Raw genomic sequence first — 57671 nt, forward strand, 5'->3', positions numbered from 1 at the left:
CTATCTGTCCACGGCGCGCAAGCAGAAGCTGACGGCCTCCGATGCGCTGATGTCCCTGTTCGAGGGGCGTATGCCGGCCTTCATGACGGCGCCACCAGATAATGATCAGAACGTTTTAAATGAAACCGACTGAATAGTTACAGGAATTGTTCGTTATCAGCCCCAGGCATTTTGCCAATCCGGGACGTTTCCGATGGCGTTTTCTCGAACTTGATGGGAAACCCGACCTGCCTCTGTTGGGTGCCGTCACCCCGGTCCACACCAATCACCATCTCCCTTGCCTTAAGCTGCGGATGCTCAGCGGCCTCGGAGATTGTCAGAACCGGCTCCACGCAGGCATCCTGACCCGCAAAAATCTCCTGCCACTCGGCCAGGGTTTTCGAGGCAACCCTTTCTTTCAGGGCGGCTTTGAGCCGTTGCCGATGTTCGGGTTTCTGGCTCAGGGCGTCGCTTTTCAGGTCGGCAATCCCCAGGGTGTCGCACAGGCGTGCGGAGAACTGCGGTTCCAGACTGCCGACCGATAGCCAGCGGCCGTCACTGGTTTGGTAATAATCGTAGAAGGAGCCACCATTGAGCAGTGAGCTCTCCGGTTTCTGCTCTTGTCCACCCGCCAGGCAGGCGGCGCCGGACATGGCATTCAGGGCAAAGGCGGCATCGGTCATGCTGACATCAACGAACTGCCCCTCTCCGGTTTGCTGTCGGTGTATCACCGCCGCCAGAATACCCATCACAGCATGGTGAGAGCCGCCGGCAACATCGGCAATCTGTATTCCCATCGGGGGCGGACCGCTGTCCGCTCGGCCACAGTGGCTGCTGACGCCGGCCAGGGAAAGATAATTGATGTCATGGCCCGCACGGTCCTTGTATGGGCCGGTCTGGCCATAGCCGGTAATGGAGCAGTAGATGAGGCTCGGGTTGACGGCTTTGAGGGCTTCATACCCAATGCCAAGGCGGTCCATCACCCCGGGCCGGAATTGCTCGATCACGATGTCAAAGTCTTTTACCAGCTCCAGCACCTTGTCTGCACTGCCCTCTTCCTTCAGGTTAAGCGTCAGTGACTTCTTGCCACGGTTCAAAAAGCCGTGAGCGGTGCTCACTCCGGCATCATGGGGAGGCATTACCCGGATCAGGTCCACCCTGTCCGGCGCCTCGACACGCAACACATCCGCGCCCATATCCGCCAGCAACATGGTGGCATAGGGGCCAGGCAATAAAGTGCTGAAGTCGAGGACTTTGAGTGAGGTCAGTGGACCGGCCATGATGATCTCCTTTTGTTGTGAGAGTGGTTTCTCCACTCGTTGTTATCCCCATCATGCTGCCCGGTTTTGCCGGTGAGGCCAACTACTGCTTCGGTCATTCCAATTGGCGGTTTCTTCCATCCGGTTGGTCCGGCTTCGGTTGCATTGTTCCATGGGGGTTTTATGATGGGTCTCGTTTTCATGGAATGGCGAGCGTGATGTCCGATCTGACGGTTTCAAGGCACTTTGTTCAGGCCGCCCTGGTGGGCGCCGAAACGCTTGGTTTTGATACCCGAGAAATGCTCCGGGAGGCCGGTATTTCTCCGGATCTGCTGCGTATTGAGATGGCCAGGGTAAGCAGTGACCAGTTCAGCCATCTGATGCAGGTGCTGTGGAACCGGATGGGCGACGAGTTCATGGGGCTTGGCCCGAGACGGGCCCGGACCGGAACGTTTGCAACCATGTGCGCGCTGGTCATGGACTGCCCGAACCTGGAATCGGTGTACCGCCAGGCCTTCCGGTTTTCCCGTCTGTTTGAGCCCATGGTAGCGATGGAACTGGAAATCGGCGAGGACAAGGCGCAGTTGGTTACCCGGATTGAGGGCGAAATCCACGATCCCTGTTTTTTCCTGCGGGAGAGCATCCTGGTGATCTGGCATCGGCTCGGCAGCTGGCTGATCGGACAACCGATTGAGCTGGAGAAGGCCGAGTTTGATTATCCCCGGCCAGCGCATGGGGATGAGTACCGGCATATTTTTCATTGCCCACTGGCATTCGAGTCGGATAAAACCGCCCTCACTTTCGACAAGCGCTTCCTGTCTGCCCCGGTAATCCGGGACAAGCCGGAAATGCGGCAGTTCCTGAAAACCTCTCCGGCGGATCTGTTGTCCCGGCCGGATGAGAGCAACACGTTTACCGGACGAATCCGGGCGCTTATTGGCCGGGATTTCTCAAAACCGCTGCCGGATTTTGAATGGATCGCCGCAGAGCTGCACACCAGCCCGCAAACGCTCCGGCGCCGCCTGAAGCAGGAGAATACTTCGTTCCAGGAGATCAAGGATCTGTTGCGCCGGGACATGGCAATTTACTACCTGAGCCGGCAGGAGCTGCCCATTAACGACATCGCCGCCAAGGTCGGATTCACCGAGCCCTCAACCTTCCACCGGGCCTTCAAGAAGTGGACCGGGGTAACGCCGGGCGCCTACCGGGAGGGTGAGCGCGGTAACCTGTCGGGCTGAATCAGGAATCCGATGGTGCCTGAACGGTACGGATAAGGTGCCCCAGAGTGTCTGCAATCTCCTGAGCCTGATCCCGGTTCAAGGCAAGCTGGAACAGCCGGGAACCATCCCTGGGGTCGTATACCCAGCAGGTTGAGGTCGCTGGTTCACAGCGCCATTCCACTCTCGGATTTATGCCAAAAACCGACATCGGCTCGGTGCTTCGCCTGACCCGCCCGTCGTCACCACGCCTGATTTCCTGAATCTGGATTTCGCTACCCTGGCTGCTCAGGCGATATTCCACCTCAGCCGGCCGGTCAAGCCTGACCACCGTCTGATCACGCCGCCAGCCGGAAAGCTCCAGCAGGCTGTTGATGTGCAGGGTGAGCGCCTCCCGGTCCGAATCCGCAAGGTAGAGCTTTCGCAGGGATGCTACCCGGCTGTCCCCTGCCGGCTCGATTACCGCAACCCTCTCCGGCTCACCGGCGCCCTGAGGTGCAAGGGCACTTTCCTTTCTCGCCTTTTCAATATCGGTAATCAGCTTCAGGGACTCCTGATAATGGGCACCCTTGGCACCGGCGCGGGTCACATAGGTCTCCAGGGCCGACTGGGCCTCGTTGAGATGGGATGACTGCAACATCACCCGGCCACGGAAAAAGTAATAATCGACCGGTTTTTCCCCTTCCAGTTGCTGCAACCGGTTCAGGTACTCGGCGGCCTCACCCCATTTCTCCGCCACCACGGCTTCTTCCGTTGCCAGCATGAGCCTGCGGGTTTCGTGCTCTGGCGCCAGCGCCAGCGCCTGTCCGGCCAGAAGCACAGATGCAAGGACGGCTCCACGCGCCAACTGGCGACCTGTTCCAAACAATACTGCCATGGCATTTACTCCTGCTGGTTGTCTGCACCAATCGTCTGCTCTTCAGTATCAGGCAGATCATTGTCATCAGCGATTTCGGATTCCTCTCCGTCGTCCACTTCGGCCTGGTCCATGATCGCTTTCGGCAATTCCTTTTTAACCCGAACGCCAAGCTCAACAAAGCGGTTCGCCTGGGAAATCAGATTACCACGGCCCCGGGTCAGGTTATTCATGGCCGAATCATAGGTTCCCTGGGCGGTATGCAGTTGGCTGCCCAGCCGCTCCATTGCCTCCACAAACACCCGTAGTTTGTCATACACCGCGCCGGCCCGCTCGGCAATGCGCCTGGCATTCTGGCTCTGGCGCTCGTACCGCCAGATGTTTTCAATGGTTCTCAGTGTTGCCAGTAATGTGGTAGGTGTCACCACAATAATCTTTCGCTCAAAGGCTTCTGCGAAAAGGTTCTCGTCCTGCTGGAATGCTGCCACAAACGCCGGTTCAATAGGCATGAACAGCAGCACGAAATCCGGCGAATGCAGGCCGTGGAGCTGACTGTAATCTTTTTCGCTGAGGGTCTGGATATGGTTCCTTACCGCGTCAATGTGTTGTTTGAGGGCTTCGTCTCCTGCCCCGGAATCCTCTTCCTCGGTCACCCACCTCTGGTAGGCCAGCAGTGAGACCTTGGAATCAACAATCAGGTTCCGGCGGTCCGGCAGGTGAACGATGACATCCGGCCGGTACAGCTGGTTGTCTCCATCCCGGTAGCTGCCCTGGGTATCGTATTCAACACCTTTTCTCAAACCGGACTTTTCCAGTACCCGCTCCAGGATCAACTCGCCCCAGTTGCCCTGAATTTTCTTGTCCCCCTTCAGTGCCCGGGTGAGATTGGAGGCTTCCTCGGTAATCTGGCGATTCAGATCCTGAAGTGATTTGATCTCACTACGCAGGGCCTGGCGATCCCGGGTTTCCGTGGTGTAAACGTCTTCAACCCGCTTCCGGAAATCCTGCAGCTGGTCACGGAACGGATTCAGAAGGGTATCCAGACTGGTGCGGGTCTGCTGGCTGAACCGTTCGCTTTTTTGCTCAAAAATCTTGTTGGCGAGGTTTTCGAACTCCTGCTTCAAAGCGTCCCGGTTACGCTCCAGCAGTTCGAGTTTCTCGGTGGTTGACCGGCGTTCTTTGTCGAGCGTTACCTCCTGCTCCCGAAGGGCAACACGGGCCTCGCCCAGTTCCCGGCTGAGGTCCTCCGCTTTTGCCTGCAGACTCTGGCGCTCGCCTTCCAGCTGTCCGATTCTCTGCTTTCGCCCTTCCAGGTCCGATTCCAGCGCCGCCACCCGGTTCTCCAGGCCCGCGGCCCGCTGCCGCCAACGCTCGATATCGCGCTCCATGCGTGCATTCTTTTCTCGCTGTTCAGCCACAGCATATTCAAGCTGTTCGGCGCGCTGAGCGCCCATGGCCTGATCGTGTTCGGTATCATTCAATTGCTTTTCGAGAACAGCCTTGGCCGCTTCCAGTTCATTGGCATCCCGAGTAACTCTCCGCTTTTCCGCTGCGGATTTAGCCAGCAGGCCTGCCAGCACAATTGCTGAAATGAAAAACACAACCATCAACCCGGCCATCAGATCAGTCCGGGACAACATCAATTCCGTGATGGCTTCATGCACTACACAGCACTCCCCTTGAAAATCACTGATCGATCGAACGATCACTGTTGTCGAAACTGCAAGACAGTCTACCTCAGGACGCGAACCTTTTGCCCGGGACGCCGCCACCCGGAATGGCAGCCCAAAAAGAGGACCACGACTGTTTAGCAATATTGCAAAGCTATGGAATCTATCTCTGGACGCCCGTCGTAATATCGTCTAAAAGGTTAAAATGTTCTTTGCCTGTGCGGTTATTTCCTTTTATTAATCGCACACCGGACAGGAACCCGATCAGAAACGGATAATCGATCATGCTGAAAGAACTGTGGCGAAAACTGGGGGCGGATTTTCTGCAGACGGACTGCTCCACGCAAGAGAGCCGCGGGAGTTTTTTTGGCAACGGTCCTTCTGGCGGCGGGGATGAGCCCGGAATCCTGCCCCACATCACTCACACCGGCGAGTTTCACCTCGAACGCCTGACCAATGTGCTAAAATCCCGCTATGGCAAGAGTTTCGGAATGCCCTCAAACCGAGATGACAGCGATGAGGGAATCCGGGAACTGATCAGCTTTGCCGCGCGGATTCAGGACCAGGACGTGCAACGGGAGCTGCTGCTTTTCTACCTGAATTGTTCGCCAATCATTCAGGAATATCTCCGGTCGGAGACGGTGCTGGGTGAAGGACATCTGCTGTCGCGGTGAACACCGCGCGCCCTTAACCATCTGTAAATCAACCACACAGTTCGGATGTTGTATACTCCCCCTCCGTATTTACTTGGATTTACATGCACAGACCGTCACAGCTGCCAGATTCCGGGCGTGACAGGCTGCCGGCTCAGGGGTTTTTCATGGCTTTCAAACGTTTCCGGGCTGGTCTGCCAAAACTTCCCGTTACTGCTCTTGCAGGGCTCCTCCTGCTCACGGGATGCTCGGCAGACCGTTATTTTATGGTTCCCAAGACCGATCTGAATGAGCTCGGGGCATCCGTAAAAAGCCAGCGCGCCACCCTGGTTACCATGGAGAACAACGCCTCCGTTCGGCACCAGCAGGTGATTGAACAGAACCGCGCGGCTACCGACACCATACTGAACGCCATCGCCACCCGGGTGGAAAAGCCCGAATGCCCTCCCATACCCGCGCAGACGGCGTGCCCGGCTAAAGACACTTCGAAGGGCCGCGCAGACCGCCTCAAGGGAAAAGTCATCGTGGGCGAAGTAGAGAACTTCTATCTCGCCGGGCCAGGGCTGATCTATAAGGCCCGGATCGACAGTGGCGCGGAAACCTCGTCCATTGACGCCAGGAACATCACGCGCTTTGAACGTGATGGCAGCAACTGGGTGCGCTTTGATGTTCCGGTTCCGGGTACCGAGGAATTCATCACCCTCGAGAAAGAGATCTCCCGCCGGGTCCGTGTCATACAGGCCAGCGCGGAAGAAGCGGAACGAAGAGTTGTGGTTGAGCTGCAGTTCTCTATTGGCGACCACCAGCAGGTGGCCGAATTCACCCTCGCGGACCGGACGAATCTGACCTACGAAGTACTGATTGGCCGAAACATCCTGCGCGACGTCATGCTGATCGACGTCGGCAAGGAGTATGCGACCGAATTGCCTGAATCACTCCGCAACGGCAACGGGGACGGATCGTGACCACCCGCTCGCGCCTGCCATTTTACATCGCCGTCTTTCTCCTGATCGCCGCGGGTATTTCGCTTGCCGTCTGGAGGCACATGGAACTTGGCATCCCATGGCTCACCGGCGAGCAGCGGCCGGTCTGGATGGTTGAGGCCAGAATCGATTTCGACGCCGGTGATGCCTCCGTGCTTGCGAGCCTCAATGTTCCGGAGCAGCCTCCGGGTTTCCGGATTCTGACCGAACAGGCAGCGTCGCCTGGCTACGGCTTCTCGATCATCAACAGCTCCGGCAGCCGCCGTGCGGAGTGGAGCAAACGCAACGTCGCCGGGCCCCAGACCCTGTATTTCAAAGCACAGTTTGTTCCGGACCCCACAGCTCAGCCGGCGATTCCCGGCCGGGAGCCCAAGACCCGGAATGTATTCTGGGAGGAGCCTCAGGCAACAGCAGTGCAGGAGATTCTCGAACAGGCGAAGGCCCGCTCCAGCACTCCGGAAAGCATGACCCGGGAGCTCATCCGACTGATGCAACCGGACACCCGCACACAGAATACGACACTGCTGATCGCGGAAGAAAACTATCTGGACCTGCTGGTCGACATGCTCAACCACGCCGGCATCGCGGCCAGAATTGCCGACGGATTACGGCTTGAAGATGCCCGCCGCCGGCAACAGCTGATGCCCTACCTGCAGATTTATAATGGTAAGCAGTGGCTCACTTTCAACCCAAAAACCGCCGAACAGGGTGTTCCCGAGGACCTGCTGCTCTGGCGACAGGGTTCGGCCTCTTTGCTTGATGTTGTCGGCGGAGAAAACTCTGAAGTGAGCTTCTCCATGCTCCGGCAAACCGTTCCGGCCCTGCAACTTGCCACCATGCAGTCGGCATCCAATGGCCTCGGATTCCTGAGCTTTTACGAACTGCCCATTGAAGAACAGAGCATGTTCAGGATGCTTCTGCTGTTACCACTGGGAGCGCTCACGGTGGCCTTCATGCGGATCGTGATCGGCATTCGCACATCTGGCACCTTTATGCCGGTGCTGATTGCCGTGGCTTTCGTACAGACAACCCTTATCCCGGGTCTGATTGCGTTTTTATCGGTGGTCGCCATTGGCCTGTTAATGCGGGGCTACCTGTCCAGCCTGAACCTGCTACTGGTCTCCCGGATATCCGCACTGATCATCCTGGTGATTTTCATAACCGCCGGGTTGAGCATCATCGGCTATCAGATGGGCTTCAACACCGGGATGACGGTCACTTTTTTCCCGATGGTGATTATTGCCTGGACCATTGAGCGCATGTCTATCCTCTGGGAAGAGGAAGGTGCCCATGAGGTCATGATTCAGGGTGCCGGCAGCCTGTTCGTGGCCATCTGCGCCTACCTGCTTATGAGCACTCCTCTTGCCGGTCACCTCACCTTCAACTTTCCGGAATTGCACCTGGTTATCCTCGGACTGATCCTGCTGATGGGACAGTACACCGGCTACAAGCTGAGCGAGCTGAAGCGCTTCACGCCAATGAAGGTCTACGACTGACATGGACTGGATATCGCCGCGAGCGCTTAAACGGATGGGCATGCTCAATATGAACCGGCGCAATGTGGATTACATCGCTCGGTACAATGAGCGCTCCTCTTACCCCTTGGTGGACAACAAACTGAAGACCAAGCTGGTGGTTGCCGAATACGGCGTTAAAACCCCGGAACTTCTTCAGGTTGTTCGCCAGCAACATGAGATCTCCCGGTTCCGGGAAATGGCCCAGGGGCTTGCGGGATTCGCCATCAAACCGGCCAAGGGGTCCGGTGGCAAGGGCATCACCGTTATTACCGGTCGCGACGGCGAGGAATACATCAAGGCGTCGGGCTCCCGGGTAGACTCTCCCTTTCTGGAACGCCACCTGACCAATATCCTCGCCGGCCTCTATTCACTGGCTGGCACACCGGATGTTGCCATTGTCGAAAGCCTGGTGGAATCAGCGCCTTCTCTCGCCAAATATTCTCACCAGGGTGTGCCGGATATCCGGATTATCGTTTTCCAGGGCTATCCGGTGATGGCCATGCTCAGACTGGCCACTACCGCATCAGACGGCAAGGCCAACCTGCACCAGGGCGCTGTGGGCGTTGGCCTTGATATTGGGTCCGGAAGAAGCCTGAATGCCGTTCAGTTCAACCGCCCGATTACCCTCCACCCGGACACGGGCCTGGCGCTGGAAAATATCAACATTGAGGCCTGGGACGAGATGCTCGAAATGGCCTCTCGTTGCTATGAAGCAACAGGGCTGGGCTACATGGGTGTTGATCTGGTTGTCGATGCCAACAAGGGCCCGTTGTTGCTCGAACTCAACGCCCGGCCGGGGTTGGCGATTCAGATGGCGAACGGTCGGGGCCTGTTGCCTCGTCTGCGGGCGATTGAGGGCCTCAAGCGGCCACATTTCACTCCCAGAGAGCGGGCCAGCCACGCCATGGAGAGCTTTGCCAGTCTCTGAACCCTTCATCCAGGCGCAAAAAAAACCGGGGCCGAAACCCCGGTTTTTTCATTTCAGCCGACATTCACGTCATTTCGCCTCGGGCAATCAGAAGCTTACGCTCATGGCTCAGACCCTTCAGCAGACCCCAGGTCATGATCAGCAGGATCGCGGTGAATGGCAGGCCCGCGCTGATCGCGGTTGCCTGAATGGCGCCAAGCGCATCTTCACCGCCACCAAAAATCAGAGCGGCAGCAATGGCGCCTTCCGCCACAACCCAGAAGACACGCTGGGCAGTAGGAGCGTCAGTCTTGCCACCGGCGGTGATGCTGTCGATGACCAGCGAACCGGAGTCAGACGATGTCACGAAGAACACCAGTACCAGAACGATACCCACGAACGAGATAGTTCCGGTCAGCGGCAGATTGGCGAACATCTGGAACATGGCCAGTGATACATCGGTCAGGCCATTCTCAGCCAGGGCACCAATTCCTTGCTGGATCTGCTCCAGGGCAGAACCACCGAAGGCGCTCATCCAGACGACGGTAATCACAGTCGGTACGATCAGAACAGCTGTTATGAACTCGCGAACTGTACGCCCTTTGGACACACGCGCGATGAACATGCCTACGAACGGCGACCAGGAAATCCACCATGCCCAATAGAAGACAGTCCAGCCCTGGAACCAGGCTTCGTCTTCACGGCCGAACGGGTTGCTCAGCGGAAGCACATTGCCAACGTAGCTTGAGGAGGTTACCCAGAGGGTTTCCAGTATTGTCATTGTCGGGCCGGCGAAGATGATAAAGAACAGCAGAATGCCGGCAAGGCCCATGTTGATGTTACTCAGCACCTTCACACCGCCGTCAAGACCACGAAGCACGGAAATCAGAGCAAGAGCCGTGACACCCACGATGATTGCCATCTGAACGTTGGTGCCGCTTCCGGTATCGAACAGATAGTCGAACCCCGCAGAGGCTTGCTGGGCACCGAAACCAAGGGATGTGGCCAGACCAAAGATAGTCGCAACAACGGCCAGGATATCAATGATGTGTCCCGGCCAGCCCCAGACCCTGTCCTTAAGAAGAGGGAAGAACGCCGAACGAATGGTCAGGGGCATGTTCTTGTTGAACGAGAAGAACGCCAGGGAAAGCGCTACAATCGCGTAAATAGCCCAGGGGTGAAGGCCCCAGTGATACATGGTGGCGCCCATCGCCAGATTCGCGGCCTCCGGGGAGTTGGCTTCAACGTTGAACGGGGTCTCATACCAGCCCGTGTAGTATGCCACAGGCTCGGCCACCGCCCAGAACATCAGACCGATACCCATACCCGCGGCAAACAGCATGGAAAACCAGGACAGTGTGGAGAACTCCGGCTTTGCATCCATGCCACCCAGGCGGATCTTGCCTACGGGCATCACAATCAAAGCCAGACACACCACCACAAAAATGTTGGCGCTGATCAGGAAAAACCAGTCAAAGGTCGCAATAATGTCCCATTTTGCACCGTCCAGCAGTTCTTTGGCCTGGCCGGGGAACATCAGGGTTCCTACTACAAACAACACCACCAGTATCGCCGTGATCGGAAATACCGGCGCATGAAGATCCAGCCCGAATGGAGTGATATTATCCTGGCCAGCCACGTAATCCGTCTGATATTCGTCTTTAACTACGTCGCCCACGGTTTGGCGCCTCCTGGGTTGATAAGTCTTTTATTCAGAATCGGAATTCAAACGTTACAAGCGCGTCATGATAATGTTTTGAGTTCAAAACATCAAAAGTCCAGCGGTTTTCCACACCAGCCATAAGCATAGACCATCATCCTGAGCGGGCCAGCCATGCCTTAAACTGATCGGTTAGCGATCAGTGCGCGTATCGGTATACTTATGTTCCGATACGCAGGCCCAGAACTTCCCGGACTTACTGAGGAATACATGGAAAAGACCAAAACCTTTCCGCTTCGATATACCGTCTATGTCCTGAGCATTGCCGGCTTTATCGGCTCCCTGCTTACGGAGTTGACGCTCGGTACGGGTTATCTGCTCCCGGTGATTTTTGGCGCCTTCGCCGCTCTTGGGACCTACGATCTGTTACAGCGGAAACATACGGTTAGCCGAAACTACCCGATCATGGCCAATTTCCGGTATCTGCTTGAGGCCGTCGGCCCGGAAATCCGGCAATATTTTATTCAGTCGGATACCGAAGAACGCCCCTTCTCCCGGGAACAGCGCTCGGTAGTCTACCAGCGGGCCAAAAACGTTCTCGATAAACGCCCCTTCGGATCACAATTGGGCATGTACAACGAGGGCTTTGAATGGATGAACCATTCCCTCGCCCCAACCCGCCTGGCCGACAGCGACTTCCGGATCCTGATCGGAAAAAACTGTGAGAAACCCTACAGCGCCAGCGTGTTCAACATCTCTGCCATGAGTTTCGGCTCACTTTCGGCCAACGCCATCCTCAGCCTGAACACCGGCGCCAGAATGGGAGGCTTCTACCACGATACCGGCGAAGGCTCCATTTCCCGATACCACCGGCAACCCGGCGGCGATCTGGTCTGGGAGATCGGCTCCGGCTATTTCGGATGTCGCCACAAAGACGGCTCATTCAATGAGGATATGTTTCGGGAAAGTGCCTCCCTGGAACAGGTTAAAATGATAGAGGTCAAACTATCTCAGGGCGCGAAACCCGGTCACGGAGGCATTCTTCCCGGCGCCAAGGTAACTCCGGAAATTGCGGAAGCCCGCGGCGTGGCGGTCGGCGAAGACTGTGTATCCCCGGCCAGCCACTCCGCCTTCTCAACGCCCGTGGGGTTGCTGGAATTCATTGACCACTTGCGGGAGTTGTCGGGCGGAAAACCCGTGGGATTCAAGCTGGCCATCGGGCACCCGTGGGAATGGTTCGCCATCGTCAAAGCCATGCTGGAGACCGGCCGAAAGCCGGATTTTATCGTGGTCGATGGCGGCGAAGGTGGAACCGGCGCAGCGCCTCTGGAGTTCATCAACCGGCTGGGAACGCCCATGACAGAGGCCCTGCTGCTGGTCCACAACACCCTTGTGGGCACAAACCTTCGGGACGACATTGCCATTGGTGCGGCGGGCAAAATCACCTCCGCGTTCAATATTGCCCGCACCCTCGCCCTCGGCGCCGACTGGTGCAACGCGGCACGGGGCTACATGTTTTCCCTGGGCTGTATCCAGGCACTCAATTGCCACACCGGGCGCTGCCCCAGCGGCGTTGCCACCCAGGACCCCAGGCGTGGCAACAAGCTTGATGTGGAGCATAAGAGCCAGCGGGTCTACAACTACCACAAGAATACCCTGGATGCCCTCCAGAACCTGCTGGAAGCGTCCGGCCTCCGGCACCCCTCAGAACTTGGTCCCGAACACATCGTACGGCGGGTCTCCAAAACCGAGGTTAGTTCCTATTTGGATCTCTTCCCTTTCCTCGAACCCGGAGCCCTGCTGGAAGGCAAAACCGGCCTGACCGTGTTCGACAAGTACTGGGAATTCGCCCGCCCCGATACCTTTGAACCACCCGACTTCATCCTGAAACTCCGGGAAACCAAGCTGCGCTAATAATTGAACATCAAAATCGCCCGGGGCTGTTTATTTTTCCCATGGGCTCGTGTAGACTTCGCTCTCGCTAAGCCACTGAGAATACTCTTAAGTTTTCTTCTCTGGCCAACAGCGAATCGGGGCGTAGCGCAGCTTGGTAGCGCACCTGCATGGGGTGCAGGGGGTCGTAGGTTCAAATCCTACCGTCCCGACCAATTGGTAATATAAAAATCAGCTTCTTACAAGAAGCTGATTTTTTTGTGTCCCAAGATTGTCCCAATTTCCAATTTTTGTCTCCCCCCCCCCCTCACATCATCAATATTTGACTTACAATTTCAGAAGTAATCAAAAGGGTCGTACCATACCTTCAATCAACAACGTCTTAGTATTTGTATCCTGTAAAAATAGCGGATATCAATAAGCGGCGTCACGGCCCCGCTGCCGAGTAGGATACTCGTCGGCACTCCTTAGTCCACCCCATACCGAATTTGGCTTGGAGTCCTGATTTGATGACAATTTTTACTGTCCATACACAGTGCCCTCCTCCCCATTGAATCGGGTCGGGGTACCTCGGGCGTCTGCCCCGGATCGAGTCGGCACACCAGCAGCCTGTCGGACTTAGCATTGGCATATTTTTGCCCCCCCCCCGCTTGCCCAGACAGATTTGGCACTATTATGGTGCATATTTGTGACCTACAGCGCCCAATAATCCCAAAACGAGCAGAATCGCCCGCATTTCAGGCCCATTGGGCGGATGTCGGGCGCAGTACGGCCATGCGTTTCAGATTCCAGGCCAGACAAACCAGCGCCCATTCGCCGCTCACCTTGTCCAGTCCGCGTAATGAGAACTGCCGAAATCCGAGCACCGATTTGATGATGCCGAATACCGGCTCGACGGTTTGCTTACGCAAGGCATAGGCCGTGCGTCCCGCCCGGGTTTGTAGCTTGTGCGCCATGCGCTCGACCGGCGTGCTGCCCTCGGCTATGGGCATTGGTTCGGCGAATCGTTCCAACGCCGGCGGGTGGTGGTTTTCCCGTTTGACGGCGATGTACGGATCGATGCCGGCCTTTTCGCAGGCGGCGACATTTTTGGCGCTGAAATAACCGGTATCCGCGAGCAGTGTGTCAGCTTTACCCAACGATTCCGGCAATGCCGCCAACTGCGCCAGCATCGGCTCGACTTGTTCCTTGTCATTACAGGCCTGGGTCACCGCTGGTGCCATCACCAGCAGGCTGTCAGCATCGACAGCGGCCTGGGCATTGTAGCCCTGCTCGAAGCCGCCACCGGCCACTGGCATGATGCGCGATTCTTCATCGGTGAGATTGAGCTGGTCTTTTGCCTTGGGGCCCGCCGTGGGCGGCTTGGGTGGACGACCGCCTGGTTTTCTGCCGTTCTTCTTCTGTTTTGCTTCCCGCGCGGCAAGTTTGGCCTTGTACTCGGCTTGCTCGCGCTCGAAACGTGCTCTGGCCCGGGCTTCGATCTTCGTTTTGGCGTCCGCCATCGCCTTGAGCCGATCTTCCCGGCGCTGTATTTCTTCCGGCAGGCGGATTCCATCTTCTCGATGTGACCATGGGACAGGGCGCGGTGGCGCGACGCGTTGGCCTGGATTTTGGTGCCATCCAGGCTGATGGTGCCCAGCTTGAGCAGCTTCATCTCCTGCGCGACGTCGAGAACCTAAACAAACAACTCGGCCAGTTCGCCGAGAAAACGTCGACGAAATGTCGCCAGGGTGTCGTGGTCTGGATGCGCGCCAGCTGCGATAAACCGGAAGGCCACCGAGTCGTAGGTCGCCCGCTCTATTCTGCGGCTGGAAAACACGCCCGTGGCATAGCCGTAGATGAGCAACGACAACAGCAGCGATGGATGATAGGCCGCGCCGCCGCGCCCACCATAGGCGTTCACCATTGAACGCAGATCAAGACCGTCGACAACCTCGACAATGAAACGCGCCAAATGGTCCTAGGGTAACCAATCGTCAACGGATGGCGGGAGCAGATAGGCCGTGTGACGGTCGAAAGAACGAAAGTTACTCATGGCTGATCCGTGATTTATTTGATGCCGACATTATCTCATACTGGTCTGGAAAGTCCGACAGGCTGCTGGGACGAAATCTCAAGGGCACTTCGGGAACTCGACAGCGCACGCAGTAAACCACAACCTCACAAAGCAATGATAAAGTTTAACTTTTTGTATTTGTACGGCAATTAATGACGCGATTTATAGATACTGTAAACAATTTCAACTAGGATGGTTTTTGATTGATTATTAACACGCCAATTATTGCCGTGCTTTTATGGATTCATAAACCATGCTTAACAGAGATGCTCGTAAGCAGCTTAAGGAGCTTGTACCTCCCTTCATGATTGCAACCAAGCGCTGGTTGCTGGACCAGGGCTTAAGTTTGCATTTTTTAGACAATGCTGTCCGCAGTCGAACTCTGATCCCGCTTACCGCCGGCGTCTACACTCTCTATGAAAAATCCATTAGCTGGCATGGCGTTGTTGCATCTCTTCAACGGATGTCAGAAAAGCCCGTCCATGTAGGCGGTCTTAAGGCATTAGACATCGCCGGTTTAGCGCATTTTTTGACAACCAGTGAAGAAGTCCGGATTCCGCTCTTCTCAGAGTCCCCCTTGCCAGCTTGGATCAGAAGAATTCCAGTTGACGCCACTTTTGAGGGTCACAGCACCCTCAGGCTATGGCCAGAATCAATTATGACGAACCCCCGGTTTCTGCATGAGCATGATTGGCTAGAAGCACGACCTCCTGTTTTATATTCGTGTCCTGAGAAAGCCATTTTGGAGGTACTCGCAGAGGTGCCTTCGATGGTCAGTTTCGAGCACGCAAACGCTCTCATGCAAGGATTATCCAGCCTTTCACCGAGAAAGATCGACACTCTCTTAAAAGCTTGTCGCAGCATCAAGGTCAAACGGCTATTTCTGTGGCTAGCTGAACGTCAAGATCATGCTTGGTTCAAACACCTGAACCCAAACGCATACGATCTGGGAGCCGGTAAGCGGGTTATAGCCAAGAACGGTAAGCTCAATGCCCGCTGGGCAATCACCGTTCCAGAAGAAATGCACGAGGAGTCCCGAGAGCATGGATAAACGAGAGCATTATTACAGCCAGGTTCGGCTTTTACTTCAAATCATACCCTACGTGGCTGAACATAAGTGTTTTGCCCTCAAAGGCGGCACCGCCATCAATCTTTTTATTCGCGACTTCCCTCGATTGTCGGTAGATATCGATCTTGTTTTTCTTCCCATGATGGATCAAAACCCGTATAGATTTGCTGGATTATCTACGAGAATAGCTTGCCGGCCCTGAACATCAGGAACCAGTCTTATAAATTCATTCACAAGACTATGATCAAACGGCATCGGGGTAGGTAGCTGAACATGAGGCCAGTCTGTTCCAAAAAGGCACCGGTCCTGACGCGCCTCACGAAGTGCCTGAAAGAACGGATCCACATCTGTGAAGGGGGCTTCCGGAAGTGTGCTCAGGCGATTTGGCCCTGTGAGCTTGACCCATGTACGACCCTCGGCCATTAAATCCAATAGTTCGCGGAAGCCAGGGTTGGCGATGCCGAGACGTGTTGACAGGTGCCCCATATGATCTACCACGCTTGGCACAGGCAGCTTATCCAAGCGTTCAGCTAAATTTTCGAACTTTGATACATCAACCAAAAACTGAATATGCCAGCCAAAGACCTTGATTCGGGCTGCCAGTGACACTACGTCCTCAAACGTTACGCCACCTGGAAAGACCAGGTTGATGCGGATGCCCCTTACGCCGAGCGTATCCATTCGGCTCAGCTCTTCATCGCTAATATGGCGGTCTACAACCGCAACGCCCCTCCAGTCTATGGGATCTGAATCAGTGCTTGCTGAGAGCGTGTCAAGCATGAGGCGATTATCGGTGCCATATACACTTGGCTGGACCAGAACTGCTCGCTGAAAACCGAGAGTTTGTAGCAAGTTCCGATATGATGTTTCGGTTGCGTCTGGCGGCGTATAACCTCTTTTAGTCTGGTAAGGATACGCCTCCTGCGGCCCAAAAAGATGGGCGTGAGTGTCGCAGGCCCCCTCCGGTAACTTTTCCTGTGGCGATTCAACCCATGGGTTCGGGCCGGGTATATCAGGTTTGGCAAACATGGGCTTCTAATCCTTATGTGGCAAAGTGTCGATGTAAATCAGATGGTTACCCCACGCTATCAGCCTTGGTGGTTAACCAAATTTTCCGGGCAGCCAAAGCGTTATTGCCGGAACGTAGGCTATTAAGGCGACAATGGTGATAAGTACCAACATGAATGGCCAAATGTGGCGTGCAACTGTTTCTACTCGTAACCCACTAATGCTGGAGGCGACAAAAATAGAGTAGCCGACCGGTGGAGTGACCATACCTACTGCAAAGTTGATTACGACCATGGCACCCAACTGAATCGGGTCCAGACCAATTTGCTGTCCTAATCCAATGAGTACACCGCTAAGGATTACCATTGCAGAAATGTTATCCATCACCGCACCGAGAAGAAGCAGCATGACGTTCAGAATTAGCAGCAAAACGATTGGATTGTCAGTAAGCAAAAGCAATGCTTCGGTAAGACGGGCAGGAATCTGCTCACTAGCCATGACCCAGGCAAAGCCGTAAGCCACGGCGATTATGAACATGATAATGCCAGTAGTTCTCATCGAACTCATCAGGATTGATGGCACTGTTTGCCACTTCAGATCACGATATAAAAACAGCCCGACAATCGCACTGTAAAGAGCCCCCACCATGGCTGCTTCAGTAGGCGTAAACATCCCACTATAGATGCCCCCAAGAATGACTACAGGAGCAAGAAGGGCCCATATGCCATCTCGAAGAGCAAACAGAATTTCCTTGCCTGTGGCGCGAGCTTCCCGCGCTACGCCACGGTAACGGGCATAAATAACACTCACTACGCAAAAGCCAGCAGCGGCAAGCAAACCAGGCACAATTCCCGCCAAGAAAAGCTTGGCGATAGATTCTTCTGCAAGCACACCCCATATCACCATCGGGATTGATGGGGGAATCATCTGTCCAAGAGGTCCTACAGCTGTAGCCAAAGCAGCTGCATATCCCCGCTGGTAGCCGCGGGCCTCAAGTTCATCAATCATTATCGAGCCCACTGCAGCGGTCGTGGCGGGCGCTGAGCCGGAAATCGCGCCAAAGAAAGTTCCCGCTGCCACTGTAGACATGGAGAGGCCGCCCGTTAGATGCCCGAAAAAAGTTTCAGCAACGCGTACCAAGCGTCGGGATAGCCCTCCAGCGCTCATGAGCTCGCCTGCCAATATGAACCCAGGAATGGCAAGTAAGCTCGTGACGTTACTTCCCGCGATGAACTGTTGCGGCAGAATCATCGGATTGATGTCCGCCATCCAGATACCAACTGCAGCAAGCAGGCCTATCGTAAAGGCAATTGGCACTCCCAATGCTAATAGAACGATTAATCCAATCGTCATGATTGTGCCAATGTCACCCATTTCCAGGCTCCGCTATGTTGCGGATGGGCGCGGGACGAAGTATAAGAACCACAGCGTGAAAGCTGATCAGGAGGCCGCTGGTTGGTACTGCAGCATTTCTGATCCAGACGGGATACCTGACGGCAGGAGACACCTGACCGGAAGTGAATTCAGCGAAATTCCATCCCGTCCAGAGCATCAACACGCCAAACCCAAGAATAAGAAGCATGATGCCTCTTTCCACCAGTTCGGAGATAGTCGGAGGGAGTGCGTCCACCAGCAAGGTGACCCGCACGTGACCGCCCTCCCTGACCAGTGCACTGGCAAAAAGGAATACGGTCCAGGTGAATGCCAGCGATGCGATTTCATCGCTCCATGCAAGGGAGTCCCCAAGCACATATCGGAAAAAAACACCAAGCAGGAGACTTACAATCATCACCAGGGCGGTCAAAGCCCCGGCTACCTGGGACCCAAAGGCCAGACCATACCCCAAATTATCTAGGTAACGGTACATCTGAAAGGTTCCTGGCTTATAAAGGCGCGATGGAGCCGGGAGCGATGATGAATCTGGCGACTGCTACTCGGCAACCTGCTCAAGTGCCTTGGCAAGGATATCCTCACCAATTTTGCTGCGGTATTCATCGTACACGCCCGATACTTTGCTCCTGAATGCCTCGACGTCATCGACCTCATTGACAGTCATTCCTGCTGCCTGGATTTGTTCGAGAACCTGGTCGTTATTGGCCGCGACAGTCTTACGCTGGCGTTTGATCGCTCGCTTGGCAGCCTGGCGAACTATTTCCTGGTTTTCAGCCGAAAGCTTATCGAAAGTTTGTTTGGACATGAGTAAAGCCAACGCATTGTAGGTATGGCTTGTCAATGAGAGATAGTCGGTCACCTCCGGGTATTTATTTGCAAATATCACAGGAAGTGGGATTTCGAGACCATCGACAGTACCCTGCTGAACTGCAGTGAACACATCGCTCCAAGCCATTGGCACCGGATTTGCGCCAATGGCGCGAAAGCTGGAAATGAATAGGTCGCTGGGTTGGACCCGGAGCTTCACTCCATTAAAGTCGGCCGGGGTCCGGATTGGGCGTTTGTTGTTAATGGTATGTCGGAAGCCTGCCTCAGGAAACCCAAGTCCCACAATGCCTTTGGCATCAAGCAGGGATAGCAATTTCTGGCCAACCTCTCCATCAAGAACCTTGTGCGCCTGCTGGTTAGTAGCGTAGAGGAACGGAAGGTCATTGAGCTGAAATGCAGACTCCAATGTGCCTACCTGAGTCCCGGTAATGACGCCAGCACCCATCGTTCCGAATTGCATTGCCTGTAACATTGCTGTGTCATTGCCAAGCTGATGGTTTGGGAAAAACGATACCTTGAATTCCCCGGGTGCCGCAGACTCAAGCTCCTCGGCAAAGTAATGGGCAGCGATAGCATATGGATCTGCTTCGCTGTCAGCAGTGGTCCATCCAAGCTTAATTGTAGTCTGGGCATGGCTGATTCCCGCGACCCCTAGTAAAACAGCAGCGGCTACACTGCCCAAAAAGTGAGAGGTGGGAAAGGATTTAATAGGCATTGGACTTGTTCCTTATGGTCTTATTGTTGGTGAAACAGTTCCAATCATCGTAGTTCACTGATCGTCGTTATGCCATTTTCCTCAAGTCCAGCCGGTTAACTTCGACATCAGTAAACGCATTAACTGAGGGAGCAATTTGTCCCATATTCGCCGGGAATACACACGCAACTCCGGCCATCCCGGAGGCGTAATAATTACGGGGTTCGTTATGAGTTCGTGGGGCAGATTAGACATTCAGGCTTTCGCCAGAAACCGCTCGGTCAACCGGCCGGCACCGCAAAAAGGAGGACAAAAATGAGTGCCAGCGCAACCAGGAAGAAACGTACCCGCTCACGCCGGTTGCGGCACACCGTCAGGGCCACCAGACATTGCAACAGGTAGTATAGGGCGAAGGCGCGTGACGCCAGCGCGATCACCGTAAAGGTGGAACCGGACCAGGCCAGCGCCATAGCCGCACCGCCTACCAGCAGGTAACCCCAACGCTGGGTGAGGCGCCGCCGCGTCACTTCCTCCAGGTTCGCCGCAGCCGCCAGGGTGTCCGCAACGGCAGCGGAGAACTGCGACAGGCCGGCGGCGAGGATAAGCGGCGCCGAAAGAAGTACCGAGACCGAGGCAACCACCTGGATCAGGCTGTTATCTGCGTATTGCCCGTCCAGAATTGGCACCAGGGGCAAGACCACGGCGACGAATGCCACGTAGACCGTGAGAGATACATATTGCGACCAGCGCGAGGCGTGGATCCGCGTCCAGGTATCAAAACTCTGGCCGAGATAGCGCGGCGTTTCGAAGCCCTGCACCACGATCAGGGTACCGGCCACCATGGTCACCATTTCCCAGCCGGAACGTTGCGGCATGGATGGCAGCACAAAGCGTCCGGTGTCCAGAAAGTCGCTGATGTCACGCAGGGCGAAGGCGGCCAACAGCACAGCGAGCACCAGGATGGTCACATACAGAGCCCACCGCTCCATCCGCTCCAACGGTCTCAAGCCACCCATGATGCCAATTGCAGTAATCACGCCGATCACCAGCGTGGTAAACAGGCTCTTGTTGAAGCCCGAATCCAGTCCGAAAGCCCCGAGCACGAAGGCGCTCAGGATATGAATGTAGAGGCACACGGACACAATATAAGCCAGGACCAGCGCCCCATCCGACAGTCGTTCGAGCGTGAGCGTCAGACGTTGACTGCCCGCTGCCAGCACCGGTTCAGCACACAGAATGTTATGGCGCACGACGGCACCGGTGTGAAAAGCGACAAAAGCCACCGCCAGCATCGCCCATAACGAATACGGCCCCACACTACTGGCCAGTACCGGTACGATTACCAGGAAGCCACTGCCGAAAATGGACGCCAGCGGTGTGCTCATGGCCGGCACGATGGCCAGCGTCGCCGGGCGGGGCACTAGGCCGGCCACTCCACCAGTCCCGCAAGAAAGAACTGGGCCGCCAGGCCGATGATCAGTGTGGCGGCAAAGGTGGTCACTACCACCGTGCCAAGACTTCTGCCCAATGGCGCGAATTCCGTCGCCGCCTGCTGGTACATGGGTACGACGATGCGCAGGTATACCGCTAGTGAAAGCACACTGTTGGCAATCGCCACCACCGCCAGCCAGGTGAACTGGACATCGATGGCGGCGGCGAAGAGCAGGAACTTGCCAACGAAGCCGGCGAGAGGCGGAATACCTACCAGCGACAGCAGGAAAACCACCATCGCGATTCCGGTCACCGGCTTTGCCCGGCCCAGCCCGCCAAAATCGTTCAGAGTGCGCCCGGTTGCGGCGGTAACGGCAAAAGCGCCCAGGTTCATGGCCGCGTAGGCGGCGGCGAACAGGATAACTGATGTCAGCGCGAGTTTGCTCGAGCCCACCGCGACGATGCCCAGCAGAAAATAGCCAGACTGGGCAATCGACGAGTAGGCCAGCAGCCGGATGACGTTATCCTGCACCAGCGCGGCGAGATAGCCGTAGGTCATGGTCAGAACGGCCAGACCCGCGATGACGGCAGTCCAACCACTTTCCGGGGGCAGACCGCGAACCACCTGAGCGAGTGCGAACAGAGCCCCGATCTTGGGCACCACGGACAGGTAAGCCGCTATCGACAGCGGCCCGCCCTCGTAGGCATCTGGCGCCCAGAAATGAAACGGAACCAGCGATGCCTTGTAGCCAAGGCCGATAACGACAGCCACAAAGCCGATGATGACGGCCATAGGCATGGTATCCATGCCCGGCAGATCAGCAAGCAAGGTGGAGCCGGCGGCACCGAACCAGTAGCTCAGGCCGAAAATCATGATTGCACCGGTGACCGAGGCAAACACGAAGAATTTCATGGCGGCTTCGGTGGCCGGGTCGGTATCCGGATAGGCGACCAGGGCGAAGGTGGCCAGGCCGGTCAACAGTGTGCCCAACACCAGGAACATCGTATCGCCCGCGCCGGCCAGAACCAGGGCGCCGAGGGTGGCAAAGCACAGCAGGCTGTAGACCGTACCCTCACGCGCGGTGCCTCGCACATCCACTCGCGCCAGCAGCATTGAGAGCACGGTGGCCGGCAGCAGAATGAGCTTGGCCCAGACACTGAGTTCGTCGATCCGGAAGCTGCCGCCGAACACCGTTGTGTCGGCGCCGATCAGGCGCAAGGTCAGCCCCGTGGCGACAAGTAGGCCAATGACAGCCACGGCCAGGGCGGTTCGCGGCCTACGCAGCATTTCCGCGACCAGCGCGCCGACAGCCGTCAAAAGGACGACAATTTCCGGGATTAATAATGCGAGATCACGGCCCATTACAGCACCAGTGCCGATGTGGTCCGGTGAATGATGTCCAGCACCCAGGATGGCGCCACGCCAGTGGCAACGGTGAGCACCAGCAGTGGCGCCACGGCAAGCCATTCCCGCGTACTCAGGTCCGGCATGGCCTGCCAGCGCTGCCGGGGCTCGCCCAGAAAGGTTTCGCGCAGTGCCTTGAGAAAGGTGCCGGCGATAATGGCAATACCCAGAATCACAACAACCGCTACGGGCGCGCTACCCAAGGTGGCGAGAAATATCTGGAACTCAGCCGGAAAGTGCGCCAGCCCCGGCAGGCCCAGGGACGCAAAGGCCGCCAATATAAATGACCAGCCAAGCATCGGGACCGTCTTGAGCAGACCGCCGAACTCACCCATTTCACGGGTATGGGCGCGGTCCTGAATCATGCCCACCAGCACGAACAGGGCGCCGGTAACCAGACCGTGACTGAACATCTGCAACACGGCACCATCCAGCGCGACGGCACGCACCGAGGAGTCCAGAGTCAGTGCGGCCACGGCGACGCCGACGATCACATAGCCCATGTGATTAACTGAGGTGTAGGCAACCAGGCGCTTGAGGTCGCTCTGAGCCAGGGCGGCAAAAGCCCCGTAGAGCGCGCTGACGACACCAAAGATCAGAACAACGACCCCCGCTTCACGGAAAGCATCGGGGGTCATTTGCAGGGCAAAGCGGACCAATCCGTAAGTGCCGAACTTCAGCATGATGCCGGCCAGGATGACACTGCCGACGGTCGGCGCCTGAACATGAGCGGCAGGCAACCAGGTATGCAGCGGCACCGCGGGGATCTTTACCGCAAAGGTGATCAGCATAGCGACCAATGCCCACATAGCCGCCGCCCCTTCCAGTGGCGGATTCTCGATCCAGGCTCGCATGTCGAAGGTCGGTTCAGAGCTGCCGAGGTAAAGCCCCAGGATGGCGAGCAACAGCGGCAGGCTGCCCAGCAGCGTGTAAATAAAGAACATCAGGGCTGCACGCTGCCGCTCCTCGTGTCCCCACCCGGCGATCATGAAGTACATCGACACCAGGGAAACTTCGAAGAAGACGTAGAACAAAATCCCATCGAGAGCGGTGAAGGTACCGACTGCCGCAGTCTCCAGAAGCAGGGCCAGGGCCACGTAGGCGCGCGGACGTTCACGAAGCGACGAAGCGTAGATGAACGCAACCAGGAAAAGCACGGCACTCAGTAGCACCAACGGCAGGCTGATGCCGTCGACCCCCACCCGGTAGGCGGCGCCAATGGCCGGGATCCATTCCAGCTCCTCGACCTGGGAAAAGCCTGCGCCGCTGACACCCCGCAGCCACATGGCAACGGCAAAGGCCAGTGTCAGGGAGGCGGTGGCGATGCCGATGCCGTGCACGGTCTGTGCCGTCGGTCGTGGCAGGGCCAGGATCAGGACGGCGCCCGCCAGGGGCAGGAACAAGGTGATGGAAACGAGTGGTAACATGAATATCGGATTCCCTTTAGAAACTAGAAACGCAGCTAGAAACGCAGCAACGTCACAAGCAGCACGACCAGTCCCACGGCCGTAACCGAGACACTGACGGCCAGCTCACGATGGATCAGACCACTTTGCAGTGCGCGGGCGCGATCCCCCAAAGCCCGCACACCTGCCACCAGGGCGAAGATCAGGCCATCGATGCGGCGCTCGTCGGTGGCGCGCGCCAGCCGCGCCACCGCGAGCCCGGCCTGGCCGACATTGAGGACGGCTGCATACAGGCGACCTTCCAGCCACTCACACCCCCGGGCAACGGCCATTGCTGGCCTCCCGACCCAGACCGTAAGCCCGCCGCCAACGGCAAGTCCGCGTCGTGCCCACGGGTAGACCGGCCCTAGCAGGCGGGGAGCCGGCACGAGCCAGCCCAGCGCCAGGCCGGTCGTCGCCGCAAGCAGCCCCGCCACCACGACGACAGTACTATCCGCATCAGCGGCAGGCAGGCCAAGCATGGCCTCAATGGGTCCGAAGGCCAGACCCAGGGCAGTCGCCGGAACCACCAGACCCCAAATGCCCACGCGCATCCAGGCACTACCAGCAACCGGTCGGGTTTCGCCGGAGCCTCGCCACAGCAGGCGCAAGGCCCGGGCCATATAGCCGCCGGTCAGCAGGGTACCGGCCAGCGCCAGGGGGCCGAGCCAGGCGGCGCCCTGCGCAGACAGGGCGGCGGCGATTACCGCGTCCTTGGAGAAGAACCCGCTCAGTGGCGGAATACCGGCCAGTGCCAGCGCCGCCAACGCAAAGCCGGCAAAAGCCCAGGGTCTGGCGCGGCCAACGCCCTCCAACTGATCGAAACTGGTACCCCCGCGGGCATGCTGGAAGTCGCCGGCGGCAAGAAACAGGGTGCTCTTGATGGCGGCATGGGCGAGCAAATGCAACAGGGCAGCCAGCGGAACCCCGGCGCCGACCGCGACCAGCATCAGGCCATATTGACTGGCAGTGGAAGCCGCGAGCAGGCGTTTGAGATCACGTTCGGCAAGTGCAATGACCCCGGCTGCCACCGTGGTAACGCCACCGACAAGTCCAACGGCGAGCAGGACCTCGGGGCTCAGCAGCGGGGCCGAACGGATCAGCAGGATGGCGCCCGCCGCCACCAGCGTGGCCGAGTGCAGCAGCGCCGAGACCGGTGTCGGCCCCGCCATGGCACGCATGAGCCAGTCCTGCAAGGGGACCTGGGCAGACTTGCCCATGGCGGCCAGCAGCAACAAAAGCCCGGCGGCGGTCGATGCACTGCCGCCGGTCTCCAGGGAGGCGGCAATCTCGCTGGTACCGGCCGACCCGATAAGCATGAATACCGCAACGTAAAGCCCCAGATCGGCGCTACGGGTATAAAGGAAGGCGCGACCGGCGGCGTCTGCGGCCTCGGGCCGCTGGAACCAGAAGCCGATCAGCAGGTAACTGCACAAACCGATCAACTCCCAGGCCGCCAGCAGCAGAACCCAGTCGCCGGCCAGCACCAGCGCCTGCATGGCGGCCAGGAACAGGGACATCAAGGCGTAGAAGCGGCACAGGCCGGACTCCCGCTTCATATAACCGACTGCATGAATCAGCACGAACGTGCCCACGGTGGCCACCGCCACCGCCAGCAGCGCCGTCAGCGGTCCGGCGACCAGTCGAAGTGGCATTTCCGGCAGACCGGGCAGAAGCAGGGTTTCGGCCTGACCGCCGGCGACCCGGGCCAGGAGCCAGAGACTTCCTGCCAGGCTGAGCGTTGCGCCGGCCAGGGCCAGCGCAGGTCCGCCCCGACGCAGTATCAGCACGGCCAAGGCGGCGAGCAGGGGTGGCAGTACCGGCAGCACTACGGTACTCATCCTTTAAGGTCCCCCGCTTCTTCCATCTCTACCGAGCCCCTGGCCCGGAAGCGTGCGATCGCGACGCCGAAGCCGACCGCCATTTCAACCGCCATGACCGTCATTACCACCAGCGCGAACATCTGGCCGGAGTAGCTCTCGGGATGCAGAAAACGCCAGAAGGCAACCAGGTTCACCAGTGCGCCCGCGAGAATCAGTTCCACTCCCATCATGATCATGACCAGATTGGTCTGGGACAGCGCACCATAGACGCCGACGCCGAACAGGATCGCGCCGGTCACAAGCGCCAGGATCAGGATCAACGTCATTCCGAGGTCTCCTTGGTTTCCGTGCCGCCGTTACCGGACAAGGTATACACCGGTATCGCCACCGCCGTGGCCGCGATCATCGCGGTCAGGATAGTGATACCGGCGGTTTCGAAGATCAGCATAGAACGTCCCAGCAACTCAATGCCCAGCGCCCGTGTCTGCATCTCGGCATCCGGCGCCTCGACAGTCACCGGCCCCCAGTCGGCCAGAAGCGCGACCGCAATCGCTGCGCCGCCAGCAACCACCCCGGCGCTTATTGAAAAGCGCTTCTGGTGAGTCATCTCCATGCCGCCGAGCCCGCCTGGGTCCATCATGAACATCACCATGAAGATGGCCATGATGCTCATTTCCGTGGCCATCATCATAATCTGCAGCACGCCCAGGAATTCGGTCTGCATCGCCAGGAACATTAAGCCGACGGCCGTCTGCGAAAATAACAGCGCCAGCGCGGAACGCACCATGGATGATGTACGAAACACCACCACACCGAAGCCGATTGAGGCCAGCCCGAAAACAGCAACAAAAAATGCCTGAGCGTACATTATGGAACCACCAGAACCAGTAAACCGACAATAATGATATTGAGCAGTGCCAGGGGAATCCCCAGGGTCCAGCACCACCTCAACAGATCCGCCTCACGGATGCGCGGCAGGTAGCGACCGGCCAGGAGCATCGACACGGCCACGGCGAGGGTCTTGATCAGACTCCAGGCCCAGGGCGGCAGTAGCGGCCCGTGCCAGCCGCCGAGGTAAAACACCGTGATCGCGAAAGCCAGCGTAACCACCAGCGTCAGTCGAGCCAGGCGCAGTACCGCCAGGCGCACGCCAGTGTATTCGGCGTCCACGCCCCCGCCCAGCTCCCCCTCTGCGGTAGGCAGATCAAATGGCGAACGGAACGCCAGCGCCATGGAGGCAATGAAAAACAGCAAGAAACCAAGCGGTTGATAAATAATGTTCCACAAGCTGTCCTGGGAGCTGACAATCACGGTGTTTACCATGGATTCGGCGCGCATGGCCACCGCTGTGATGGGCATGACAATGAGCATGGCGTAGGCGATAAGCTGACCAAGGAATCGCCAGCCACCGATCATGGCATAGGCGCCGTTCGGGCCCCAACCGGCCATAATCAGGGCGACTAGCACATAAGCCAACGCCGCATTGATGAACAGGGCACCGGTGGCCAGATCCGCGATCACCAGGGTCGGTGCCAGCGGCAGAACCGCCACGCCAAGCACCGCGACAATCAGGAGCAGCACCGGCGCCGCCTCGAAAAAGACCCGGTCCGGCGTGCGCGGTACAATGGATTCACGACCGAGGTGCGCCAGGCCGCTGAGCAGAGGCGCAGCCGGACGCAGGCGGCCGGTTGTCGTCCAGCCCTCGACCACGGCGAGCAGCCAGACGCTGCCAAGCAACGCAAGCAACACGATGACAAAGTTCACGAGATCACCTCCCAGGGCGAAAGGTCAAGTGATCCGACCGCCACCAGTGCGTCGCCCAGCTCCCGGCCTTCGACAAGCTTTGCGACCAGGCCGATATGGTGACTACAGGCGGTGTCCAGCTTGTATGATTCCACCCGGCCATGCCCCAGTTTCAGACTCAGTTGAGCCAGGCCGCGCGGGGTTTCCACGGCTGCCTCACCGGTACCGGATACATGACCGATGTTTCGCAGGGCCGGCAGCTCCGGCTCCCCGGTCGCCTTGATGAAGTCGAGGCTCGCCGTGATTTCGGCCAGGCGTTGCCACAGGCGTGTCCAGGCATCTCCGGCTTCGTCGGCGGCAAGCGCCACCGGCCCACGCAGGTCAGAAGAACCCGCTGGCAGAACGCCGGTCCCCTTTAATCGCGCCTTGAGCAAAGGCGTTCGCCCGAGACGGTTAGCCAGTGCCTGTAGCGCCGGCTCCAACTCGGCATGCCGTTGTTGACTGGCGGCCTGAATTTCCAGTTGCAGGGTTGAAGCACGATGTGTCAGCCAGGCGAAGCCGAGCTGACGCCCCAACTGGGCCAGCCAACCCAGATGACTGGCGATGCGCTCACGCTCAAGGGCGCTGGCCCGGGCCCGGGCGATCCCCGGATCATCCTCCAGCCCGGCCGCCCGCTCGATTGCCAGGCAGGCCAGCAGGCGGTAGCTCACAGGCGCCAGCGGCATGGCCGACGCCAGACGCTCGACAAAGGTCCCGGCATCCACCTCGTCACCTTCTGTGGCAATGCCCACCAGGGATGTGGCTTGCCCTTCAGTCACCCCGTCACCGTCGAGGGTCAGCGTCAACTTCAGTCCGCCAGGCAGGCCGGGGAAAACCGGACCGAACGGCACCTCGATCCAGTCCATCGCCAGCCCGTCGGCACTGCGGGGCAGGTCCTTGGTCACTTCAACCATGGACATGAACCCCATGGCACCGTGGTCGTGCCCCGCGTGGCCATGACCTCCGCTGTCGTGTCCCGCATGGTCATCACCTCCGTGGTCATGCCCCGTATGGTCGCTGCCTCCATGATCGTGACCGGAGTGATCATGTTCCGAGTGCCCGCCGGCCCCACCGTGGTGGTGGTGATCATGGCCGTGATGATCCTGCTCGTGGTGCTCATGGCCATGGTGATGTTCGTGACCATGGTGCTGCTTGTGATCATGATGATGGTCGTGATCATGGTGCTGTTCGTGCCCGTGGTCCTGATGATCGTGGTGTTCATGATCATGGTGATGGCCGTGCTCCGTGATCGTTTCCCCGGCGCCCTCGTCTTCGCCGGCCTCGCGGGCGACCAGATCCATGCCGCACTTGGGGCAACTGCCCGGCTCGTCCTGGACAACTTCCGGATGCATGGGGCAGACATACTCGATCCTGGCATGCAGGACAGAGGCGTCGAAATCCTCGGGTGAGGCTGCAAAGGCGCCCTCAGCCACTGCGCGCTTCAGCCAGTCAACCGCGCTGGCCAGTTCCTCTTGAGAAAGACCTGCGGAAACATCGGCGTTCGGCAAAGATGACGGTGCCTGCCCGCCCATCACGAGAATGGCGCGTGGCCGGGGCATCTGCGCGTAGAGCACTGCCGCAGCCTCGCTCATTTTCCCTGATAACTGCCCGACAATCAGCAGCACACCTGCATCGCGGGGCGTGGCGGTGATGCGCAGGCCTGCCGCTATCACATCCAGACCGTGCGCCAGGGCCACTTCCGGACCCGGCACAACCAGACAACTCAGGTTACGCGCGAGGGCCCGGGAGACCCACTTCTGCAGTATTGCGGACCGTTCCTGTCGCTGCCGCGCACCCGTGATGGCCATTACCGAATCAGAAGTCATTGCCGCCTCAGAGCCCCCTGGCTCCATCCGTAGAGCAAGCCGAGAAAGAGAATGGCAAGAAACACGCCCATATCAAGCAGGGCAACCAGACCTACCTCTTTGTACGCGACTGCCCAGGGGTACATGAACGCCATCTCCATATCAAAGGCCAGAAACAGCAATGCGTAACCGTAGTAGCGGGCGTGATAGCGCCCCCACACCGGATTCCGCGACAGCACACCAGAGCTTGCCGGCACATCTTTACCCGGCTCCCGACGTGTCGGACCCATCGCGCGGGCAAGGCCGTACAGGCTCAGGACGACGCCACCGGTGCCAATCACCAGACCCAGCAGCAGGCTGTATTGCTCCAGAGCACTCATGCTGTATTCTCCATTTCACGCAACCATGCGTTTCGGGGGTGGTGCTGAAGCCAGGATAGCTCTCGCCGACAACCTCCCCGGCGACCGTAACAAACAGGCAATACCGAAAACAGTCTCGCAAAATCCGTGCCTTGCATGCAAGGAGCGCTGCCAGAAACCGTCATTTCAAATCGCCGCGATCTGAGCGGTCCTGCGACGCATTCGCAAGCCGCCGCCACTGCCCCCAGCGGGGGATAAACATGGGCACTTGGCGTTGATAGGTCCGATAAGCATCGCCGAACCTGGCGACCACCTGTTCTTCCTCGCGATACGCCAGCCAGACGTAGACGAGCACGATTACCGGAAACAAGCTGATCGAGAACAATGTTGGCCAGTGCACCACACCCTCGCCGAACAAGGCGATGAACAAGCCAGTGTACTGAGGGTGTCGAACGTAGGCATAAAGGCCATCGGTGACCAGCCTGTCTTCCTTGCGCGCCCGGTACACCTGGCGCCACCCCTGGATGAACAGGCCCACGCCGAGAAATGCAATTGCGTAGCCAAGCAGCATCGAGACGAACATGCCGGTCTCACCCAGCCCGACCAGTGTGGACCAGAGACTTGCACTGACGTACTCACTGTCGAGCCCGAAAAAACGCACCAACAGATAAATGGTGAGCGGAAAACCGTACATCTCGGCATAGAGGGCGATAATAAAGGCCTGGACTGCCCCGGCGCCCGCCCACTCGCGCCAGTTCTTCGGTGCAAAATAGCGGTAGAAGAACCAGGATATCAGTACGATCACAATAATCGCGATGCCCCATGCTCCACTATGACTGATCGACTCATTCATTACTCAACTCCGGAGCCCTTGCCGACGGTTGTCATTATGTATGCGGCTCCCGGCCATGGCGACACCAGACACAGCTGCAATCGACATGATTGCAGCCTATATCCTCGCGCTGGCTCCGCAAATGCAAACCCGCCAACGGCGCCAGCAAACGTCTGGCAAGTGTGGGCCGGTAGAGACGGCGCAAGAACTCGCGCGCATCCAGATGGTTTTCCTGGCGGCGCATGCACCAGCGATAACCGCGGTTACCCAGCAGCCCATAAAATGCGCGGTTCACCAACGCCGCCGCCATCGGACGCTTCAGGGATTCTCGCCAGAGCCGGTTGTAGTCGTCACCATGCAGCAGACTGCGCGCTGCCAGCACACCGGAGGTGATGGCCGCACGCATCCCGAAGCCCCACAACGTATCCTGGAAGCCGGCCTGCTCGCCCGCTACCGGGTGCGCCCCGGACAGTGCGGTTGCAGGAATCCGGAAGTTCCCAACACCGCCGTGGGGCCGGGGATTCATCATCTCCATGCCGGCCAGCCTCTGGAACGCACTGACGGTACGCTCCACATACTTTGCTTCATCCCTGAAACCAGTAAACATGCAACTTTTTACCGTTCCCTTGCCACCCATTACCAACAGATAGGCATACCCTTTCGGGGCAAGGTTGTCATCACAAATTGCCCAGAAACCGTCCGGCATGGTTGTATCGAAATGATAGCCGACCGCGATGGCATCGGCGGCCTTTGGTCCGGTCGCCAGGATGGCCGGGCCCCGGGCATGCCGCAGCCGGCTTTTGAAATGCACCTGCACGCCAAGATCCCTGGCCTGTCTCAACAACGCCGTGTCCAATGTGTCTGGCCCGGAGCCACGCTCCACCAGATAGAACAGCGGCTCAACGCTCTCAATGGCGTACGGGGAATCCCAGGCATCGAAGGCGGTACCCCGGCGGCATGCAACTCGTTTGAAGTCGGTAGTAATTCCAAGCTCCTGCAACACCATCAGGGCATCCTGCTGCGTGGTCCAGTTCTCCAGACCCTGCAGGTCCCGTTTGAAGCGGTGCCCCACCTCGGCCCGGGCCTCATGCACAACCACCGCGCGTCCGGCGCGCGCCAGTGTGATGGCGGCCGCCAGCCCGGCCGGCCCGGCACCGGCAATTTCAACCGTGCCATTTCGGCCAGATAACATGGTGGCTCCGGTTCCGGCGCCAGCCCCAGTCTCAGTCTCATTGCCATCCATCATGTCCGCTCTCGCCTTCTCATCACCTTGCCGCAAGGACATACAACACCGTGGCGCCCGATCACTCGGCCTCCTTAAAGTCACGGATGTGCAGCAGGTCTTCCACCGGTAGAACAGCTATGATTCCGTCGCTGTCGAGCCCCTTGTGTACCGTTCGGGCGATGGTGTTAACGACGTTGTCCGCCTGCTCCGCTTTCACGAATACCTCCACGCGAACAGAGTCAGCCATGGTGTCTTTTGCGTAGTAGTTTTTATATCTGCCACGGCCATGCGTTCTGGACACCGTCATGGCGGAAAAACCTGCCTCGATCAGGGCCTCCTCTACTTTCTTCAGGTCCAGACTGGAGAAGATCGCAGTCACTTTGCAAAAATTCGTATTCATTTCACCTCCTCGTCAGTGAGCTGAAGAAGGATCTCTCCGATTCTTCAACCTTGCGGCCACAGTTAACCACCCAAAACTGAACTGACACTGAAAATAAGAATCAACCTGAAAAATCCGGTGCTATCCTCCTGCCCTGGGAGTCTGCGCGGCAGAAATCACGCAGACTCCCGGAGCAACAAAGCCCCGTCACCTCTCACCGGGCGCGGGACAATTCTCCGGAGGAAGCTCTGTTTCGGGCGCTCAGGCCGCCCAGGTAAGACCGGCCACCCAGTCAATCACCGGCGCCGGGTAAATGCCCAGCAGAAGTATGGAGGCGGCAATAATCAGAAGGGCAAGCTCGCCCATCCGCCCATGGCCGACCTCGGTAACGTTTTTCTGTATGCCAGGTTCACGCAGATACAGAGTGACGATCACCCGCAGGTAGTAGAACAGCCCGACAACACTACCAATAACGATCCCCCCAACGAGCCACCACCGGCTGCCCTCCACACCCAGGGCAATGATATAGAACTTGCCAATGAACCCGGCGGTCAGCGGAATACCGGCCAGGGACAACATACTCAGAGTCATTAGTGCCGCCAGCCAGGGACTGTGCCAGAACAGCCCCCTGTAATGGTGCAGCCCGGCGGCATCCTCGCCACTGAAGGGGCTGGAGACGTGCATAATCACGCCAAACGCCCCCATTGTGGCAACAAGGTAGGTGAACAGGTAAACACCGGTGGTTTCCACCGCCAGGGGACCGCCCACTATAACGGCCACCAGCAGGTAACCCATGTGGGCTATGGAGGAATAGCCCAGCAGTCGCTTCAGGTTAGACTGGAAGAGGGCCAGCAGGTTGCCACCCAACATACTGAGGAGGGCCAGCAGACTGATCAGGATAAGGAGCCACTCACTCTTGAACACCGGCGCCACCAGCACCAGCCGCAGCAGTACCAGAAACACCGCCAGCTTACTCACCGTGGCCAGCACGGTGGCCGCCGGGGCCAGACCTCCCTGATATACGTCCGGTGTCCACTGATGAAAGGGCATGACGGATAACTTGAACCCCAGACCCACAAGGATCAGAACGGCACCGCCCAGCATCCAGGGGTCCTGACTGCCGGCCAGCCCCGCGGCAAGAGCAGCCAGCTCAAGTTGGCCGGTGCGGGCATAGATCAGCGCCATGCCGAACAGCAAAAAAGCGGTGGCGGCGGCGGACAATATGAGATATTTGATCCCCGCCTCCAGGGACCTTTCTGTCCGGAAACTGTATGCCACCATGCCGTACAAAGGCATTGACAGCAACTCCAGGCTGATGAACAGAATCGCCAGATGGTTGCTGGCCACCAGGCCCAGGGCACCCGTCACCGCGCAAAGCAACAGCAGGTAAAACTCTTCCTTCGGCCCCTGGTAGCCGGCCAGGTACCCCTGACTCAGAGCGGCGACAAACAGGCCGCTCACCAGCACAAGCACGCTGCCCATGAGGGCAAGGCCGTCCAGGGCCATCAGCGGCGGCGTCGAGGAGGCAGCCGAGGCCAGCGGCAGGCTCGCCAGGGCCAGGACCAGGCCAGTGACGGTTACGGCCGCCGTACCACCGTGATGACGCTGCCAGGCGACTCCCAGCATCACCAACACGGCTGTAGTGGCAACGATAAGCAGAGGCAACAGCCCTACGAGATCGCTCAGGGTCAGCATCAGTTCATCCCTCCTGCCCGGGCCGGGCCGGCCACAAACAACTCCGCCACCGGCTGCACCATTGAGACGGTCATCTCAAGCAGGGGTTGCGGGTTAAGGCCCACCGCCAGAGTGAGTCCAAGCAAGGCCAGCATCATGCTGTATTCCCGCACATCCGGGCCGGCGAGCCGCCCCGGATGCTGTTCGCGCCCGAAATGCACTTGCTGCATCATCAGCAGCGAATAGATCGCCGCCAGCACCAGCCCGGCGCTGGCGATGACCACTACGACCGGAGCACTGCGGAAAGTACCGAACAGCACCATGAACTCTCCTATGAAATTGGCTGTGGCGGGCATCCCCAGGGAGGCCGCCATGAAAAACAGAGTAAATCCAGGCAATGTCGGTATCCGGCCCCACAACCCGCCCATGCGACGCATATCCCGGGTGTGAATACGTTCATAGACCTGGCCGCTGAGGATAAAGAGAGCGGAGCTTGAGAACGCGTGGGCCACCATAATAATGATCGCCCCCTGAATCGCCAGCTCCGAACCTGAGTAAAGCGCAATCAGTATGAACCCCATATGGGATATACTGGCGTAGGCAATCAGCCGCTTTATGTCCTGCTGGCCGCAGGCCAGCACCGCGCCGTAGATGATGCCAACAACCCCCAAAGCCATGGCCACCGGCGCAAAGGCCTGTGACTGCTCCGGGAACAGCGGAATTGCAAAGCGCAGTATGCCGTAGGCGGCCGTTTTCAGCAGAATGCCGGCAAGGTCCACGCTGCCGGCGGTGGGCGCCTGGGCGTGCGCATCCGGCAGCCAGCCATGAAAAGGCACCACGGGAAGCTTCACCGCAAAGGCGACAAAAAACCCGAGCATAATCCAGAAGGACACGTTATCGGGCAAATCCGCGTTCAGCAGTGCTTCATAGCTGAAGGTTATCTCTCCAGAGCTGGCATAGTGCAGGAAAACCAGCGCAAGGATCGCCACCAGCATCAGCAGACCGCTGGCCTGGGTGTAGATGAAGAAGCGGATGGCCGCTCGAATCCGGGTTTGCCCCGGCGAGCCACTGTGCCCCCAGAGGGCGATCAGAAAATACATGGGCACCAGCATCAACTCCCAGAACAGGAAAAACAGGAACAGATCCAGCGCCAGAAAAACACCCACCACGCCGCCCAGGACAAACAGCAGGTTCAGATGAAAAAAGCCGACCCGCTCGACTATTTCTTTCCATGAGCAAAGTACCGCCAGCGTACCGAGAAAGCCGGTCAAGCCAATCAAAATCAGCGACAAGCCGTCCAGGGCCAGATGAACCTCAATACCAAAACGAGGAATCCAGGGTATCCGCCACTCCAGCAGCCACGGCCTTTCTCCGGCGCCGAGGGCGCTGAAATCGCCGCCTGCCCAAAGCACTATGCTGGCCACCAGCACGAACAGCATGGTGCCCAGGGCAATCCAGCGCGGCGCCTGTTCGCCCCAGCGCTCCGCCTGCCAGCATAGTAAGCCACCGAGGAAGGGAATCAGAATCAGCCAGAACAGAATCATGCGCCACCTCCCTGAGTCAGTGCCAGGCCAACCAGTATGATCGTGGCGCCGAACACCATCATTCTGGCGTAGGTCCGTATCTGGCCGTTCTGGGTCTTTACCAGGCCGGCGTTGCCAATGCGGGCAAGCAGGGCCGGCAGGTTCATACCCAGGTTAATGAAGTCGAAACGCAGCACACGTACCAACCCCTGCCAGGGGCGGACCAGTGTCCTGTCGAACAGGGCATCGAAGCCCCACGCCTGGTTGAACAGGGCCCAGAGTTGCGCCCCCAGGCCGCGACGGACCTGATCGTCAAGCCACCGGCGCCGCGCCAGGAACAGCCAGCCGGCCAGAGCGAGGCCAGAGAGTGCCGCTCCGATGGCCAGGAACTGAAACAGGGTGTAGCCGGCAGTTGTGGCGTCACCGGGCGGCGCCGGAAACAGCTCATCAAGCCCCGGATACAGCCAGGCACCGATGAAGGTTGAGAGCACGGCCAGAGTGGCCAAAGGCAGGTGATGAGTGAGAGGGCTGGTGCCGGGCCGGGGATGGCGTGCATGATCACTCCCGGGCTCGCCATGAAAAATACCCAGGATAAGCCGCACTGTGTAAAGGCCAGTAAGCACTGCTCCGATCAGGCCCGCTGCGAACAATCCGGAATGGCCCGAGGCCATGGCCTGCCAAAGAATCTCGTCCTTGCTGAAGAAGCCAGCGGTTACCCAAGGCAACGCCACCAGCGCGGCGCCCCCCACCAGAAAACCTCCGTAGGCGACCGGCAGTTTACGCCAGAGCCCCCCCAATCGGCCCATATCCTGCTCATGGTGACAACTGATGATGACAGCTCCGGCTGAAAGGAACAGCAACGCCTTGAAGAAGGCATGAATCATCAGGTGAAAAATCGCGGCGTCAAAGGCCCCGACCCCCAGGGCCAGGAACATATAGCCAATCTGACTCATGGTGGAGTAGGCCAGCACACGCTTGATGTCGGTCTGGGCCAGAGCCGCGAAGGCCGCCAGCAGTAGCGACACTGCACCGATGATGCCCACCAGCAACATGACAGCCGGTGCCTGCAGGAACAGCCCGTTCAGGCGGGCGATCAGATAAACCCCGGCGGTCACCATGGTCGCCGCGTGGATCAGGGCCGACACCGGGGTGGGGCCTGCCATGGCGTCCGGCAGCCAGGTGTGCAGCGGTACCTGCGCAGACTTGCCGAGGGCGCCGCCAAGGACCAGCAAGGCCGCAAGATTGGCCGTGACACTGCCCTCCGCCCAGACCCGTGGAGCCTGCTCCAGCACCAATCCAATATCAAGGGTGCCCAGTTCCACGAAAATCAGGAACAGCCCCAGGGCGAGGAACACGTCGCCTATGCGGGTGACGATAAACGCCTTGAACGCCGCCCGCCCACTGGTCTCATTCTGGTAGTAGTAGCCGATAAGCCCGTAGCTGCAGAGACCGACGCCTTCCCAGCCGAGGAACAGCAACAGCAGGTTATCGGCCAGCACCAACACCAGCATGCTGAACACAAACAGATTCATCCAGGCATAGAAGCGGGTTACGCCAGCCTCGCCCACCATGTACCAGGCAGCGAACAGGTGAATCAGGAAACCCACGCCGGTGATGATCGACATCATGACCAGCGAGAGACCGTCAACCGCCAGCCCCACGGTTGGCTGAAACTCTCCCACGGAAACCCAGGTCCAGAGCGTGAAGCCCTGGCTATCGCCGGAGAACGCCAGCAGCGCCCAGCCGGTGGCCAGCGCGGCCAGCCCCACACTGCCCACACCAATGGCCGTGCTGGCTCGCGGCCCCAGCCGGCCGCCGGAAAAGGCAAGAACAACCGCACCGGCCAGGGGCAACAGAAATGAGAGTAACGTTGCAGCCATCATCATCCACGCATCCTGCTGACTTCATGCAGCTCAAGTGAACGGAAGCGCTGGTACATCTGTATCATCAGCGCCAGGCCGATGCTGGCCTCGGCGGCTGCCAGGGTGATCACCAGCAGGAACATGGCCTGCCCGTCCGACTGATTCCAGGCGGTGCTGCCCACCACAAAGGCCAGCGCGGCGGCATTGAGCATTACTTCCAGGCTCATCAGGACGAACAGCATACTGCGCCTCAGCATCAACCCGGCCAGTCCCAGGCTGAACAGAATGGCGGCCAGGATCAGGCCATGCTCCATCGGGATACCAGTCATTGCGTGCCTCCACGGTTGCGATTGCCTCGGGGTTTGATGCGCCGGCCCACGTGGGAAGCCGTTACCAGCGCCGCCAGCAGCAGAATGGCCGCCAGTTCCACCACGATCAGCCAGGGGCCGAACAAGGTGAGACCGATGTCCCGGGCGGTTATCAGCTCACCGTCAATGGTCATGCCTGCGTGTCCGCCGTCGATGAGCGCCACCACTGCCACCAGCAATACCAGGGCCAGCAGCGACGGCCCAAGCCAGTAACCCGGACGTCGCCACGGGGAATCCCGTTTCGCCTCCGGACGCAGATTGAGCATCATTATCACGAACACGAACAGCACCATGATGGCGCCGGCATAGACGATAATCTCAAGCGCGCCCGCAAAGGGCGCGCCCAGGGCGAAGAACACCAGGGCGACCGCGATCAGCGAAACAATCAGGTACACCACCGCATGCACCGGACTGGAGCCGGTGATGAGACCAACCGTGGCCAACACCGCCACGAGGCCGCTAAGGTAGAATCCCAGTTCCATCAGTGCTTCCTTTTTGGGTCAGGGTAAAAGCGTACGGACATCTTCCGGGGCATCCTCATTCAGCGCCTCGCCTTTGTCCTTGCCGGCGATAGCCATGCCGGCAACCTTGTAAAAGTGGTAGTCGTGGTCCTTGCCGGGGCCATTGATCAGCAGGTCTTCCTTCTCGTATACCAGTTGCTGGCGCTGGTATTCACCCATCTCGAAATCCGGTGTCAGTTGGATGGCGGAGGTGGGGCAGGCCTCTTCACACATGCCACAGAAAATGCAGCGCGAAAAGTTGATACGGAAGAACTCCGGGTACCAGCGGCCGTCGTCTTTTTCACCTTTCTGCAGGGAAATACAGGCCACCGGGCAGGCCACCGCGCACAGGTTGCACGCCACGCATCGTTCTTCGCCGTCCGGATCCCGGGTGAGTATGATGCGGCCCCGGTACCGGGGAGGCAGATAGACCTCCTCTTCCGGATAATTCACGGTTTCGCGCTTGCGGAAGCCGTGCATGAATACCATGCCCATGGTACGCAGCAGTGACCAACTGGCCGGTATCAGCCAGAACACGGACAACACTTTGTTTTTACTCATCTTTCCTCCCTATGAGCCGGTCAGCAGTAATACCGCCCCGGTCGCCAGCAGGTTGACCAGGGTCAGCGGCAGACACACCCGCCAGCCAAAGCTCATTACCCGGTCATACCTGGGTCGTGGCAGCGATGCCCGGAGCAGAATGAACAGCATCAGGAAGAAGCTGGTCTTGAGGGCAAACCACACCACAGGTGGCAGCCAGGGGCCCTGCCAGCCACCGAAAAACAGCGTCACGATCAGCGCCGAAACCAGCACCATGCCCACGTATTCACCAATGAAAAACATGCCGAACTTCATACCGGAGTACTCGACATGGTAACCATCCGCCAGTTCCTGTTCCGCCTCCGGCTGGTCGAAGGGATGGCGGTGTGTCACGGCGATGCCGGCGATCAGAAAAGTGACGAAACCCAGGAACTGGGGGATCACGAACCACAGGCCTTCCTGGGCCGCAACGATATCACGCAGGTTGAAGGAGCCGGCCATGGCCACGACACCCATGAGCGACAGTCCCATGAACACTTCGTAGGACAGGGTCTGCGCCGAGGCCCGCAATGCGCCCAGCAAGGCATACTTATTGCCACTGGCCCAGCCACCGATTAACACCGCGTAGACATTGACGCCGGCCAGCGCCAGAAAGAACAGCAGTCCGATGTGCATGTCCGCCACCCCCCACCCGGGTGTTATGGGGATAATCGCGAAAGCCAGCAGCAGGGACGCGAAGGCAATGTTGGGTGCCAGCATAAACAGGCCGCGGCTGGCAAAGGGTGGAGTCCAGTCTTCCTTGAAAAAAATCTTCAGCATATCGGCAATCAGTTGAAGAGTGCCGAATGGCCCCACCCGGTTAGGACCATAACGATCCTGCCAGAGGCCAAGCAGCCGACGTTCCACCACGGTCAGTGCCCCTCCCACCACGACCACGACAAGCAGGATCACCAGCGCCTGGAACATGGCCCAGAGAGTGGCTGCCAGTTGCGGAGTCCACCAGCTCATGACTCACCTCCCGAGGGTTTTCCTAAAGTGAGTGTCGCGCCCTGCCCCAGGCCGGGCAACAGTCCCGCGGGCAGGCCAGCCCAGCCGGGGGGCCAGTCTTCCCGCTCTGATACCGTGACGACCGGGCCACCAAACAGCATCAGGCTGTCGCCCTCGCGCACACCAAGCAGCGTCAGGCTGTCGCCGTCACGTACGCCCAGCGCCTCGGCGTCCGGGTGGGCCAGCATGACCACCGGCGCGGTCATGCGCTGCCGGATAGGTTCAGCCAGGGCAGACGTCTCCTCCCCCCCGAACACGCGCGGCAACACCAGGGCCCGCAGCCCGCTACTATCAGTGGCACCATCATTAGAGACCGGGGCGGGGTATTCGCGATGGCCGGGCTGAGGCCGAATCAGTCTCACGCCCGGGTCCCCCCCGCGCAGGTGGCCGCCGACTTCATCGGTGAACTTGTTCCAGGCCTGAGGGGAATTCCAGCCCGGCGCCCAGGCGAAAGGTATCTGCTGCCGGGGCCGGTCAGATCCGCTGTAGCCTTCCATGGAGTACGCGAAGGGCGTATCGGTATCCTGTGGAGGGCGGGGCTCATTTACATCGAGGTTGGCTCGCATGGCGGTGCGGCCGCTGTAACGCTGGGGCTCACGGGCCAGCCGCAGGCCCTCTATACGATAATCGGAGCCGGGCGCAGCCTCCACAATCCCGGCCAGGCCTGGATGGGCCTCGGCACAGGCCCGGATGGCCATATCCAGGCTGATGTCTCCGGGGGCTTCCCCCCGCAGTCCGGCGGACAGGGCATGCAACCAGCGCCAACTCTCGTGAATTCGTGTCTCCGGGCGCAGGTAGGCCGGTTCGAACACCCGGAAGAAACGCTGGGCGCGCCCCTCCAGGTTTACCAGGGTTCCGCTCGCCTCCGCGAAACTGGCGGCAGGCAGTATGAAGCCCGCCCCCTCCGAGGTTCTCGTCCGCTGGTGATCCAGCACCACGCGGGTGTTCGCACGGGCCAGGGCCTGTTCCACCCGGTCGGCGGGCAGACGTTGATACAGGTCGTTCTCCAGAACCACTACCGCATCGGCCTGGCCCTCACTCAGTTCATCCAATGCCCAGTCCAGGGTCTGGCCACCCATGAGCGATAGCCCAGTACTGTTGGCCTCCCGCCGGATCAACACCAGCCCACCCTGCGCTGCCCGGCTGGACAGGGCCCGGGCGACCGCACCGGCGGCTTCCAGGATGGCCTCGCTGACGAGGGAGCCACCACTGACAACCAGCGGTCGCTCAGCTTTTATCAGACTGGCGGCAATTTCGCCGGCCCGCTCCTGGCTGGCCGGGTCTAGACCGTGCACCGGGGGCGCCGACGGGTCGATGGCATGAGCCACCGCAAAACCGAGCCGGGCGATATCGTCCGGCGCCAGGGCATGGCGCGCGACAGCGACGCTGTCCAGTTCCGTGGGCGCAGGCCAGACAATGTGCAGCGGGTAGTACCGATCCTGCCCCAGGGTCTTAACGGCCTCCGCATTCCAGACAGGCACGCCGATCTTTTCAGCCAGTTCTTCCCGCCGTGACAGCACCGTCTGACGCAGACTCAGCCCCAGGCGCGCGGCACTCTGGACCGGGTCCTCACCCAACACCAGAATGGCATCGTGGCGTTCTATTTCCCGGGGTGTCGGGGTGGGCAGTCCCGACGTTTCCTGCAGCCGGTTCATTATGGCCAGGCAGGCCTGCTCCCGGGACTCTATCCCGGTGGAAAAGTTTTCCGGCCCCACCATGGCCAACAGTTGATGATTGCTTTCCAGGCTGGCCCGGGGCGATCCGATGCCGATAATGCGCCGGGCCTGACGAAGGGCGCCGGTAATACGCTCCAGGGCCGAGTCCACGCCCAGCGCCACTGCCTCCTGCCCCGGCCGTTCGATCCATTCCGGAACCCGTGGGCGGTCAGAGCGGTTGACGTAACCGTAACCAAACCGACCGCGGTCACAGAGGAAGTAGCTGTTAACCTCACCATGGTAGCGGTTTTCGATGCGGCGAATCTCACCGTAGCGTTCTCCGGGGCTGGTGTTGCAACCGACCGCGCACTGGTGGCAGATGCCGGGTGCATACTGCAAATCCCACTTTCGGGTGTAATGATCAGAATGACTCTGGTCGGTGAACACGCCAGTAGGGCAGACTTCGGTGAGATTGCCGGAGAACGGGCTTTCCAGTGTGCCTTCGGCGTAACGTCCGAAGTAGATGTTGTCCCGGGAACCAAAGGCGCCCAGATCGGTGCCACCGGCGTAGTCATTGTAAAAGCGCACGCAACGGTAGCAGGTAATGCAACGGTTCATTTCGTGGGCAATGAACGGCCCCAGGTACTGGTTGCGGCGAGTACGCTTGTTGAACCGGTAGCGGCGGCGGTCATGGCCGGTCATTACGGTCATGTCCTGCAGGTGACAATGGCCGCCCTCCTCGCATACCGGGCAGTCGTGGGGGTGATTGATCATCAGCCACTCCACCACACTGGCACGGAAAGCCCGGGCTTCCTCGTCATCAATATCGATTCGGGTCTGGTCTGCCGCCGGGGTCATGCAGGACATGACCAGCACGCCCTTGTTGTCGTCCTTGTCCTTGTACTGGCGCACGGCACACTGCCGACAGGCGCCCACACTTCCCATGGCCGGATGCCAGCAGAAATAGGGAATATCCAGGCCCAGTGACAGGCAGGCCTGGAGCAGGTTGTGCGCCCCGTTGACCTCGTAGGTTTTTCCGTCCACGTGAATCGTCGCCATGCTTGCTTCTGCCTTCACCTAGAAAGTGCGATCAGTGTTTGTTAAAAGTGACTGTTGAAACTAACGGCTGTTTGCCGGCGCGCTCGCTGCGACCCGGTCCGGATCGCCTCGGGTGTCGCCGCTTACCTTGCCAATGCCCTGCTCAAACTCCTGCCGGAAGTGCTGCAACGCCGTTTCCAGCGGCATGGCGGCACCAGGGGCAAGAGCGCAGAAGGTCAGCCCCGGACCACAATCCGCCGCCAACTTGTCGAGCATTTCGATGTCGCCGGCCTGCCCCTGCCCCTTTTCCAGGTCCCGGAGCAGCTTCACCACCCAGGGCAGACCATCACGGCACGGAGTGCACCAGCCGCAGGATTCCCGGGCGAAGAACTCCTCCAGGTTGCGCATCAGCGATACCATACTCCGGTCCTCGGGGACCGCCGTCATCAGGCCGGTGCCCAGCCGGCTGCCGACACTGGCGATGGTGTCAAAGTCCAGGGGCAGCTCCAGGTGCTCTGGCAACAGGAAGCCGGTACTGGTGCCACCGGGCAGCCATGCCTTGAGCCGGCGGCCTTCCCGCAGCCCCCCGGCCCGGTCGAGGAGCTCGGCTCCGGTGACGCCCATGGGCAACTCCCAAAGGCCCGGCTCCGCAACCGGCCCCGACACGCCATAAAGCTTGGTGCCGCCGTCGCCGGTACGGCTACCGGACAGGTTCCGATACCAGTCAGCGCCATGGAGAATCACGGCGGGTATGTTGCACAGGGTCTCGACGTTGTTGACCACCGTGGGCCTGCCCCAGGCTCCGGACTGGCCGGGGAACGGCGGCTTCGCCCTGGGGTTGGCGCGTTTCCCCTCCAGCGCATTGATCAGAGCCGTTTCCTCGCCGCAGATGTAGCGCCCCGCCCCCGTATGCACCGCGATGTCGAAATCGAACCCGCTGCCATCGATATCCGGCCCCAGCCAGCCGGCTTCGCGGGCCTCGTCAATGGCCCGGTTCAGCACCCGGGCGGCCTCCACGTATTCACCCCGCAGAAAAATATAGCCTTGCCGGGCATTATTGGCCCGGGCTCCGAGGATCATCCCCTCAATCAGCAGATGGGGTTGCTGCTCCATCAGCAACCGGTCCTTGAAGGTGCCCGGCTCCATTTCATCAGCATTACAGATCAGGTAGCCCCGGGGCATGTCACCCCCCTGCAGCGTCAGGCTCCACTTGACACCGGCGGAAAAACCGGCGCCGCCCCGGCCACGCACATTGGCGTCTTTGACAAGGGCGATGATGCCCTGGGGATCGCTCTCGGCCAATGCCCGGCGGACCGACTGATAACCATCCTTATCCAGGTATTCGCCAAGCCAGACCACCTCGCCGTCGTCCCTCAGCCTCCAGGTCAGCGGGTGGGTTTCGGGTTGACGCTCCGCATTGGGTTGCCGTATCCGGCTGTGATAGCGCAGCGAGTAGCCTCGACCTGAGATGGATCGGCTCATTGGTAGCCCTCCAGAAGGTCGGGCAGATCCTCCGGTGTGACCGGCCCGAAGGTTTCGCCGTCAATCATCAGCGCCGGAGCACCGTCACAGGCGCCGAGACAACACACGGGCAACAGCGTGAAGCGGCCATCGGCGGTGGTGGCGCCATAGTCCACCCCCAGTTGCTCCACCAGGGCCTTTTTCAGCGTTTCATACCCGTCCAGGAAGCAGGAACTGCTGTCGCAGACCAAAATCACATGACGCCCGACCGGCTGGCGGAAAATAAGACTGTAGAAGGTAGCCACCCCCTCCACCGAAGCAAACCCCAGGCCCAGCAGCCGCCCGATGGCCGATATGGCACCGTCAGGAACCCAGCCATGTCGACGCTGGACAATTTTCAGCGCCTCGATACACGCGGCCTGGGGCTGTTCATAGTGTTGCTTTTCCCGGAGAATCTCGGCTTCGTCATCCGGGTGCAGTTCAAAACGGTCACTGCCGATCAGGTCGGTTGTGTGCGGAGTTGTTGCCATCATCAGCGATCCACGTCTGCCATTACGAAATCGATACTGCCCAGGTGGGCGATCAGGTCCGGCACGAAGCCCCCACGCATCAGGGACGGTATCTGCTGCAGGTGCGGAAAGCTCGGCGTCCGGATGCGGGTTCGGTAGCTCATGTTATTGCCGTCACTGGTCAGGTAATAACTGTTAATGCCCTTGGTGGCCTCCACCATTTGCAGGGATTCACCGGGTTTCAGAACCGGGCCCCAGGACACCTGCAGAAAGTGGGTGATCAGCGTTTCGATGTGCTGCAACATCCGCTCCCTGGGTGGCGGGGTGGTCAATGGATGATCCGCCTTGTAGTCGCCCGCGGGCATATGGTCCACGCATTGCTGAATAATGCGCAGGCTCTGCCGCATTTCCTCAATGCGCAGTTGGCCACGGTCGAAAACGTCTCCGTTCTGCCCCAGGGGCACCTCGAAGTCGAAGTTCTCATAGCCGGAATAGGGCCGCTGCTTGCGCAGATCGAAGTTGCAGCCGGTGGCCCGCAGGTTGGGACCGGTCACGCCCCATTCCAGGGCCTCGGTGGTGGTGAAAGCAGCCACATGCCGGGTCCGATCCCGCACCAGGGCATTTTTCATCATGGCCAGCTCATACTCCCGCAGCCGCGGCGGCATCCAGTCAAGGAACTCCTGCACCAGTTGCTGCCAGCCCCCGGGCAGGTCCTGCGCAAGGCCGCCGATCCGATACCAGGCCGGATGCATGCGAAAACCGGTAATGCCCTCGATCACCTTATAGGCCCGCTGGCGGTCGGTGAAGCTGTAGAACACCGGCGACATGGCGCCCAGGTCCTGCAGGTAGGTCCCCAGGAACAGCAGATGGCTGGTGATGCGGAATATCTCCGCCATCATCACCCGGACCGTCTTGACCCGGTCAGGCACCTCGATACCCGCCAGCTTCTCAACCGCCAGGACATAGGGAAGGTTGTTCATCACACCGCCGGTGTAGTCGATGCGGTCGGTATAGGGAATGAAGCTGTGCCAGGTCTGGCGCTCAGCCATCTTTTCCGCGCCCCGGTGGTGATAGCCAATATCCGGCACGCAGTCGATGATCTCTTCGCCGTCCAGTTGAAGGACTATCCGGAATGCACCGTGGGCAGAGGGATGATTAGGGCCCAGGTTGAGGAACATAAACTCGCTGCCATCCCGCTCACGCTGCATACCCCAGGCTTCCGGTTCAAATTTCAGCGCCTCCTGCTCCGCCTGCTGCCCGTCCACCGTCAGGGTGTAGGGATCGAATTCCGTAGCCCGCGCGGGGTAGTCCTTGCGTAATGGGTGGCCATGCCAGGTGGGAGGCATGAGCAGCCGTTGCAGATGGGGATGCCCGGTAGCGGTAATGCCGAACAAATCCCAGATTTCCCGCTCATACCAGTTAGCATTGGCGAACACCGGGGTCACGGTGGGCAGGTTCAGGTCGCCACTGGTCAGCGCCACCTTGATGATCAGGTCTTCATTGCGATCCACCGACAGCAGATGATAGAAGACAGTAAAATCCGCGGCCGGCAACCCGTCCCGGTGTGCACGAAGCCGTTCGTCCACGGCCGAGAGATCGTAGAGCATGGAAAAAGACGCCGGCGGTGCCTTCAGGTGGCGCAGTATCTCCACCACCCGCTCACGCCGCACCCACAGCACCGGCATCCCGGTCAGGGTGGGCTGAACGTGCTCGATGTGCTCCCGGAATCCGTCCAGCAGCCCGAGGGCGCGATCAATGCCGGACTGGGCCAGTGCGTTGGTATCGAGAGCGTCTGTGGTCATGATGCTGACTAATCTCCTGTCACGGTCGGACGAATCGGTAATCGACGCTCAGAGTTTGTCCGGCGTCCTCAGTTCGGTGGCCTGGATTCGCCGGTCCCGTTTCTGCGCCCGCTGGGACCCCATCTCGGCCTTGTAAACTCCTTGATCTCCCACAACCCAGGACAGCGGCCGCCGCTCCTCCTGAATCGAGTCCTGCAGCAGGCGAAGTGCCTGCAGGAAAGCCTCGGGCCGAGGCGGACAGCCCGCCACATAGACATCCACGGGCAGGAACTTGTCGACCCCCTGAACCACCGAATAGATGTCATACATACCACCGGAGTTGGCACAGGAACCCATGGAAATGACCCACTTGGGCTCCAGCATCTGGTCGTAAAGCTGCTGGATGACCGGCGCCATTTTGATGAAACAGGTCCCCGCGATCACCATGAAGTCGGCCTGCCTCGGTGAGGCACGAATCACCTCCGATCCGAAGCGTGCAATGTCATGGGGCGAGGTAAATGCGGTGGTCATTTCCACGTAGCAGCAGGACAGGCCGAAGTTATAGGGCCACAAGGAGTTCTTGCGCCCCCAGTTCACCGCCGAGTTGAGGACGTCACTCAGTTTGCCGGTGAACACGTTGCGTTCCAGCTGGCTTTTGACGTATTCCTCCGATGACTGGCGCCCCAGCGGATAACGGCCGCTGGATTCCGGCTCTTCGTCGACTCGTGTCAATCTGTAAGGCATGGCGGGTCTCCATAAAGGTTTGCTGGCGGTGATCAACGTCCGGGAACCAATCTGATTCAGTCCTCCCTGTACCCCTGAGAACCCTCGGGAGCCCACTCCAGAGCCCCTGAGCGGCTGTCGTAGAGCAGGCCGGCAAGCAGTATCAGTATGAAAACCGCCGCGCCCCAGAATCCGCTCCAGCCCGTTTCCGGAATCACAACCGCCCAGGCAAACAGAAACACCGCCTCAATATCAAAGATCACAAAGAGCATCGCGACCAGATAAAACTTGACCGAAAACCGCTGGCGGGCGTCACCGACACCGACAATACCGGACTCGAACGGGATGGTTTTACTGACGCCATGGCTGCGCCCGCCAAGCAGGTGGGAAACGCCTGCCATAAAGGCACACAAACCCAAGGCAGTGATCACAAAAAAACCAGTAGCCCAATAGTTGACCAGCAAGTTATTGACCGTGTCCGGCATACCCCCTCCTGTCCTGAACCATTACCCTATCCGCCCAGCCTGAAACGGAACTGAATTAACAGGCCACTCATTCACATTCGTTGATCCCGATCAAATTCACAGACACATTCCATGGAAATCACGACTGGATTCAGATGCTGGCTTTCTGACCCGTAACCGAATTCCCCGGGCAGACGAAAACCAGCACGCCCGCGCCCTGGAGGCCCTCCCCGCCCTCCGGGATTGCCCGGCCCCGGCGTGGATTTAACCCCTGCTCCCTGGCCAGTAAAGCTGACAGAACTGCTCCCGGCAAGTCTCAGGTAGCAGACCAATACTCACTGCCGGGCATCAAGACCTGCAAGAAACAGTAACCCTGCGGACATAAAAAAACCGGGGCAACGAACGCCGTCCCGGTTTTTCAGGCCCGACCGAACTCTATTTCACCGGCGCATTCAGAACTTCGAGCACCTCTTCCAGCTCGGTGATCATCTGGCGGATCAGTTGTTTGTACTGGGAGGTGTCGTCTTTTACCTCGTGACTGCTCAGCTTCTGCTTGGCGCCACCGATGGTGTATCCCTGATCATAGAGCAGGCTGCGAATCTGGCGGATGGTGATCACGTCTGCCCGCTGATAATAACGGCGGTTGCCCCGGCGCTTGACCGGCGACAACTGAGGAAATTCCTGCTCCCAATAGCGCAGAACGTGTGCTTTTACCGCGCACAGATCCGCCACCTCACCTATCGTAAAATAGCGTTTTCCCGGAATGGCGGGAAGCTCGTTATTATGACTGGGTTCCAGCATACGCTTCTACTTTCTGCTTGAGTTTTTGCCCCGGGCGAAACGTAACAACGCGGCGTGCACTGATCGGGATTTCTTCCCCGGTTTTCGGGTTCCGTCCCGGCCGCTGTTTCTTGTCGCGCAGATCGAAGTTACCGAAACCCGACAACTTCACTTGCTCATTATGGCTGAGTGCGCTTCTGATCTCATCGAAAAAAGCTTCCACCATCTCCTTGGCTTCGCGTTTGTTCAGGCCCAACTCCTCGTACAACCGCTCTGCCATTTCCGCTTTCGTCAAAGCCGCCATATCTCAACTCCTCAGTGTTGCCCCCAGCTCTTCTTTCAATGCGTCGATCACACCGCCGAAGAGCGAATGCACTTCATCCTCGTTCAATGTCCGCTCGGGGTGCTGCCAGAACAGGCTCAGAGCCAGGCTTCGGTTACCTTCACCCAGGCTCTCGCCTTCGTAGACATCGAACGCACGTAACGCTGTCAGGCGTTCACCGGCATGCTTTTTGGCCACACGCTCCACATCCGCAAACGCCACATCGCTCCCGATAATAATAGCCAAATCCCGCCGAACTTCCGGGAATTTTGAAATTTCTCTGAAATTAGGCACATGCCCGGTAACGACCGAATTCAAGAATAGCTCAAACATCAGGACCGTGCCATTAAGTTCAAGATTTTTCTGAACTTGTGGATGCAACGTGCCTAGCCAACCGACATGTTCTCCGTCCCGCAACAGCTCCGCGGTCTGTCCGGGGTGCAGGGCAGGATGCTGACTGCCGACAAACTGAATTTCGATGCCCAGCAAACGGAAAAGGCTCTCCAAATCCCCTTTTACATCAAAGAAATCCGCCGTTCTGCGGCCGTTCGCCCAGTTTTCGGGATACTGACTGCCAACCACCACACCGGCAAGCATCGGCTGCTGGTCAATCCGCTCGCCCTCCCGAAGGAAACGCAGACCGGTCTCGAACAGGCGAATACGCAACTGTTGCCGGTTCTGGTTATAGGCCACCGTTTTCAGCAGACCACTCCAGAGGCTGGTGCGCATCACCGAGAGGTCGGAGGAAATCGGATTGGCCAGAGCGATACCCTCGCGCCCAGGGTCAACCAGTCGCTGCACCTTCGGATCCACGAAACTGTAGGTCACCGCTTCCTGATAACCATGATCCACAAAGAAATTGCGAATGGCCGATAACGGGCGGACAGCCTCTTTCTCCGGGCGCAGCCCAAGGGGACCGGCAGGCTCGGTAACAGGCAGGTTGTTGTAACCGTAGATCCGCCCCACTTCTTCGATCAGGTCTTCTTCGATTGAAATGTCCGGACGGAAGCTGGGCACGCTTACCCTCCACCCGTCTTTCAGCAGCTTCTCTATCCTGAACCCGAGCCTGGCCAGGATCTCCTCGACCGTGGTGCGGTAAATTTCCACACCCAGAATATCATTGAGGCGCCGGGCCCGGAGGTCGACTACACGATCCCCGGGAATATCATCCTCGCTGACCACCTCGACAATTTCGCCCGGCTCACCGCCGACGACGTCCATCAGCAGGCGGGTTGCACGCTCCATGGCGTCACGGGCCAGCTTGTAATCCACACCCCGCTCGAAGCGGTGGGAGGCATCCGTATGCAAGCCATAATGACGTGCCTTGCCGGCCAGAATAATGGGGTCGAAGTAGGCCGACTCCAGAACCAGATCCCGGGTTTTCGGGCCGACGCCGGAATGTTCGCCGCCCATAACACCGGCAATGGCAATTGGCTTTTCATGATCAGCAATCACCAGTGTGCCCTGGGTCAGTTCCACTTCCTGGCCGTCGAGTAGCACCAGTTTCTCACCGACCCTCGCCATACGCACAACGATGCCACCACAAATCTCGTCACGGTCGAACGCGTGCATGGGCTGGCCAAGCTCCAGCATCACGTAGTTGGTTACGTCCACCGCCGCATCGATGGAGCGAATGCCGGAACGGCGCAGCTTCTCCTGCACCCACAGCGGCGACTCAGACTGCAGGTTCACATTACGAAGAATCCGGCCGAGATAGCGCGGACAACCGGCCGGGGCCTCGACCCGTATATCCGGCACTTCTGAGTGTGCCGCTTCTACCGGCTCAATGGCCGGGGCCTCTACCGGCACGCTATTGAGCACCCCCACTTCCCGGGCAATGCCTTTGATAGAAAGGCAGTCGGCCCGGTTGGGGGTCAGATCCACATCAATGGTTACATCGTTCAGCCTGAGATAATCCGCGACATCCTGGCCAACCGGCGCATCGGCCGGCAACTCCATCAGTCCGTCATGATTCTCGGACAGCCCCAGCTCCGACCCGGAGCACAGCATACCTTCTGAAGGCTGACCACGGAGCCTGGCTTTCTTGATCCTGAAATCACCGGGCAGAACCGCACCAACCACAGCAAACGGTACCTTGAGACCTTCCCGAACATTGGCGGCACCGCAAACCACCTGCACGGTATTTTTGCCATCACTGACCTGGCAGACCCGGAGTTTGTCCGCATCCGGATGGGGCTGCACAGACTGAACCTCACCGACAACCACACCGCTAAACTGGCCCGCCACCGGTTCAAAACCGTCCACTTCCAGACCCGCCATGGTGATCTGGTCCATCAATTCCTGGGTACCGATTTGCGGATTAACCCACTCGCGTAGCCACTGTTCACTGAATTTCATGGTTATTGCCTTGTCCTGATGCGGTTATGCCTGTTTGTTTGGATGCCCTGGTGTCGCCTGTCAACGGAACTGGCGCAGGAAGCGCAGATCGTTCTCAAAGAACATACGCAGGTCGTTCACGCCGTAACGAAGCATGGCCAGGCGCTCTACACCCAGGCCGAATGCAAAACCACGGTATTCCTCGGCATCAATTCCGCAATATTCAAACACCTTGGGGTGCACCATTCCGCAACCCATGATTTCCAGCCACTTGATGCTGCCATCGGCTTCCCGCCCCCATTCAATATCCACTTCCGCGGAGGGTTCGGTGAAGGGGAAGTAGGACGGACGGAAGCGAACCTGCAAATCCCGCTCGAAGAACACCTGGAGAAACTCCTCCACAGTGCTTTTCAGATCCGCAAAGCTGACATTTTTCTCCACCAGTAAACCTTCCACCTGGTGGAACATGGGAGTGTGGGTCATGTCCGAATCGCAGCGGTACACCCGGCCCGGACAGATCATTCGGAACGGAGGCTTGCCGGCCTCCATGGTGCGGATCTGAACCGGCGAGGTATGGGTGCGCAGCAGGGTGCCCGGGTTGAAATAGAAAGTGTCGTGCATGGCACGGGCAGGATGGTGCCCGGGAATGTTCAGCGCCTCGAAGTTATGGTAATCATCTTCGATTTCCGGCCCCTGCTCAACGGTATAGCCGGCCCGGGAGAAAAACTGCTCAATCCGCTGCAGGGTACGGGTAACCGGATGCAAACCGCCAAGCTCCTGGCCACGGCCCGGGAGGGTAACGTCAATGGATTCACTGGCAAGTTTCTGCTCGATGGCGGCGCGCTCAAGATCAGCGCGCTTCGCATTGATCGCGTCTTCCACCTGCCCCTTGACTTCATTGATCTTCTGGCCGGCCGCCGGCCGCTCTTCAGCGGAAAGCTTACCCAGGGTTTTGGCCTGCTGGGTAATCACACCCTTTTTGCCAAGATACTCAACACGAATTTGATCAAGTGCCTGCAGACTGTCAGCTTTGTCTACTGCCGCCAAACCGTCCTGAACCAGTTGCTCCAGGTTTTCCATTGACCCTGCTCCAAACCAGAAATGGAAGTGCTAAAACGTAATTTTATAAACAAAAATAGGGGAAGAGCGTGCCCTTCCCCTATCAGAAGGCGCCGTCATGATGTCATGAGACGCCCGTATCGATCAGTAATCGATGAAAGAGCTAAGCGATCACAGGGACGCCTTGGCCTTCTCAACAACAGCGGCAAACGCCTGCTGCTCGTTCATGGCCAGATCGGCCAGAACCTTACGATCGATTTCAACGTTTGCCTTTTTCAGGCCAGCGATCAGACGGCTGTATGACAGACCGTTAGCGCGGGCACCAGCATTGATACGGGCAATCCACAGAGCGCGGAAAGCACGCTTGCGGTTACGACGGTCGCGGTAAGCGTACTGACCGGCTTTGATAACCGCTTGCTTGGCTACACGGAATACCCGGCTACGAGCGCCGTAGTAACCTTTGGCCTGATTGAGAATCTTTTTGTGACGACGGCGTGCGACCACACCACGTTTTACACGAGCCATACTCTAATCCTTCTACCTGTACTTTCTAAGGAATGATTCTCGCGGCTGGATCAGCACGCGGTCATACGCTTGATAGATGCAACATCCGACTTGGCGATGAGCTTGGTGCCGCGCAGCTGACGCTTACGCTTCGGGCTCTTCTTGGTCAGGATGTGACTGGTGAAGGACTGCTTGTGCTTGAAGCCGGTGGCGGTTTTCTTGAACCGCTTGGTGGCTCCGCTTTTGGTTTTCATCTTAGGCATTTTTTAAAACTCCGCATTCTATTTTTAAATAAACAACGATGTGCCCCTGAACGACAAATCCCCCGCATGCGCGGGGGACAAGCACCCGATCAGGTTCACTTCTTCTTGCGGGGCGCCACAACCATGGTCATCTGCCGGCCTTCCATTTTCGGCCGCATCTCTACCTGGGCAAGCTCTTCCACATCTGCTTCTATGCGCTGCATGAGTTGCATACCAATTTCCTGGTGTGCCATCTCACGGCCACGGAAGCGGATCGTGATTTTGCCGCGGTCCCCGTTTTCAAGGAAACGTACCAGGTTGCGTAGTTTTACCTGATAATCCCCTTCTTCAGTTCCGGGACGGAACTTAAGCTCTTTGACCTGCGTCTGCTTCTGTTTTTTCTTGGCAGCCGCCTTGGCCTTCTTCTCATCGAAGATTTTCTTGCCGTAGTCCATTATCTTACAGACGATCGGATCGGAATCCGTAACCTGAACCAGATCAAGAGACGCTTCTTCTGCCTGCTTGATTGCATCTTCAATCGGTACGACACCGACCTGATTGCCTTCGGCATCGATCAGACGGACTTCGGTTGCGTCAATATTCTCATTGATCGGCGCCTTTGGTGTACGCCCACCCCGATTCGCTCGCTGTTTAATAATTAGATCTCCGTCTTTGTTTTGCCCTTGCGCTCAACATCTTTCTGCAAAAGTTGCTGAAACGCTTCGAGCGATAGCGTTCCCAAATCTTCGCCTTTGCGGGTTCTCACCGCAACGGTGTTGTTGTCGACCTCTTTGTCGCCGACGATGACAAGATAGGGAACCTTGTTAAGAGTATGCTCGCGGATTTTAAAGCCGATCTTCTCGTTTCTCAAGTCAGCATTAACCCTAAAGCCCAAAGAATCCCACTTTTTCGCCAGATTCTGACAATAATCACGCTGATTATCGGTGATATTGAGGACCACAACCTGGGTTGGTGCCAGCCAGGTGGGAAATGCGCCTTCGTATTCTTCAATCAGAATACCGATGAACCGCTCGAACGACCCGAGTACCGCTCGGTGCAGCATGACCGGCGTCTTACGCTCGGAATTATCTGCCACATACTGGGCGCCAAGGCGGCCCGGCATGGAAAAATCGACCTGAATGGTACCGCATTGCCATACCCGGCCGATACAGTCTTTCAGGGAGAATTCGATTTTAGGGCCGTAGAAAGCACCTTCGCCCGGCAACAATTCCCAGTCCACGCCCTCACGATTCAGCGCCTCTTCCAGGGCGGCCTCGGCCTTGTCCCAGACTTCGTCGGAACCGACCCGCTTCTCAGGGCGAGTGGACAATTTGTACAGAATCTCGGTAAACCCGAAATCTGTGTAGATCTCGTGCAGCATTCCAATGAATGCCGATACTTCCTTCTGGATCGCGTCCTCTTCGCAGAAGATGTGGGCATCATCTTGGGTAAAACCGCGAACACGCATCAGGCCGTGCAGCGCACCCGACGCCTCGTTACGGTGACAGGAACCGAACTCTGCCAGTCGCAGGGGAAGATCCTTGTAGCTCTTCAGCCCCTGGTTAAAGACCTGAACGTGGCACGGACAGTTCATGGGCTTGATGGCGTAGTCGTGCTTCTCCGACTCCGTGGTGAACATGTCGTCTTTGAACTTGTCCCAGTGACCCGACTTTTCCCACAGAGTACGGGACACCACCTGGGGCGTCTTGATTTCCTTGTAACCATGCTCCTGCTGCTTGCGGCGCATGTACTGCTCAATTTCCTGGTACATCGACCAGCCGTCCGGGTGCCAGAACACCATCCCGGGCGCTTCTTCCTGCATATGGAACAGATTAAGCTTCTTACCAACCTTTCGGTGATCACGTTTTTCGGCTTCTTCCAGACGGTGCAGGTACGCCTTCAGGTCCTTCTTGTTGCCCCAGGCTGTACCGTAAACACGCTGCAGCTGTTCGTTGCTGGTGTCACCACGCCAGAAAGCGCCGGAAACCTTGGTCAGCTTGAAAGCCTTCAGCTTGCCGGTACTGGGCACGTGAGGGCCGCGGCACAGGTCGATGAAGTCGCCCTGGCGATAGAAGGACAGGTCCTCATCACCGGGAATGTCCTCAATGATGCGCACCTTGTACTCTTCCCCCATCTCCTCAAACAGCTTGACGGCGTCTTCCCGGGACATAACAGACCGGGAAACCGGAATATCCTGTTTCGAAAGCTCCTCCATACGCTTCTCGATCCGCGCCAGGTCCTCGTTGGTAAAGGGGCGATCGAACTTGAAGTCGTAATAGAAGCCGTTGTCGATGACCGGGCCGATGGTAACCTGGGCTGCCGGAAACAGCTCCTTGACGGCCATTGCCAGCAAATGGGCAGTGGAGTGACGGATGATATCGACGCCATCTTCATCACGCTCGGTGACAATGGCCAGCTCAGCATCGTCTTCAATGCGGTAGCTGGTGTCTACAAGCCGGCCATCCACCTTCCCGGCGAGAGCGGCTTTGGCGAGGCCAGCACCAATATCGGCGGCGACGTCATGGACGGTTACGGGTTCAGCAAAACTGCGATGGCTGCCATCGGGCAGGGTTACGACGGGCATGGAAAGCTCCTGTTGGTTACTCAGCGGTGATCTATACCAGAGACCACATGTTGACGGCACTGCGCGACACAAACCGCGGGCCGATTCGAGGCGAAGTCTAACAGAAAAAAACCCGACAGGTTAATGCCGGGCTTTTACGGACAGAAACATTGGTCAGGCTGGCTCCACTGCCCCCTCTTCCCTGGCCCGTCGGCGTAACTGCCCGAAGGCAACCAGCCCCAGAAGCACCAGTGCCGGAATGAACATCAGCTCCTTCGGCGGGCGCTCCAGCGGCACCTGAAAGGCATCGATCGTCCAGTCGAAGTACAGGCCAGCAGTTTCGGCCACACTGCCGTAGGACACAAAGTCCACAATCATCTGATCGCCGTCCCGGCGCAGACCAAGACCTGATTCCTGGAGCCGGGCTTCGGGAGTCTCGCCCGCAGGCAATGGCAGTTGCAGGAATGTTGACTTCTCATCGCCATCAATGGTCATACCCGTGGCCTTGATAACAATATCCTCACCCGCCGGAACAGCCTCGATGTATTCCATGATCTCGGTTCCGGGGCGGCTCTCAACCGGCGGATAGACCCTATCCCACCAGAACCCGGGCCGGAAAAGAGTGAACGTTATCAACAGCAGAAAAAGGGTTTCCCACCAGCGGGTGCGGGTAAACCAGAACCCCTGCGTTGCCGCGGAGAAAACCAGCATGGCCGTCACGGCACTGAATACGGTGACCAGAAGATCAAACCAGCCTGTCAGCCCGATCAGCAACAACTGGGTGTTGAAGATAAACATGAACGGCAGGATCGCGGTCCGGATATCGTAGGTGAACCCCTGAACACCCGTTCGAATGGGGTCGGCCCCGGAAATCGCAGCGGCGGCGTAGGCCGCAAGCCCCACCGGCGGCGTGTCGTCCGCCAGTATCCCGAAGTAGAACACGAACAGGTGCACAGCGATGAGCGGCACGATCAGCCCATTCTGGGCCCCCAGTGTCACAATAACCGGTGCCATCAGGGTCGACACCACAATGTAATTGGCGGTGGTCGGCAGCCCCATGCCCAGGATAAGACTGATCACAGCAGTGAAAACCAGCATAAGCATCAGGTTGCCGCCGGAGATAAACTCGACAAACTGGGCCATGACCAGGCCAATGCCCGTAAGCGTAACCGTGCCAACAACGATACCCGCTGATGCCGTCGCCACACCAATGCCAATCATGTTCCTGGCGCCGGTTGCCAGTGAATTCACGACATCCACAACGCCTTGTTTGGTCGCCCCTCCGATTTTTCCCCGTTTGCGGAACAGGTTCTTGAGTGGTACCTGGGTAACCACAATAAAGATCATGAACATGGTCGCCCAGAATGCAGAAAGCTGCGGTGAGAAACGTTCCACCGTAAGGCACCAGATCAGAACCACGACAGGCAAGAGATAATAAAGACCGGTTTTCACCGTGCGCCCCAGTGGTGGCAGCTCGTCCATTGAATCGGCCGGGTCATCTTCCTGCAAGTCCGGGAATTTGGCCGCATAACCCACCAATCCGATATAGATGGCCAACACAACGGGCCCCAGAACCCACACCGCCGCGGCACCAAATACCTCTTTCGTCCAGCCAATTCCGTAGTACACCGCCAGGGTCAGCACCGACAGGCCCAAGAGCATAAAGACCCAGGTCAGCAACCGCTGGGCAAGCGTCGGCTTGTTTGGCCGCTCCAGCCCCTGCATGTTCAGTTTGCAGGCCTCGAGGTGGACAATATAGATCAGGGCAATATAGGAAATCATTGCGGGAAGGATCGCGTGTTTCATCACCTCCAGATAGGAGATGCCCACGTACTCCACCATCAGGAACGCTGCCGCCCCCATTACTGGCGGCGTCAGTTGGCCATTGGTGGACGCAGCCACCTCTACGGCACCGGCTTTGGTGGCTGGGAATCCGACCCGCTTCATCAGCGGAATTGTGAAGGTGCCGGTGGTAACCACATTTGCAATGGAGGAGCCGGAGATGATCCCGCTCAAGCCACTGGACACCACCGCCGCCTTCGCCGGACCACCCTTCATGTGACCCAGGGAGGCATAGGCAACCTTGATGAAATAGTTACCCGCTCCAGCTCTCTCCAGCAAGGCACCAAAAAGCACAAACAAGAACACGAAGCTCGTGGAGACACCCAGGGCAACACCGAACACGCCCTCGGTACCCAACCACTGATGCGAGGCGAGTTTTTCCAGGCTGGCGCCGCCATGGGAAATCACATCCGGCATGTAGGGGCCCGCGAGCGAATAGAAAATGAACACGGCAGCCACAATTGTGAGTGGCAGGCCGAGGGCACGGCGGGTCGCCTCAAGCAGAAGCACCAGGCCGAGCATTGCGATGATCAGATCCTGCAGAATTGGCGCACCCGGCCGAGTCGACAGCTCCTTATAGAAGATGTACAGGTACGCCGACGAGAACGCTGCCAGAAGTGCAAGAATCCAGTCATAAAAGGGCACTGCGTTGGAGGTGTCGTGCCGCCCCTTGATCATGGGGAAGGCGGCAAACGCCAGGAAAGACGCAAACGCCAGGTGGATCGAACGTGCCTCTGTTGAGTTAAACAC

50 protein-coding genes, 1 tRNA gene and 1 pseudogene (1 of these 52 running past the window's edge) are annotated in these 57671 nt (G+C 58.6%); 9 read left to right on the top strand and 43 right to left on the bottom strand.

The features are described 5' to 3' along the window. Nucleotides 1-137: 137 nt before the first annotated feature. Complete coding sequence (locus AC13C0_RS13410; RefSeq protein ID WP_117620039.1) at nucleotides 138-1259, bottom strand: CaiB/BaiF CoA transferase family protein; 1122 nt, start codon at nucleotides 1257-1259, stop codon at nucleotides 138-140. A gap of 197 nt (nucleotides 1260-1456) precedes the next feature. Between AC13C0_RS13410 and AC13C0_RS13415 the strand changes: the two genes are divergently transcribed. Next, nucleotides 1457-2476: an AraC family transcriptional regulator gene (locus AC13C0_RS13415; RefSeq protein ID WP_117620038.1), complete on the top strand. Its 1020-nt coding sequence runs from the start codon at nucleotides 1457-1459 to the stop codon at nucleotides 2474-2476. A 1-nt stretch (nucleotide 2477) separates the two neighbouring features. On the opposite strand, the gene AC13C0_RS13420 is transcribed toward AC13C0_RS13415, so the two are convergent. Together AC13C0_RS13420 and AC13C0_RS13425 are read right to left on the bottom strand one after the other, a co-directional pair. Further along, nucleotides 2478-3332: a hypothetical protein gene (locus AC13C0_RS13420; RefSeq protein WP_117620037.1), complete on the bottom strand. Its 855-nt coding sequence runs from the start codon at nucleotides 3330-3332 to the stop codon at nucleotides 2478-2480. Nucleotides 3333-3337: 5 nt separating this feature from the next. Then, nucleotides 3338-4951: a DNA recombination protein RmuC gene (locus AC13C0_RS13425; RefSeq protein ID WP_376788099.1), complete on the bottom strand. Its 1614-nt coding sequence runs from the start codon at nucleotides 4949-4951 to the stop codon at nucleotides 3338-3340. Between the two features lie 314 nt (nucleotides 4952-5265). Between AC13C0_RS13425 and AC13C0_RS13430 the strand changes: the two genes are divergently transcribed. The 4 genes from AC13C0_RS13430 to AC13C0_RS13445 all read left to right on the top strand — a co-directional run bounded on the left by AC13C0_RS13430 (nucleotide 5266) and on the right by AC13C0_RS13445 (nucleotide 9062). After that, complete coding sequence (locus tag AC13C0_RS13430; protein ID WP_117620036.1) at nucleotides 5266-5655, top strand: hypothetical protein; 390 nt, start codon at nucleotides 5266-5268, stop codon at nucleotides 5653-5655. Between the two features lie 146 nt (nucleotides 5656-5801). Next, nucleotides 5802-6599 (top strand): ATP-dependent zinc protease family protein, encoded by a 798-nt coding sequence (locus AC13C0_RS13435; protein ID WP_117620035.1) that lies wholly within the window; start codon nucleotides 5802-5804, stop codon nucleotides 6597-6599. Continuing rightward, entirely contained in the window at nucleotides 6596-8113 is a 1518-nt protein-coding gene (locus AC13C0_RS13440; protein ID WP_117620034.1) for an inactive transglutaminase family protein, read from the top strand. Before AC13C0_RS13435 ends, AC13C0_RS13440 begins: the two co-directional genes overlap by 4 nt. Before the next feature lies 1 nt (nucleotide 8114). After that, nucleotides 8115-9062, top strand: a complete 948-nt coding sequence (locus AC13C0_RS13445; RefSeq protein WP_117620033.1) for an alpha-L-glutamate ligase-like protein — start codon at nucleotides 8115-8117, stop codon at nucleotides 9060-9062. A 64-nt stretch (nucleotides 9063-9126) separates the two neighbouring features. Here the strand turns inward: AC13C0_RS13445 and AC13C0_RS13450 are convergent, their stop codons facing one another. Beyond that, complete coding sequence (locus AC13C0_RS13450) at nucleotides 9127-10719, bottom strand: BCCT family transporter (RefSeq protein ID WP_117620032.1); 1593 nt, start codon at nucleotides 10717-10719, stop codon at nucleotides 9127-9129. Between the two features lie 252 nt (nucleotides 10720-10971). Here AC13C0_RS13450 and AC13C0_RS13455 point away from each other — a divergent pair, with 252 nt between their 5' ends. Both AC13C0_RS13455 and AC13C0_RS13460 read left to right on the top strand, forming a co-directional pair. Then, complete coding sequence (locus AC13C0_RS13455) at nucleotides 10972-12615, top strand: FMN-binding glutamate synthase family protein (protein WP_482954544.1); 1644 nt, start codon at nucleotides 10972-10974, stop codon at nucleotides 12613-12615. 117 nt (nucleotides 12616-12732) lie between these two features. Beyond that, a tRNA-Pro gene (locus AC13C0_RS13460) sits at nucleotides 12733-12809 on the top strand. 522 nt (nucleotides 12810-13331) lie between these two features. Here the strand turns inward: AC13C0_RS13460 and AC13C0_RS13465 are convergent. After that, a pseudogene (locus AC13C0_RS13465) lies at nucleotides 13332-14629 on the bottom strand (IS1182 family transposase). A 274-nt stretch (nucleotides 14630-14903) separates the two neighbouring features. Here AC13C0_RS13465 and AC13C0_RS13470 point away from each other — a divergent pair. Next, entirely contained in the window at nucleotides 14904-15701 is a 798-nt protein-coding gene (locus tag AC13C0_RS13470; protein WP_117620030.1) for a type IV toxin-antitoxin system AbiEi family antitoxin, read from the top strand. Further along, complete coding sequence (locus AC13C0_RS13475; RefSeq protein ID WP_205422238.1) at nucleotides 15694-15921, top strand: nucleotidyl transferase AbiEii/AbiGii toxin family protein; 228 nt, start codon at nucleotides 15694-15696, stop codon at nucleotides 15919-15921. Before AC13C0_RS13470 ends, AC13C0_RS13475 begins: the two co-directional genes overlap by 8 nt. On the opposite strand, the gene AC13C0_RS13480 is transcribed toward AC13C0_RS13475, so the two are convergent. From AC13C0_RS13480 to AC13C0_RS13665, 38 genes are all read right to left on the bottom strand, one after another. Then, complete coding sequence (locus AC13C0_RS13480) at nucleotides 15867-16748, bottom strand: amidohydrolase family protein (RefSeq protein ID WP_482954545.1); 882 nt, start codon at nucleotides 16746-16748, stop codon at nucleotides 15867-15869. The genes AC13C0_RS13475 and AC13C0_RS13480 overlap by 55 nt on opposite strands. Before the next feature lie 72 nt (nucleotides 16749-16820). After that, nucleotides 16821-18101 carry a TRAP transporter large permease gene (locus tag AC13C0_RS13485; protein WP_117620028.1) on the bottom strand — a complete coding sequence of 427 codons (1281 nt, stop codon included), beginning with the start codon at nucleotides 18099-18101 and terminating at the stop codon, nucleotides 16821-16823. Next, nucleotides 18094-18531, bottom strand: coding sequence for a TRAP transporter small permease (locus AC13C0_RS13490; protein WP_482954546.1), 438 nt, complete (start codon nucleotides 18529-18531; stop codon nucleotides 18094-18096). Before AC13C0_RS13490 ends, AC13C0_RS13485 begins: the two co-directional genes overlap by 8 nt. A 126-nt stretch (nucleotides 18532-18657) precedes the next feature. Beyond that, nucleotides 18658-19662 (bottom strand): TRAP transporter substrate-binding protein, encoded by a 1005-nt coding sequence (locus tag AC13C0_RS13495; protein ID WP_482954547.1) that lies wholly within the window; start codon nucleotides 19660-19662, stop codon nucleotides 18658-18660. A 260-nt stretch (nucleotides 19663-19922) separates the two neighbouring features. Continuing rightward, nucleotides 19923-21074 carry a hypothetical protein gene (locus AC13C0_RS13500; protein ID WP_039881755.1) on the bottom strand — a complete coding sequence of 384 codons (1152 nt, stop codon included), beginning with the start codon at nucleotides 21072-21074 and terminating at the stop codon, nucleotides 19923-19925. After that, nucleotides 21062-22435, bottom strand: a complete 1374-nt coding sequence (locus AC13C0_RS13505; protein ID WP_482954548.1) for an NADH-quinone oxidoreductase subunit N — start codon at nucleotides 22433-22435, stop codon at nucleotides 21062-21064. The genes AC13C0_RS13500 and AC13C0_RS13505 overlap by 13 nt, the downstream gene beginning before the upstream one ends. Continuing rightward, the gene (locus AC13C0_RS13510; RefSeq protein WP_482954549.1) at nucleotides 22435-23904 is read right to left on the bottom strand and encodes a complex I subunit 4 family protein; all 1470 of its coding nucleotides are present in this window, start codon (nucleotides 23902-23904) and stop codon (nucleotides 22435-22437) included. Before AC13C0_RS13510 ends, AC13C0_RS13505 begins: the two co-directional genes overlap by 1 nt. 35 nt (nucleotides 23905-23939) lie before the next feature. Beyond that, nucleotides 23940-25763, bottom strand: a complete 1824-nt coding sequence (locus AC13C0_RS13515; protein ID WP_482954550.1) for an NADH-quinone oxidoreductase subunit 5 family protein — start codon at nucleotides 25761-25763, stop codon at nucleotides 23940-23942. After that, a complete protein-coding gene (gene nuoK, locus AC13C0_RS13520) occupies nucleotides 25760-26071 on the bottom strand; it encodes an NADH-quinone oxidoreductase subunit NuoK (protein ID WP_008169448.1) in 312 nt (103 codons plus the stop codon). Before nuoK (AC13C0_RS13520) ends, AC13C0_RS13515 begins: the two co-directional genes overlap by 4 nt. Then, the gene (locus AC13C0_RS13525) at nucleotides 26068-26613 is read right to left on the bottom strand and encodes an NADH-quinone oxidoreductase subunit J family protein (RefSeq protein WP_117620021.1); all 546 of its coding nucleotides are present in this window, start codon (nucleotides 26611-26613) and stop codon (nucleotides 26068-26070) included. The genes nuoK (AC13C0_RS13520) and AC13C0_RS13525 overlap by 4 nt, the downstream gene beginning before the upstream one ends. Then, nucleotides 26613-27509 carry a complex I subunit 1/NuoH family protein gene (locus tag AC13C0_RS13530; protein ID WP_117620020.1) on the bottom strand — a complete coding sequence of 299 codons (897 nt, stop codon included), beginning with the start codon at nucleotides 27507-27509 and terminating at the stop codon, nucleotides 26613-26615. Before AC13C0_RS13530 ends, AC13C0_RS13525 begins: the two co-directional genes overlap by 1 nt. After that, nucleotides 27506-29353: a heavy metal-binding domain-containing protein gene (locus AC13C0_RS13535; RefSeq protein WP_482954551.1), complete on the bottom strand. Its 1848-nt coding sequence runs from the start codon at nucleotides 29351-29353 to the stop codon at nucleotides 27506-27508. Before AC13C0_RS13535 ends, AC13C0_RS13530 begins: the two co-directional genes overlap by 4 nt. Continuing rightward, nucleotides 29350-29712, bottom strand: coding sequence for an NADH-quinone oxidoreductase subunit A (locus AC13C0_RS13540; protein WP_303284852.1), 363 nt, complete (start codon nucleotides 29710-29712; stop codon nucleotides 29350-29352). Before AC13C0_RS13540 ends, AC13C0_RS13535 begins: the two co-directional genes overlap by 4 nt. Nucleotides 29713-29872: 160 nt before the next feature. Further along, complete coding sequence (locus tag AC13C0_RS13545) at nucleotides 29873-30544, bottom strand: methyltransferase family protein (RefSeq protein ID WP_303284853.1); 672 nt, start codon at nucleotides 30542-30544, stop codon at nucleotides 29873-29875. 34 nt (nucleotides 30545-30578) lie between these two features. Then, on the bottom strand, nucleotides 30579-31715 hold the full coding sequence (locus tag AC13C0_RS13550) for an NAD(P)/FAD-dependent oxidoreductase (RefSeq protein ID WP_303284854.1): 1137 nt from the start codon (nucleotides 31713-31715) through the stop codon (nucleotides 30579-30581). Between the two features lie 112 nt (nucleotides 31716-31827). Beyond that, nucleotides 31828-32148, bottom strand: a complete 321-nt coding sequence (locus AC13C0_RS13555) for a P-II family nitrogen regulator (RefSeq protein ID WP_303284855.1) — start codon at nucleotides 32146-32148, stop codon at nucleotides 31828-31830. Nucleotides 32149-32388: 240 nt separating this feature from the next. Continuing rightward, nucleotides 32389-33825, bottom strand: coding sequence for an NADH-quinone oxidoreductase subunit NuoN (nuoN, locus tag AC13C0_RS13560; RefSeq protein ID WP_482954629.1), 1437 nt, complete (start codon nucleotides 33823-33825; stop codon nucleotides 32389-32391). After that, complete coding sequence (nuoM, locus tag AC13C0_RS13565) at nucleotides 33822-35345, bottom strand: NADH-quinone oxidoreductase subunit M (protein ID WP_341581570.1); 1524 nt, start codon at nucleotides 35343-35345, stop codon at nucleotides 33822-33824. Before nuoM ends, nuoN begins: the two co-directional genes overlap by 4 nt. Further along, nucleotides 35342-37204 (bottom strand): NADH-quinone oxidoreductase subunit L, encoded by a 1863-nt coding sequence (gene nuoL, locus AC13C0_RS13570; protein WP_482954630.1) that lies wholly within the window; start codon nucleotides 37202-37204, stop codon nucleotides 35342-35344. The genes nuoM and nuoL overlap by 4 nt, the downstream gene beginning before the upstream one ends. A 2-nt stretch (nucleotides 37205-37206) precedes the next feature. Continuing rightward, entirely contained in the window at nucleotides 37207-37515 is a 309-nt protein-coding gene (gene nuoK / locus AC13C0_RS13575) for an NADH-quinone oxidoreductase subunit NuoK (protein ID WP_303284860.1), read from the bottom strand. Continuing rightward, entirely contained in the window at nucleotides 37512-38036 is a 525-nt protein-coding gene (gene nuoJ, locus AC13C0_RS13580) for an NADH-quinone oxidoreductase subunit J (RefSeq protein ID WP_303284861.1), read from the bottom strand. The genes nuoK (AC13C0_RS13575) and nuoJ overlap by 4 nt, the downstream gene beginning before the upstream one ends. Nucleotides 38037-38054: 18 nt before the next feature. Next, nucleotides 38055-38615, bottom strand: a complete 561-nt coding sequence (gene nuoI / locus AC13C0_RS13585; RefSeq protein WP_339752143.1) for an NADH-quinone oxidoreductase subunit NuoI — start codon at nucleotides 38613-38615, stop codon at nucleotides 38055-38057. Nucleotides 38616-38624: 9 nt separating this feature from the next. Beyond that, on the bottom strand, nucleotides 38625-39602 hold the full coding sequence (nuoH, locus tag AC13C0_RS13590) for an NADH-quinone oxidoreductase subunit NuoH (protein WP_341581568.1): 978 nt from the start codon (nucleotides 39600-39602) through the stop codon (nucleotides 38625-38627). Continuing rightward, the gene (gene nuoG / locus AC13C0_RS13595; protein ID WP_482954552.1) at nucleotides 39599-42355 is read right to left on the bottom strand and encodes an NADH-quinone oxidoreductase subunit NuoG; all 2757 of its coding nucleotides are present in this window, start codon (nucleotides 42353-42355) and stop codon (nucleotides 39599-39601) included. The genes nuoH and nuoG overlap by 4 nt, the downstream gene beginning before the upstream one ends. A 60-nt stretch (nucleotides 42356-42415) precedes the next feature. Then, complete coding sequence (gene nuoF / locus AC13C0_RS13600) at nucleotides 42416-43816, bottom strand: NADH-quinone oxidoreductase subunit NuoF (RefSeq protein ID WP_482954553.1); 1401 nt, start codon at nucleotides 43814-43816, stop codon at nucleotides 42416-42418. Then, nucleotides 43813-44328, bottom strand: a complete 516-nt coding sequence (nuoE, locus tag AC13C0_RS13605) for an NADH-quinone oxidoreductase subunit NuoE (protein WP_482954554.1) — start codon at nucleotides 44326-44328, stop codon at nucleotides 43813-43815. Before nuoE ends, nuoF begins: the two co-directional genes overlap by 4 nt. Beyond that, nucleotides 44328-46106: an NADH-quinone oxidoreductase subunit C/D gene (nuoC, locus tag AC13C0_RS13610; protein WP_303284869.1), complete on the bottom strand. Its 1779-nt coding sequence runs from the start codon at nucleotides 46104-46106 to the stop codon at nucleotides 44328-44330. Before nuoC ends, nuoE begins: the two co-directional genes overlap by 1 nt. A 48-nt stretch (nucleotides 46107-46154) precedes the next feature. Further along, the gene (locus AC13C0_RS13615) at nucleotides 46155-46829 is read right to left on the bottom strand and encodes an NADH-quinone oxidoreductase subunit B (RefSeq protein WP_303284870.1); all 675 of its coding nucleotides are present in this window, start codon (nucleotides 46827-46829) and stop codon (nucleotides 46155-46157) included. A gap of 56 nt (nucleotides 46830-46885) precedes the next feature. Beyond that, nucleotides 46886-47293, bottom strand: a complete 408-nt coding sequence (ndhC, locus tag AC13C0_RS13620) for an NADH-quinone oxidoreductase subunit A (RefSeq protein ID WP_303284871.1) — start codon at nucleotides 47291-47293, stop codon at nucleotides 46886-46888. Between the two features lie 414 nt (nucleotides 47294-47707). Further along, nucleotides 47708-48073: a MerR family transcriptional regulator gene (locus AC13C0_RS13625; protein ID WP_303284872.1), complete on the bottom strand. Its 366-nt coding sequence runs from the start codon at nucleotides 48071-48073 to the stop codon at nucleotides 47708-47710. Beyond that, on the bottom strand, nucleotides 48054-48356 hold the full coding sequence (gene ihfA, locus AC13C0_RS13630; protein WP_482954555.1) for an integration host factor subunit alpha: 303 nt from the start codon (nucleotides 48354-48356) through the stop codon (nucleotides 48054-48056). The genes AC13C0_RS13625 and ihfA overlap by 20 nt, the downstream gene beginning before the upstream one ends. Before the next feature lie 3 nt (nucleotides 48357-48359). After that, a complete protein-coding gene (pheT, locus tag AC13C0_RS13635; RefSeq protein WP_482954556.1) occupies nucleotides 48360-50732 on the bottom strand; it encodes a phenylalanine--tRNA ligase subunit beta in 2373 nt (790 codons plus the stop codon). A gap of 60 nt (nucleotides 50733-50792) precedes the next feature. Further along, the gene (gene pheS / locus AC13C0_RS13640) at nucleotides 50793-51791 is read right to left on the bottom strand and encodes a phenylalanine--tRNA ligase subunit alpha (protein WP_482954557.1); all 999 of its coding nucleotides are present in this window, start codon (nucleotides 51789-51791) and stop codon (nucleotides 50793-50795) included. 150 nt (nucleotides 51792-51941) lie between these two features. Next, the gene (gene rplT / locus AC13C0_RS13645) at nucleotides 51942-52295 is read right to left on the bottom strand and encodes a 50S ribosomal protein L20 (protein ID WP_008170485.1); all 354 of its coding nucleotides are present in this window, start codon (nucleotides 52293-52295) and stop codon (nucleotides 51942-51944) included. Nucleotides 52296-52345: 50 nt separating this feature from the next. After that, on the bottom strand, nucleotides 52346-52537 hold the full coding sequence (gene rpmI, locus AC13C0_RS13650; protein ID WP_007151842.1) for a 50S ribosomal protein L35: 192 nt from the start codon (nucleotides 52535-52537) through the stop codon (nucleotides 52346-52348). A gap of 95 nt (nucleotides 52538-52632) precedes the next feature. Continuing rightward, the gene (infC, locus tag AC13C0_RS13655) at nucleotides 52633-53172 is read right to left on the bottom strand and encodes a translation initiation factor IF-3 (RefSeq protein WP_205422356.1); all 540 of its coding nucleotides are present in this window, start codon (nucleotides 53170-53172) and stop codon (nucleotides 52633-52635) included. 2 nt (nucleotides 53173-53174) lie between these two features. After that, a complete protein-coding gene (gene thrS, locus AC13C0_RS13660) occupies nucleotides 53175-55100 on the bottom strand; it encodes a threonine--tRNA ligase (protein WP_482954558.1) in 1926 nt (641 codons plus the stop codon). A 153-nt stretch (nucleotides 55101-55253) separates the two neighbouring features. Continuing rightward, a protein-coding gene (locus tag AC13C0_RS13665; protein WP_482954559.1) for a TRAP transporter permease crosses the window boundary here: on the bottom strand, nucleotides 55254-57671 show its 3' portion. Its footprint extends 189 nt past the window's final position; 2418 of the gene's 2607 nt are visible here — the last part of the coding sequence; its start codon lies beyond the right edge, outside the window; it ends in the stop codon at nucleotides 55254-55256.

The sequence above is a fragment of the Marinobacter sp. B-21 genome (assembly GCF_056857895.1).

Excerpts from the sequence above, each read along its gene's own strand:
- AC13C0_RS13410 (WP_117620039.1), bottom strand. The coding sequence starts at position 1,259 with ATGGCCGGTCCACTGACCTCACTCAAAGTCCTCGACTTCAGCACTTTA.
- AC13C0_RS13415 (WP_117620038.1), top strand. The coding sequence starts at position 1,457 with ATGTCCGATCTGACGGTTTCAAGGCACTTTGTTCAGGCCGCCCTGGTG.
- AC13C0_RS13420 (WP_117620037.1), bottom strand. The coding sequence starts at position 3,332 with ATGGCAGTATTGTTTGGAACAGGTCGCCAGTTGGCGCGTGGAGCCGTC.
- AC13C0_RS13425 (WP_376788099.1), bottom strand. The coding sequence starts at position 4,951 with ATGTTGTCCCGGACTGATCTGATGGCCGGGTTGATGGTTGTGTTTTTC.
- AC13C0_RS13430 (WP_117620036.1), top strand. The coding sequence starts at position 5,266 with ATGCTGAAAGAACTGTGGCGAAAACTGGGGGCGGATTTTCTGCAGACG.
- AC13C0_RS13435 (WP_117620035.1), top strand. The coding sequence starts at position 5,802 with ATGGCTTTCAAACGTTTCCGGGCTGGTCTGCCAAAACTTCCCGTTACT.
- AC13C0_RS13445 (WP_117620033.1), top strand. The coding sequence starts at position 8,115 with ATGGACTGGATATCGCCGCGAGCGCTTAAACGGATGGGCATGCTCAAT.
- AC13C0_RS13455 (WP_482954544.1), top strand. The coding sequence starts at position 10,972 with ATGGAAAAGACCAAAACCTTTCCGCTTCGATATACCGTCTATGTCCTG.
- AC13C0_RS13470 (WP_117620030.1), top strand. The coding sequence starts at position 14,904 with ATGCTTAACAGAGATGCTCGTAAGCAGCTTAAGGAGCTTGTACCTCCC.
- AC13C0_RS13475 (WP_205422238.1), top strand. The coding sequence starts at position 15,694 with ATGGATAAACGAGAGCATTATTACAGCCAGGTTCGGCTTTTACTTCAA.
- AC13C0_RS13480 (WP_482954545.1), bottom strand. The coding sequence starts at position 16,748 with ATGTTTGCCAAACCTGATATACCCGGCCCGAACCCATGGGTTGAATCG.
- AC13C0_RS13485 (WP_117620028.1), bottom strand. The coding sequence starts at position 18,101 with ATGGGTGACATTGGCACAATCATGACGATTGGATTAATCGTTCTATTA.
- AC13C0_RS13495 (WP_482954547.1), bottom strand. The coding sequence starts at position 19,662 with ATGCCTATTAAATCCTTTCCCACCTCTCACTTTTTGGGCAGTGTAGCC.
- AC13C0_RS13505 (WP_482954548.1), bottom strand. The coding sequence starts at position 22,435 with ATGGGCCGTGATCTCGCATTATTAATCCCGGAAATTGTCGTCCTTTTG.
- AC13C0_RS13510 (WP_482954549.1), bottom strand. The coding sequence starts at position 23,904 with ATGTTACCACTCGTTTCCATCACCTTGTTCCTGCCCCTGGCGGGCGCC.
- AC13C0_RS13515 (WP_482954550.1), bottom strand. The coding sequence starts at position 25,763 with ATGAGTACCGTAGTGCTGCCGGTACTGCCACCCCTGCTCGCCGCCTTG.
- nuoK (WP_008169448.1), bottom strand. The coding sequence starts at position 26,071 with ATGACGTTGATCCTGATCCTGGCGCTTGTGACCGGCGCGATCCTGTTC.
- AC13C0_RS13525 (WP_117620021.1), bottom strand. The coding sequence starts at position 26,613 with ATGTACGCTCAGGCATTTTTTGTTGCTGTTTTCGGGCTGGCCTCAATC.
- AC13C0_RS13535 (WP_482954551.1), bottom strand. The coding sequence starts at position 29,353 with ATGACTTCTGATTCGGTAATGGCCATCACGGGTGCGCGGCAGCGACAG.
- AC13C0_RS13540 (WP_303284852.1), bottom strand. The coding sequence starts at position 29,712 with ATGAGTGCTCTGGAGCAATACAGCCTGCTGCTGGGTCTGGTGATTGGC.
- AC13C0_RS13545 (WP_303284853.1), bottom strand. The coding sequence starts at position 30,544 with ATGAATGAGTCGATCAGTCATAGTGGAGCATGGGGCATCGCGATTATT.
- AC13C0_RS13550 (WP_303284854.1), bottom strand. The coding sequence starts at position 31,715 with ATGTTATCTGGCCGAAATGGCACGGTTGAAATTGCCGGTGCCGGGCCG.
- AC13C0_RS13555 (WP_303284855.1), bottom strand. The coding sequence starts at position 32,148 with ATGAATACGAATTTTTGCAAAGTGACTGCGATCTTCTCCAGTCTGGAC.
- nuoM (WP_341581570.1), bottom strand. The coding sequence starts at position 35,345 with ATGATTCTGTTCTGGCTGATTCTGATTCCCTTCCTCGGTGGCTTACTA.
- nuoL (WP_482954630.1), bottom strand. The coding sequence starts at position 37,204 with ATGGCTGCAACGTTACTCTCATTTCTGTTGCCCCTGGCCGGTGCGGTT.
- nuoK (WP_303284860.1), bottom strand. The coding sequence starts at position 37,515 with ATGACTGGTATCCCGATGGAGCATGGCCTGATCCTGGCCGCCATTCTG.
- nuoJ (WP_303284861.1), bottom strand. The coding sequence starts at position 38,036 with ATGGAACTGGGATTCTACCTTAGCGGCCTCGTGGCGGTGTTGGCCACG.
- nuoI (WP_339752143.1), bottom strand. The coding sequence starts at position 38,615 with ATGAGTAAAAACAAAGTGTTGTCCGTGTTCTGGCTGATACCGGCCAGT.
- nuoH (WP_341581568.1), bottom strand. The coding sequence starts at position 39,602 with ATGAGCTGGTGGACTCCGCAACTGGCAGCCACTCTCTGGGCCATGTTC.
- nuoG (WP_482954552.1), bottom strand. The coding sequence starts at position 42,355 with ATGGCGACGATTCACGTGGACGGAAAAACCTACGAGGTCAACGGGGCG.
- nuoF (WP_482954553.1), bottom strand. The coding sequence starts at position 43,816 with ATGAGCCGATCCATCTCAGGTCGAGGCTACTCGCTGCGCTATCACAGC.
- nuoE (WP_482954554.1), bottom strand. The coding sequence starts at position 44,328 with ATGATGGCAACAACTCCGCACACAACCGACCTGATCGGCAGTGACCGT.
- nuoC (WP_303284869.1), bottom strand. The coding sequence starts at position 46,106 with ATGACCACAGACGCTCTCGATACCAACGCACTGGCCCAGTCCGGCATT.
- AC13C0_RS13615 (WP_303284870.1), bottom strand. The coding sequence starts at position 46,829 with ATGCCTTACAGATTGACACGAGTCGACGAAGAGCCGGAATCCAGCGGC.
- ndhC (WP_303284871.1), bottom strand. The coding sequence starts at position 47,293 with ATGCCGGACACGGTCAATAACTTGCTGGTCAACTATTGGGCTACTGGT.
- AC13C0_RS13625 (WP_303284872.1), bottom strand. The coding sequence starts at position 48,073 with ATGCTGGAACCCAGTCATAATAACGAGCTTCCCGCCATTCCGGGAAAA.
- ihfA (WP_482954555.1), bottom strand. The coding sequence starts at position 48,356 with ATGGCGGCTTTGACGAAAGCGGAAATGGCAGAGCGGTTGTACGAGGAG.
- pheT (WP_482954556.1), bottom strand. The coding sequence starts at position 50,732 with ATGAAATTCAGTGAACAGTGGCTACGCGAGTGGGTTAATCCGCAAATC.
- pheS (WP_482954557.1), bottom strand. The coding sequence starts at position 51,791 with ATGGAAAACCTGGAGCAACTGGTTCAGGACGGTTTGGCGGCAGTAGAC.
- rplT (WP_008170485.1), bottom strand. The coding sequence starts at position 52,295 with ATGGCTCGTGTAAAACGTGGTGTGGTCGCACGCCGTCGTCACAAAAAG.
- rpmI (WP_007151842.1), bottom strand. The coding sequence starts at position 52,537 with ATGCCTAAGATGAAAACCAAAAGCGGAGCCACCAAGCGGTTCAAGAAA.
- thrS (WP_482954558.1), bottom strand. The coding sequence starts at position 55,100 with ATGCCCGTCGTAACCCTGCCCGATGGCAGCCATCGCAGTTTTGCTGAA.